The sequence below is a fragment of the Streptomyces albiflavescens genome (assembly GCF_014645835.1).
GTDB lineage: Bacteria > Actinomycetota > Actinomycetes > Streptomycetales > Streptomycetaceae > Streptomyces > Streptomyces albiflavescens.
On sequence record NZ_BMMM01000025.1, the window covers coordinates 28,516 to 85,245 of the forward strand.

49 protein-coding genes and 6 pseudogenes are annotated in these 56,730 nt (G+C 70.0%); 27 read left to right on the forward strand and 28 right to left on the reverse strand.

The annotated features are described in order from the left end of the window. Positions 1 to 111: 111 nt before the first annotated feature. Positions 112 to 1,350 carry a cytochrome P450 family protein gene (locus IEY95_RS43050; protein WP_189191732.1) on the forward strand — a complete coding sequence of 413 codons (1,239 nt, stop codon included), beginning with the start codon at positions 112 to 114 and terminating at the stop codon, positions 1,348 to 1,350. Between the two features lie 73 nt (positions 1,351 to 1,423). Here IEY95_RS43050 and IEY95_RS43055 read toward each other — a convergent pair whose 3' ends face one another. The 4 genes from IEY95_RS43055 to IEY95_RS43070 all read right to left on the reverse strand — a co-directional run bounded on the left by IEY95_RS43055 (position 1,424) and on the right by IEY95_RS43070 (position 5,470). Then, a complete protein-coding gene (locus IEY95_RS43055; protein WP_189191733.1) occupies positions 1,424 to 2,014 on the reverse strand; it encodes a DUF308 domain-containing protein in 591 nt (196 codons plus the stop codon). Positions 2,015 to 2,058: 44 nt separating this feature from the next. Beyond that, positions 2,059 to 3,675 (reverse strand): tannase/feruloyl esterase family alpha/beta hydrolase, encoded by a 1,617-nt coding sequence (locus IEY95_RS43060; protein WP_189191734.1) that lies wholly within the window; start codon positions 3,673 to 3,675, stop codon positions 2,059 to 2,061. A 432-nt stretch (positions 3,676 to 4,107) separates the two neighbouring features. Continuing rightward, on the reverse strand, positions 4,108 to 4,800 hold the full coding sequence (locus IEY95_RS43065; RefSeq protein WP_189191735.1) for a cytochrome b/b6 domain-containing protein: 693 nt from the start codon (positions 4,798 to 4,800) through the stop codon (positions 4,108 to 4,110). Next, positions 4,748 to 5,470 carry a molybdopterin-dependent oxidoreductase gene (locus IEY95_RS43070; RefSeq protein WP_229703756.1) on the reverse strand — a complete coding sequence of 241 codons (723 nt, stop codon included), beginning with the start codon at positions 5,468 to 5,470 and terminating at the stop codon, positions 4,748 to 4,750. Before IEY95_RS43070 ends, IEY95_RS43065 begins: the two co-directional genes overlap by 53 nt. A 443-nt stretch (positions 5,471 to 5,913) precedes the next feature. Between IEY95_RS43070 and abc-f the strand changes: the two genes are divergently transcribed. From abc-f to IEY95_RS43085, 3 genes are all read left to right on the forward strand, one after another. Then, positions 5,914 to 7,548, forward strand: a complete 1,635-nt coding sequence (gene abc-f / locus IEY95_RS43075; protein WP_189191736.1) for a ribosomal protection-like ABC-F family protein — start codon at positions 5,914 to 5,916, stop codon at positions 7,546 to 7,548. A gap of 79 nt (positions 7,549 to 7,627) precedes the next feature. After that, positions 7,628 to 9,292 (forward strand): ABC-F family ATP-binding cassette domain-containing protein, encoded by a 1,665-nt coding sequence (locus IEY95_RS43080; RefSeq protein ID WP_189191737.1) that lies wholly within the window; start codon positions 7,628 to 7,630, stop codon positions 9,290 to 9,292. A gap of 149 nt (positions 9,293 to 9,441) precedes the next feature. Beyond that, on the forward strand, positions 9,442 to 10,005 hold the full coding sequence (locus IEY95_RS43085) for a CGNR zinc finger domain-containing protein (protein ID WP_189191738.1): 564 nt from the start codon (positions 9,442 to 9,444) through the stop codon (positions 10,003 to 10,005). Between the two features lie 62 nt (positions 10,006 to 10,067). Here the strand turns inward: IEY95_RS43085 and IEY95_RS43090 are convergent, their stop codons facing one another. Beyond that, a complete protein-coding gene (locus IEY95_RS43090; RefSeq protein WP_189191739.1) occupies positions 10,068 to 11,000 on the reverse strand; it encodes an AraC family transcriptional regulator in 933 nt (310 codons plus the stop codon). 348 nt (positions 11,001 to 11,348) lie between these two features. On the opposite strand from IEY95_RS43090, the gene IEY95_RS43095 reads away from it, so the two are divergent. The 3 genes from IEY95_RS43095 to IEY95_RS43105 all read left to right on the forward strand — a co-directional run bounded on the left by IEY95_RS43095 (position 11,349) and on the right by IEY95_RS43105 (position 13,763). Then, positions 11,349 to 12,038, forward strand: a complete 690-nt coding sequence (locus tag IEY95_RS43095; RefSeq protein WP_189191740.1) for an alpha/beta fold hydrolase — start codon at positions 11,349 to 11,351, stop codon at positions 12,036 to 12,038. A 293-nt stretch (positions 12,039 to 12,331) separates the two neighbouring features. After that, entirely contained in the window at positions 12,332 to 12,736 is a 405-nt protein-coding gene (locus tag IEY95_RS43100) for a cupin domain-containing protein (protein ID WP_189191831.1), read from the forward strand. 460 nt (positions 12,737 to 13,196) lie between these two features. Next, positions 13,197 to 13,763, forward strand: coding sequence for a hypothetical protein (locus IEY95_RS43105; protein ID WP_189191741.1), 567 nt, complete (start codon positions 13,197 to 13,199; stop codon positions 13,761 to 13,763). A 216-nt stretch (positions 13,764 to 13,979) separates the two neighbouring features. Here IEY95_RS43105 and IEY95_RS43110 read toward each other — a convergent pair whose 3' ends face one another. The 5 genes from IEY95_RS43110 to IEY95_RS43130 form a co-directional block, all read right to left on the reverse strand. After that, positions 13,980 to 14,585, reverse strand: coding sequence for a GOLPH3/VPS74 family protein (locus IEY95_RS43110; RefSeq protein ID WP_189191742.1), 606 nt, complete (start codon positions 14,583 to 14,585; stop codon positions 13,980 to 13,982). Next, the gene (locus IEY95_RS43115; protein ID WP_189191743.1) at positions 14,582 to 16,027 is read right to left on the reverse strand and encodes a dihydrolipoyl dehydrogenase family protein; all 1,446 of its coding nucleotides are present in this window, start codon (positions 16,025 to 16,027) and stop codon (positions 14,582 to 14,584) included. Before IEY95_RS43115 ends, IEY95_RS43110 begins: the two co-directional genes overlap by 4 nt. A 61-nt stretch (positions 16,028 to 16,088) precedes the next feature. After that, complete coding sequence (locus IEY95_RS43120) at positions 16,089 to 16,535, reverse strand: VOC family protein (protein WP_189191744.1); 447 nt, start codon at positions 16,533 to 16,535, stop codon at positions 16,089 to 16,091. Between the two features lie 684 nt (positions 16,536 to 17,219). Next, positions 17,220 to 17,429: a hypothetical protein gene (locus IEY95_RS43125; protein WP_189191745.1), complete on the reverse strand. Its 210-nt coding sequence runs from the start codon at positions 17,427 to 17,429 to the stop codon at positions 17,220 to 17,222. A 114-nt stretch (positions 17,430 to 17,543) separates the two neighbouring features. After that, positions 17,544 to 17,972, reverse strand: a complete 429-nt coding sequence (locus tag IEY95_RS43130) for an organic hydroperoxide resistance protein (RefSeq protein ID WP_189191746.1) — start codon at positions 17,970 to 17,972, stop codon at positions 17,544 to 17,546. 282 nt (positions 17,973 to 18,254) lie between these two features. Between IEY95_RS43130 and IEY95_RS49780 the strand changes: the two genes are divergently transcribed. Further along, entirely contained in the window at positions 18,255 to 18,701 is a 447-nt protein-coding gene (locus IEY95_RS49780) for a Rossmann-fold NAD(P)-binding domain-containing protein (protein ID WP_229703757.1), read from the forward strand. Here the strand turns inward: IEY95_RS49780 and IEY95_RS43140 are convergent. Continuing rightward, positions 18,671 to 20,113 (reverse strand): aldehyde dehydrogenase, encoded by a 1,443-nt coding sequence (locus tag IEY95_RS43140; RefSeq protein ID WP_189191747.1) that lies wholly within the window; start codon positions 20,111 to 20,113, stop codon positions 18,671 to 18,673. The genes IEY95_RS49780 and IEY95_RS43140 overlap by 31 nt on opposite strands. A 596-nt stretch (positions 20,114 to 20,709) precedes the next feature. On the opposite strand from IEY95_RS43140, the gene IEY95_RS43145 reads away from it, so the two are divergent. Together IEY95_RS43145 and IEY95_RS43150 are read left to right on the forward strand one after the other, a co-directional pair. Further along, on the forward strand, positions 20,710 to 21,768 hold the full coding sequence (locus IEY95_RS43145; protein ID WP_189191748.1) for an alpha/beta fold hydrolase: 1,059 nt from the start codon (positions 20,710 to 20,712) through the stop codon (positions 21,766 to 21,768). A gap of 244 nt (positions 21,769 to 22,012) precedes the next feature. Beyond that, positions 22,013 to 22,297 (forward strand): hypothetical protein, encoded by a 285-nt coding sequence (locus IEY95_RS43150; RefSeq protein ID WP_229703758.1) that lies wholly within the window; start codon positions 22,013 to 22,015, stop codon positions 22,295 to 22,297. Between the two features lie 70 nt (positions 22,298 to 22,367). On the opposite strand, the gene msrA is transcribed toward IEY95_RS43150, so the two are convergent. Then, positions 22,368 to 22,883, reverse strand: a complete 516-nt coding sequence (msrA, locus tag IEY95_RS43155; RefSeq protein ID WP_189191749.1) for a peptide-methionine (S)-S-oxide reductase MsrA — start codon at positions 22,881 to 22,883, stop codon at positions 22,368 to 22,370. 227 nt (positions 22,884 to 23,110) lie between these two features. Between msrA and IEY95_RS43160 the strand changes: the two genes are divergently transcribed. From IEY95_RS43160 to IEY95_RS49790, 4 genes and pseudogenes are all read left to right on the forward strand, one after another. After that, on the forward strand, positions 23,111 to 23,971 hold the full coding sequence (locus IEY95_RS43160; RefSeq protein WP_189191750.1) for an alpha/beta fold hydrolase: 861 nt from the start codon (positions 23,111 to 23,113) through the stop codon (positions 23,969 to 23,971). Between the two features lie 392 nt (positions 23,972 to 24,363). Continuing rightward, positions 24,364 to 24,609: a hypothetical protein gene (locus IEY95_RS49785; protein ID WP_229703759.1), complete on the forward strand. Its 246-nt coding sequence runs from the start codon at positions 24,364 to 24,366 to the stop codon at positions 24,607 to 24,609. Between the two features lie 68 nt (positions 24,610 to 24,677). Next, entirely contained in the window at positions 24,678 to 25,427 is a 750-nt protein-coding gene (locus IEY95_RS43165) for a hypothetical protein (RefSeq protein WP_229703760.1), read from the forward strand. Next, positions 25,399 to 25,602: pseudogene (locus IEY95_RS49790) on the forward strand (SRPBCC family protein); the annotation flags it as partial. The gene IEY95_RS43165 and the pseudogene IEY95_RS49790, both read left to right, overlap by 29 nt. 377 nt (positions 25,603 to 25,979) lie before the next feature. Here IEY95_RS49790 and IEY95_RS43175 read toward each other — a convergent pair. Then, on the reverse strand, positions 25,980 to 27,455 hold the full coding sequence (locus IEY95_RS43175; RefSeq protein WP_229703761.1) for an MDR family MFS transporter: 1,476 nt from the start codon (positions 27,453 to 27,455) through the stop codon (positions 25,980 to 25,982). A gap of 294 nt (positions 27,456 to 27,749) precedes the next feature. Here IEY95_RS43175 and IEY95_RS43180 point away from each other — a divergent pair, with 294 nt between their 5' ends. Further along, complete coding sequence (locus IEY95_RS43180; protein ID WP_189191833.1) at positions 27,750 to 28,238, forward strand: TetR/AcrR family transcriptional regulator; 489 nt, start codon at positions 27,750 to 27,752, stop codon at positions 28,236 to 28,238. A gap of 609 nt (positions 28,239 to 28,847) precedes the next feature. After that, positions 28,848 to 31,613, forward strand: coding sequence for a helix-turn-helix transcriptional regulator (locus IEY95_RS43185; protein WP_189191752.1), 2,766 nt, complete (start codon positions 28,848 to 28,850; stop codon positions 31,611 to 31,613). 53 nt (positions 31,614 to 31,666) lie between these two features. Here the strand turns inward: IEY95_RS43185 and IEY95_RS43190 are convergent, their stop codons facing one another. Next, positions 31,667 to 32,473, reverse strand: a complete 807-nt coding sequence (locus tag IEY95_RS43190; protein WP_189191753.1) for an alpha/beta hydrolase — start codon at positions 32,471 to 32,473, stop codon at positions 31,667 to 31,669. 202 nt (positions 32,474 to 32,675) lie between these two features. Beyond that, the gene (locus tag IEY95_RS50500; RefSeq protein WP_308429412.1) at positions 32,676 to 32,894 is read right to left on the reverse strand and encodes a M28 family peptidase; all 219 of its coding nucleotides are present in this window, start codon (positions 32,892 to 32,894) and stop codon (positions 32,676 to 32,678) included. Between the two features lie 233 nt (positions 32,895 to 33,127). Between IEY95_RS50500 and IEY95_RS43200 the strand changes: the two genes are divergently transcribed. After that, the gene (locus tag IEY95_RS43200) at positions 33,128 to 34,093 is read left to right on the forward strand and encodes an RNA polymerase sigma factor (protein WP_189191754.1); all 966 of its coding nucleotides are present in this window, start codon (positions 33,128 to 33,130) and stop codon (positions 34,091 to 34,093) included. A 123-nt stretch (positions 34,094 to 34,216) separates the two neighbouring features. After that, positions 34,217 to 35,158, forward strand: coding sequence for an alpha/beta fold hydrolase (locus IEY95_RS43205; RefSeq protein WP_189191755.1), 942 nt, complete (start codon positions 34,217 to 34,219; stop codon positions 35,156 to 35,158). 346 nt (positions 35,159 to 35,504) lie between these two features. On the opposite strand, the gene IEY95_RS43210 is transcribed toward IEY95_RS43205, so the two are convergent. Further along, a complete protein-coding gene (locus IEY95_RS43210) occupies positions 35,505 to 35,930 on the reverse strand; it encodes a DUF4267 domain-containing protein (protein WP_189191756.1) in 426 nt (141 codons plus the stop codon). A gap of 364 nt (positions 35,931 to 36,294) precedes the next feature. After that, positions 36,295 to 36,741 carry an anthrone oxygenase family protein gene (locus IEY95_RS43215; protein ID WP_189191757.1) on the reverse strand — a complete coding sequence of 149 codons (447 nt, stop codon included), beginning with the start codon at positions 36,739 to 36,741 and terminating at the stop codon, positions 36,295 to 36,297. Positions 36,742 to 36,833: 92 nt separating this feature from the next. On the opposite strand from IEY95_RS43215, the gene IEY95_RS43220 reads away from it, so the two are divergent. After that, entirely contained in the window at positions 36,834 to 37,412 is a 579-nt protein-coding gene (locus IEY95_RS43220; RefSeq protein WP_189191758.1) for a TetR/AcrR family transcriptional regulator, read from the forward strand. Positions 37,413 to 37,437: 25 nt separating this feature from the next. Here IEY95_RS43220 and IEY95_RS50900 read toward each other — a convergent pair. From IEY95_RS50900 to IEY95_RS43230, 3 genes and pseudogenes are all read right to left on the reverse strand, one after another. Next, positions 37,438 to 37,700, reverse strand: a pseudogene (locus IEY95_RS50900) (DUF4158 domain-containing protein); the annotation flags it as partial. 61 nt (positions 37,701 to 37,761) lie between these two features. Further along, positions 37,762 to 37,938: pseudogene (locus IEY95_RS49795) on the reverse strand (IS5 family transposase); the annotation flags it as partial. 234 nt (positions 37,939 to 38,172) lie between these two features. Continuing rightward, complete coding sequence (locus IEY95_RS43230) at positions 38,173 to 40,116, reverse strand: multicopper oxidase family protein (protein ID WP_229703762.1); 1,944 nt, start codon at positions 40,114 to 40,116, stop codon at positions 38,173 to 38,175. A 1,593-nt stretch (positions 40,117 to 41,709) separates the two neighbouring features. Here IEY95_RS43230 and IEY95_RS43235 point away from each other — a divergent pair. Further along, entirely contained in the window at positions 41,710 to 42,537 is an 828-nt protein-coding gene (locus tag IEY95_RS43235) for a helix-turn-helix transcriptional regulator (protein ID WP_189191759.1), read from the forward strand. Positions 42,538 to 43,371: 834 nt separating this feature from the next. After that, positions 43,372 to 43,992, forward strand: coding sequence for an HAD-IA family hydrolase (locus IEY95_RS43240; RefSeq protein WP_189191760.1), 621 nt, complete (start codon positions 43,372 to 43,374; stop codon positions 43,990 to 43,992). An 11-nt stretch (positions 43,993 to 44,003) separates the two neighbouring features. On the opposite strand, the pseudogene IEY95_RS50905 reads toward IEY95_RS43240, so the two are convergent. Beyond that, a pseudogene (locus IEY95_RS50905) lies at positions 44,004 to 44,171 on the reverse strand (hypothetical protein); the annotation flags it as partial. A gap of 179 nt (positions 44,172 to 44,350) precedes the next feature. Between IEY95_RS50905 and IEY95_RS43250 the strand changes: the two are divergent. Further along, complete coding sequence (locus tag IEY95_RS43250; protein ID WP_189191761.1) at positions 44,351 to 44,737, forward strand: guanyl-specific ribonuclease; 387 nt, start codon at positions 44,351 to 44,353, stop codon at positions 44,735 to 44,737. 429 nt (positions 44,738 to 45,166) lie between these two features. Here the strand turns inward: IEY95_RS43250 and IEY95_RS43255 are convergent, their stop codons facing one another. After that, entirely contained in the window at positions 45,167 to 46,072 is a 906-nt protein-coding gene (locus IEY95_RS43255; protein WP_189191762.1) for a DMT family transporter, read from the reverse strand. Positions 46,073 to 46,166: 94 nt separating this feature from the next. Next, positions 46,167 to 46,547, reverse strand: a pseudogene (locus IEY95_RS43260) (dihydrofolate reductase family protein); the annotation flags it as partial. A 148-nt stretch (positions 46,548 to 46,695) separates the two neighbouring features. Between IEY95_RS43260 and IEY95_RS43265 the strand changes: the two are divergent. Further along, complete coding sequence (locus IEY95_RS43265) at positions 46,696 to 47,700, forward strand: magnesium transporter CorA family protein (RefSeq protein ID WP_189191763.1); 1,005 nt, start codon at positions 46,696 to 46,698, stop codon at positions 47,698 to 47,700. Between the two features lie 36 nt (positions 47,701 to 47,736). On the opposite strand, the gene alc is transcribed toward IEY95_RS43265, so the two are convergent. Together alc and allB are read right to left on the reverse strand one after the other, a co-directional pair. Then, complete coding sequence (gene alc, locus IEY95_RS43270) at positions 47,737 to 48,852, reverse strand: allantoicase (protein WP_189191764.1); 1,116 nt, start codon at positions 48,850 to 48,852, stop codon at positions 47,737 to 47,739. Between the two features lie 59 nt (positions 48,853 to 48,911). Continuing rightward, positions 48,912 to 50,261: an allantoinase AllB gene (gene allB / locus IEY95_RS43275; protein ID WP_189191765.1), complete on the reverse strand. Its 1,350-nt coding sequence runs from the start codon at positions 50,259 to 50,261 to the stop codon at positions 48,912 to 48,914. Between the two features lie 324 nt (positions 50,262 to 50,585). Between allB and IEY95_RS43280 the strand changes: the two genes are divergently transcribed. Next, positions 50,586 to 51,389 carry an IclR family transcriptional regulator gene (locus tag IEY95_RS43280; protein WP_189191766.1) on the forward strand — a complete coding sequence of 268 codons (804 nt, stop codon included), beginning with the start codon at positions 50,586 to 50,588 and terminating at the stop codon, positions 51,387 to 51,389. Here the strand turns inward: IEY95_RS43280 and IEY95_RS43285 are convergent, their stop codons facing one another. Both IEY95_RS43285 and IEY95_RS43290 read right to left on the reverse strand, forming a co-directional pair. Continuing rightward, positions 51,390 to 52,124, reverse strand: coding sequence for an ABC transporter ATP-binding protein (locus IEY95_RS43285; protein WP_189191767.1), 735 nt, complete (start codon positions 52,122 to 52,124; stop codon positions 51,390 to 51,392). It abuts the gene before it with no gap. Positions 52,125 to 52,244: 120 nt separating this feature from the next. Further along, positions 52,245 to 53,282, reverse strand: a complete 1,038-nt coding sequence (locus tag IEY95_RS43290) for an ABC transporter permease (protein WP_189191768.1) — start codon at positions 53,280 to 53,282, stop codon at positions 52,245 to 52,247. Positions 53,283 to 53,438: 156 nt separating this feature from the next. Here IEY95_RS43290 and IEY95_RS43295 point away from each other — a divergent pair. Then, a pseudogene (locus IEY95_RS43295) lies at positions 53,439 to 54,611 on the forward strand (sensor histidine kinase); the annotation flags it as partial. Positions 54,612 to 54,811: 200 nt separating this feature from the next. After that, on the forward strand, positions 54,812 to 55,441 hold the full coding sequence (locus tag IEY95_RS43300; RefSeq protein WP_189191770.1) for a response regulator transcription factor: 630 nt from the start codon (positions 54,812 to 54,814) through the stop codon (positions 55,439 to 55,441). A gap of 44 nt (positions 55,442 to 55,485) precedes the next feature. On the opposite strand, the gene IEY95_RS43305 is transcribed toward IEY95_RS43300, so the two are convergent. Further along, a complete protein-coding gene (locus IEY95_RS43305; RefSeq protein WP_189191771.1) occupies positions 55,486 to 55,800 on the reverse strand; it encodes a DUF5955 family protein in 315 nt (104 codons plus the stop codon). 210 nt (positions 55,801 to 56,010) lie between these two features. Between IEY95_RS43305 and IEY95_RS43310 the strand changes: the two genes are divergently transcribed. After that, positions 56,011 to 56,610, forward strand: a complete 600-nt coding sequence (locus IEY95_RS43310) for a nucleotidyltransferase family protein (protein ID WP_189191772.1) — start codon at positions 56,011 to 56,013, stop codon at positions 56,608 to 56,610. Positions 56,611 to 56,730 lie beyond the last annotated feature (120 nt).

Consider the following 56,730-nt stretch of genomic DNA (forward strand, 5'->3'; position numbering starts at 1 on the left):
CGCGCGTGCCCCTCCGACGTGTCCGTCTGTGTGTCCGCCGCCTGAACCTCCCAGGGACCCGGCTCGTTCTCATGAACGACGAGCCGACCACCAGAACGGGAGAGACGCGTCATGAGCCCCCACGAGGAGTGCCCGTACCAGAACGGCCGGGTGGTCATCGATCCCGCCTTCAAGGCCGACGCCCCCGCGCGGTACGCCCGGCTACGGGAGTCCGGGCCCATCCACTCGGCCGAGTTCCACCTCGGCCTGAAGGGCTGGTTGATCGTCGACTACGACCTGGCCCGGGAGGCGCTGACCCACCCCGCCCTGCTCAAGGACGCCACGCCGGCCGCCGAGGCCCTGGCCGCCGCCGGCTACGTCCTGCACAAACCCTCGGTCGGGCTCGGCGCGCAGATGATGGAGGCCGACCCGCCCGAGCACACCCGTCTGCGCCGACTGGCCTCGGCCGCCTTCACCCCACGTCGTACGGCCGAACTGGCGCCGCGCATCGAGCAGATCGCCCACGACCTGATCGACACGCTGCCGCCGGCGGGCGAGGTCGACCTCGTCGAGGCGTTCAACGCCCCGCTGCCCTCCACGGTCATCGCCGAACTCCTCGGCATCCCCGAGGAGTACCACCTGGACTTCCGCCGCTGGTCGGCCCAGGCGCTCCAGGTGGCCTCACCCGGGCACCGCCCGGCACTGGCCGGTCTGCACGGGCTGCTGGCCGGCCTCGTCGCGGACAAACGCCGCAGTCCCCAGGACGACCTGCTGTCCGCCCTGGTCGCCGTGCGCGACGAGGAGGACGGCCGGCTCTCCGAGGAGGAACTCGTGGGCACGGCCATGATGCTGGTCGTCGCCGGCCACGAGAGCACCGTGAACCTGCTGGGCAACGCCGTGCTGGGCCTGCTGCAACACCCCGATCAGCTGCGGCAGTTGCGTGAGCGGCCCGAGCTGATGTCCGGCGCGGTGGAGGAGTTCCTGCGCTACGACACCTCTGTCGAGCGCTCCACCAGCCGCTACGCGGCGGAGGACATCGAACTGGGCGGGGTGCCGATCCCCCGGGGCAGCATGATCGTCGTCGCTCTCGGTGCGGCAGGGCGCGACGCCCCGCAGGCCGAGGGCGACGACCCCGCCGCTCTCGACGTGACCCGGCCGGGCGCCCGTCATCTGGCCTTCGGACACGGCATCCACTACTGCCTGGGCGCCCCGCTCGCCCGCCTGGAGACGACCATCGCCCTGAGCACCCTGCTCTCCCGCGTCCCCGAACTGGAACTCGCCGCCCCAGTGGACTCCTTGGAGTGGATCGGCTCCGGCATCATCCGCGGCGTGCTGTCCCTTCCGGTGCGCTACCGCGCCCGGTCCGTCTGACGGCCCGTACGACAAACGTCCCGGCCCGCGCCGTGGTGGCGCGGGCCGGGACGGAATCGGAGGAGTACGGCCGTCAGGCGGTCCGGGCTCGCAGCTGGCGGGACTTCCAGCCCAGCAGCAGGGCCTGCAGGATGAACCACACCCCGCCGCCCGTGGCGTACACCGACAGCACGTCGAGCGAGGGATTGTCGCCCGCGGCCTGAATGTTGTACGTGATGCCGACGAGGACGGACAGACCACCCGAGATCAGGGTCGGCCACTGCTTGCCGAACTCGGGACCGCGCCGCCGCACTCCCACGACCACCTGAGCGGCACCGGATACGAAGGCCCAGACGCCGAACACGTGGAGCGTCGCTGCTTCGCCGCCGGCTCCGGCGAGGCAGAGCGCGATGGCGGCCAGCGTGCTGAGCCCCCCGTTGAACGCGATGACCTGGCGCTCGGAACCGTTCGGGGTGGCGCGGTAGTCGATCACCGACGACACCGCGTCGATCAGCGGGTAGACGGCCAGCAGCGTGATGGCCGCCGCGTTGAGGTTCTCGTGGGCTCCGGCGAAGGCGAGGGCCCATGCCACGGCCAGCACGCCGCGGCCCAGGTACAGCTTCAGCAGGGAGGAGCGTTCGTCCGTGGCCGCCGGAGGCGCCGGCGTCGAGGTCTGCGTGCTCATGGTGGTTCGGCCTTTCTCAGGTCAGGGGATCGTCGTCGGCCCGGTCAGTACTGGGACGGGGAGACGCAGCGGAAGCTGGAGGCGACGGCCGGGTCGCCGCCCTGGTAGCGGGACACCTGCGGGTAGCTGCACAGGTCACGGGTGACGCTCTGCCCGGAGGCGTTGATCAGGGTGGCGGGCAGCGTCTTGGGCGCCGTGCCCTGCTCGACCCAGGCCGTCAGGGCACCGAGGTCGTCGGTCGTGCCGTCACCCTTGTTCAGGCCGCAGTGGACGGTGCCCGGGGCGAGGAAGAGACGGTAGAAGTCGTCGACCCGCTTGGCGCCGCCCATCTCCCGCTCGACCTGCTCGCGGTACTTCACGGTGCCCTGGGTGGGGATGAACTGGTCGGCCTGACCGTGCCAGGTCAGCAGCTTGCCGCCGGACTTGCGGAAGCCCGACAGGTCCGGGTCGTCCGTGCCGATGACCTTGTCGTACTCGGCCTCGGACTGCTTGAACAGCTGCGTGAACCGGCTGTAGGTGATCTTCGAGACGTCGAGGGACGGGTCCTTCGCCACCCAGAGCTTGACCCAGGCGGCGGGCACCGGGAACGGCGCTCCCGCGACGTTGCCGTCGGCGTCGGGCAGGGTGGTGTTCGCGAGACCCCCCAGGTCGGCCCCGACCGGGACGCCGTACCAGAGCTTCTCGCCCGAGGCGGTGCGCGGGCCGTCCCAGATCTTGCGCACCACGGCCGCGTCGGCCGCCGTGACGGTCAGCTCCTTGCCGTCGCACACGACCTTGGTGCCGATCAGCCGGCGCGGGTCGAAGTCGCACCGCTCCGGGTCGTTGACCAGGCCGTCCTTGACGCCGTCGAGCGGGTCACAGGCCTTGACGGCAGCGTCGGTGAAGGCCTTGAACTCACACTTCGACGGGTAGGTCTTCTCGTTGTTCATGACCACCTGCGGCCACAGGGTGGCGACCTCGAACTCGTCCCAGTTGACGGCGGGAGCATGGGCGAGGATGCCGTCGTAGTCGTCGGGGTAGCGCTGGGCCTCCATGTAGCCCTGGCGCCCGCCGGTGGAGCAGCCGTTGAAGTAGGAGTAGGCGGGGCGCTTGCCGTAGACCCCGTCGACGACCTCCTTGCCGACGACCGCCGCCTCGTGCTGGGAGCGGGAGGCGAAGTTCTTCAACAGCGCGGTGTTGACCTGGCCCTTGGCGTCCAGCGCCCAGCTGGTGTCGAGGGCGTCGCCGACACCGGCGTCGGTGGTGACGGCGGCGTAGCCGTTCTTGACCGCGGTGCCCAGGCCCACGTTGTTGTCACCGGCCAGGTAGGCGGCGCCGCCGAGTCCCTGGAAGCGGCCGTTCCAGCCGCTGACGGGCAGCCAGGTCCGCACCTTGGCGTGGTCGTCGGCGCCCGGGTGCGTGAGGGTGACGGTCACCTCGCAGAAGGCCGGGACGTCGGAGACCGACCCCTGCAGGACACCGGTACCGATGATGGTGCCGCCCTCCTGGCGGGCCGCCGTCACGGACTCCACCTCGGTACCGGCCGGGGCCTTCACGGACGGCACCGAGCAGGCGGACGGGGCGGAGGCGGAGCCGTTCTGGGACTCGGCCGAGGCGGTCGGCAGGCACACCGCCGCAGCCAGCGGCACACCGGCCGCGAGGACAGTCAGAAGTCGTCTCATTGCTTTCCCATCGAAAGAAGTAGGTGCGCGCCTGGCCGGTGGCGACACATGTGCGCGTGACATGAGCGGGACTGGGTGGGTCGACGGGTTCATCGCGGACGACGTCCGCACATATGTCTCCGTGACCTGTGTGCGCCCGAGGCGGCCTCGGGTTCACCGAAGACCGATCCGGACCGTATCACCGGTTAAGACGGTGACTTAAAGAGTGACTGAGAGGGTGAGTTCGCATTCCGGGGATCGAGTGATTCCGTCGCCCTCGGCCTGAATCCACTCTGGCCGCGCGTCACCTACCCCGACAACAGTCAGTTGACGGTCCAGACCCAGGGACACGGGCCGGGCGCCGTGAAGGACGTGTTAGGTCATTCGACGGTCTGCCCGGAGAGTCCAGGTTGACGTACTCGGGCGGCCGATCGTCCTCGCTGGAGAGATACGTCATGCTTGATCGGCCTTCTCGGACACGTCACTCGCGTGCCCCTCCCCCAGCCATCGCGAGTGGTGCCGCTGCGCCCACGACCGGCTGACGTATCCGGTGCGCATCCCCAGCCTCGCCTCGGGGTCCTCGAACGCCCTGCGCATGTGTCCGAGCAGGACGATGGTGATCGCCCAGGCCAGGACGTCGTGGACGAAGATCGCACTGGTGCGGGAGATGAAGGGCAGCAGCCCCATGAACCACATCAGCAGGCCGGTGAACATCATCACCGGCACAGCGCCGGCGATCCATCCCGCGTAGAGCTTCTGGCCCGCGTTGAACTTGCCGGCCGGGCGGGCCTCAGGGGAGGTCCGACGCCTGCGGACGGCGCGCAGCCACTGCCGGTCGTACACCGCGAAGCGGTTCAGTCTGCGCAGGTCCGCGCGGAAGGCGGAAGAGAAGAGCCCCAGCAGGGAGGGCAGGGGCAGCGAAATGCCCGACCACTCGTGGACCGTGACCATCAGGTGGCGCCGTCCGACGAGTTGGGCCAGCGGCGCGAGGTACAGACAGGCCGCGGAGACCAGGCACAGCAGCATCAGATAGCCGGTGGCCCGGTGAACGATGCGCTCGGCGGTGCTGAAACGGCGGACACGGCCGTCGTGTTCAGGCCGCGTCGCTGTGCCGGTCGGCGCCGTCGAGCCAGCCGTCGACCGCATAACCGCGCTCCTCCCAGTAGCCGGGAACGACCTTGTCGGTGACCGAGATGCCGGACAGCCACTTGGCCGACTTGTAGAAGTACATGGGGGCCACGAAGAGGCGGACCGGTCCTCCGTGCTCGTGGGTGATGGGCTTGTCCTGCATGTTCAGCGCCACGAGGACGTCCGAGCGGCGCGCCTGTTCCAGGGTGAGGCTCTCGCTGTAGGCGCCGTCGAAGCAGGTGAACCGGATCGCCGCGCCCGCAGAACGCACCCCGGCGTCGTCGAGGATGTCCGCCAGCTTCACACCCTCGAAGGGCGTCTTCTCCACGCGCCATCCGTCGGTGCACACGACGTCGTGGACGACCCGGGTCTGCGGCATCGCACGCAACTCGCCGAGCGTGTACGCCTTCGGCCGCTCCACCAGTCCGCCGACCTGGAGCTCGTAGTTCGTCTCGTCCTTGTGCGGCACCGAGCCGACGACGCTGTAGTACCGGAAGCCGCCCGGGTTGGGCAGCAGACCGGTCAGGCCCGTGGCGTCGATCTGAGAGGCGGCGCCGAGGAACCCCTCCCAGCCACGCTGGAGAGAGGGCGCGGCAGCGAGCCCCGCCGCGCCCGCGCCGAGCATGCCCAGCATCGCCCGCCGCCCCACTGGTGCGCCCCCGGCCCTCGCCTTCGGCTTTCCTGCCATGGTGTGTGCTCCTTCGGATGGGCGACGGTCCCGGCGAGACGGGGCGCGCGGACGGCACGGTCGGGCAAGCCCACACGTGTGACCTTTGCGGGCCTCGCACGACACCGTCACCGGTTTAACTGGTGACGATGCTGCCATGGGGTCCCGGAACTGTCAACAACGAACTGTTGGCGGCACGACACACACGTATGAGCCCGGGCCGGTCACACCACCGGCCGAGCAGGAGGACGACGGCTGCTACGCTCTCAGCGACGTAGACCGTGTATCGAGGAGTCGCAGACGTGGTGGGTGAAGACGACATCTCCGGATGAGATCCGGGTCTGACGGCCACCGGCCGGCGCTCAGGAGCGCTGCCGACGTGGTCCGTTTCGTCGTCCCCCTTTTCCACGTCTGCCCAGGGCAGAGGTCCAAGCTCTGCCCTCAGTCCCTTCGAGGTCGCTTCCATGTCCGACGCCGCCATCGTCTGCTCGAACCTCTCTTACGCCTGGCCCGACGACACCCCGGTCTTCCACGACCTGTCCTTCACCGTCACCACCGGCCGCACCGGCCTGGTCGCCCCCAACGGCTCCGGCAAGAGCACCCTGCTCAAGCTGATCGCCGGCCAACTCAAGCCCGCCACCGGCTCGGTGTCCGTCGGCGGCACACTGGGCTACCTCCCGCAGAGCCTCCCCCTGACCGGCAACCTCAAGGTCGCCGAGGTGCTCGGCGTCGCCGCGGTGATCCGGGCCCTGGACGCCGTGGAGTCCGGGGACGTCAGCGAGGAACACTTCGCCACCATCGGCGACGACTGGGACATCGAGGAGCGCACCCGCGCCCAGCTCGACCGCCTGGGGCTCGCCGACCTCACCCTGGACCGCAGCCTGAGCACGCTCAGCGGCGGCCAGGTCGTCTCGCTCGGCCTCGCCGCCCAACTGCTCAAGCGCCCCGACGTGCTGCTGCTCGACGAACCCACCAACAACCTCGACCTGGAGGCCCGGCACAAGCTCTACGACGTGCTCTCGGACTTCACCGGCTGCCTGCTGCTGGTCAGCCACGACCGCGCACTGCTCGACCGCATGGAACGCATCGCCGAGCTGGGCAGCGACGAACTGCGCTTCTACGGCGGCAACTTCACCGAGTACGAGGAGGCCGTGCGCGCCGAGCAGGAGGTCGCCGCGAAGAACGTCCGCAACGCCGAGCAGGAGCTGAAGCGGGAGAAGCGTGAGATGCAGCAGGCCCGCGAACGCGCCGAACGTCGCGCGAGCAACGCCGCCCGCAACCTCAAGAACGCCGGTCTGCCCCGCATCTTCGCCGGCAACATGAAGCGCGGCGCGCAGGAGTCCGCGGGCCGGGCCGGCCAGATGCACGCGGTCCGGGTCAGCGAGGCCAAGGCCCGCCTCGACGAGGCCGGGCGCGCACTGCGCGACGAGCAGCGCATCACCTTGGACCTGCCCGACACCCAGGTGCCCGCCGGGCGCAACCTCTTCCTCGGCGAGGGCATGCAGATCCGCCTCGGGGACAAGGCCGTGTTCGCCGCGGGCGGTGTCGACCTGACCGTCCGGGGCCCAGAACGCATCGCGCTGACTGGGCCCAACGGCGCCGGGAAGACGACCCTGATGCGGCTGATCACCGGCGAACTCGCCCCGGACGGCGGGGAGATCAAGCGCAACGACGGCCGGATCGCCTACCTCTCACAGCGCCTGGACCTGCTGGACCTGGACCGCACCGTGGCGGAGAACTTCGCCGCGTACGCCCCGGAGCGGCCCGAGGCGGAGCGGATGAACCTGCTCGCCCGTTTCCTCTTCCGGGGCGCGCGGGCCCACCTGCCGGTCGGGGTGCTCTCCGGCGGCGAACGGCTGCGCGCCACCCTGGCCTGCGTCCTGTGCGCCGAACCGGCCCCCCATCTCCTGCTGCTCGACGAGCCGACCAACAACCTCGACCTGGTCAACGCGGGCCGGCTGGAGAGCGCGCTCAACTCCTACCAGGGCGCCTTCATGGTGGTCAGCCACGACGAGCGGTTCCTCACCGAGATCGGCGTGAACCGCTGGCTGCGGCTGGCCGACGGGACGCTCAAGGAGACGGGAGCCCCCGCGGTGTGAGCCGCCCGCGTGTGCAGTGGCCCGCGTCCGAGGCAGCGCGCCCCGCGGGCCGACCACCGATCACGTTGGACGGTTCCTCATGCCCCAGCCCGCCCTGCTCGCCCACGACCTCGTCCGCAACCTGGGCGGCCGTCGCGTCCTCAACGGCATCTCCCTGACCGCCTCCCCCGGCCACCGCATCGGCCTGATCGGGGAGAACGGCGTCGGCAAGTCCACCCTGCTGCGCGTGCTCGCCGGCGTGGACGAACCCGACGCGGGAAGCGTCACCCGCCCCGCCGACCTCGGTTTCCTCCACCAGGAGATGCCGTACGACGCCGACTCCACCATCGCCGCGGTGCTGGACGAGGCGCTGCGCGAGGCCCGTGAGGACCTCGCCGAGCTGGACCGGCTCGGCGCGGAACTCGCCCGCGTCCCGGAGGACGACCCCGGCCACCAGGAACTCCTCGACACTTACGGCAGGCGACTTGAGCAGGCCCAGGACCGGGAATCCTGGGACGCCGACCGCCGCGCGGCCCTGGTGCTGGACGGCCTGGGCCTCGGCGCGTTCGCGCACGACCGCACGCTCGGTTCCCTCTCCGGCGGACAGCGCGGCCGACTGGCCCTGGCCGCCCTGCTCGTACGGCGGCCGTCGGCACTGCTGCTGGACGAGCCGACCAACCACCTGGACGACGGCGCCGCCGCCTTCCTCGAGGAGCAGATCCGCGGCCTGTCCGGAACCGTGGTCGTCGCCAGCCACGACCGGGCGTTCCTCGACGCCGTCTGCACCGACCTCGTCGACCTCGATCCGGCGGTGGACGGCCCGGTCCGCTACGGCGGCAACTACAGCGCCTACCTGGGCGAGAAGCGCGCCGAACGGGAGCGCTGGGAGCGGCGGTACGCCGAGGAACAGGACGAGCTGGCGGAGCTGCGGCACGCGGCGGGCGTGACCGCGCACCGGGTCGCGCCGGACCGGGGCCGCACCGACAACGAGAAGATGGGCTACGGCCACCGGGCCGGCCGGGTGCAGAACCAGATCTCCCGCCGGGTCCGCAACGCCGGCCGGCGGCTGGAGGAGCTGGAGCGCACCCGGGTCGCCGAGCCGCCGCGCCCGCTGCGGTTCGCGGCCGGGGAACTGGCCGCGCGTACCGAGGAGGGCCCGCGGCCCCTGGTGTCCCTGCACGACGTGCGGGTGCCCGGCCGGCTCGCGCCGGTCGGCCTGGAGGTGCCGGCGACGGACCGGCTGCTGATCACGGGCGGCAACGGGGCGGGCAAGTCGACGCTGCTCGCCGTGCTCGCCGGACATCTCCCGGCCGCGGGCGAGGTGTACCGGCGGCGCAGGCTGACGGTGGGGCTGCTCACGCAGGACACCGTGTTCGAGCGGCCCGACCGCACGGTCCGGGACACCTACGAGCTGTCGTTGGGCCCCGCGCGGGCCGAGAAGGTGCCGCTGGGCTCGCTCGGTCTGATGCATGAGGCGGACCTGGACAAACCGGTCGGACAGCTGTCCGTGGGGCAGCGCCGGCGCCTGGCCCTGGCCCTCCTGGTGGCCCGCCCTCCCCAGCTGCTGCTGCTCGACGAGCCCACCAACCACCTCTCCCCCGTCCTGTGCAACGAACTGGAGGCCGCGCTGGGTCCCGGCCCCGGCGCGATCGTCGTGGCGAGCCACGACCGCTGGCTTCGCCGACGGTGGCAGGGCCGCGAGCTCCGTCTGGAACCGGGCCGGGGCCGGCGGGAGGAGGCGGCGCCGCCCCGATCCGGGTCCTGACCCGTGCGGGCCGCGCGAGCTGCCCGGGTCCCGACCCGTGCGGGCCGCGCGAGCTGCCGTACGATCTCGATCGCGCCGTCGCGAGGGAGCACCGCCCGGAACGGTGACGGACCTTGCGCCCGACCGAAGTCACCTGTCAAAATGGTGATGTGAACCTTGACCATGTATTCGTATGCGGGCACCCGGCTCTCGACTTCGCGGCCACTCTCCGGGCCCGGCGCTCGACCCGGTTCGAGATGTTCGTGACGCCGGAGCGGCTGAATGCCTGGTACATCGAGTCCGGGCTGGTGGACACGATCACTCCCGGCCAGGAAGACGACGTCCGGGAAGCGACGACCGTCCGCGAGGCCATCTACCAGCTCGTCACCGACCGCCGTCGCGGCAAGGAGTTCGACCGGGAGGCGCTCGACACGGTCAACACCGCCGCGCGCAATACCCCCGTGACACCCCAGCTCACCCTGACCGGGCGGCTCACCGAGGCGACCCCGGAGCAGGCGCTGGCGACCGTCGCCCGGCAGGCCGTCGAACTGCTCAGCGGCCCGGACGTCCCCCTGATGAAGGAGTGCGACAACCCCGAGTGCACCCGGATCTACATCGACCGCTCCCGAGGCACACGGCGCCACTGGTGCGGCATGGAGTCCTGCGGCAACAAGATCAAGGCCGCCGCCTACCGCGCACGCAAGAAGACCGTGCCCGCCGCGCCCGCGCGCTGACCTCCCGACCCGAGGCGTCAGTCGTACCGGCGGATCACGGAACGCATCACTCGCGATACGTGTCAGTGCATCTGTACCTTTTCCGCGGACTCCGTCTGTTCCCGGTAGTCCCGGGGTGACGTCCCCATGACACGTTTGAACGCGGTGCTCAGGGCGCTGTCCGAGCCGTATCCCACCGCATGTGCGATGGAGGCGATGGTGTCCTCACCCTTGCGCAGTCGCTTGGCCGCGAGTTCGATCCGCCACGCCGTGAGGTACTCGTGCGGCGCTTGGCCGACCGCCTTCTTGAACCGCGTGGCGAGCACGGTGCGGGAGACCGATCCCGCCCGGGCCAGCTCGGCAACGGTCCATGGGTGCGCCGGGTCCCGGTGTACGCAGGCCAGCGCCGCGGTGACCGCGGGGTCGGCCAGGCCCGCGAGCCAGCCGGGGCCGGTGCCGGCCCCGCTCGCCAGGTGGGAGCGCAGAACGTGCACGAGCATGACGATCGCAAGGTGCTCCGCGACCAGGGTGGCTCCCATCTGCCGGTGCCGCAGTTCCTCGTCGATCGCGTCGAGCACCCAACGCACCGCCTGCGCCCGGCCCGTGCCGGCCGACAAGTGGATGACCGGCGGAAGCCCGTCAAGGAGCAGTTCCTGGGCCCGGGCGCCGAAGGAGAAGCGCCCGCCCAGGAGGTGCACGTCGTCGCCGTCGCCCGCGCGGGCCACACCCGCGTCGGCCCGCGCGAAGAGGGGACCCGCCGCGACGGCCGGCACCTGCGGGCCGCTGCGGAGCGTGAAGCCACGTCTGCGGGTCAGGAGGAAACAGTCGCCCTCCGACAGCGCGATGGACTCCGGCACCCCGTCGACCTCCAGCAGACACCTTCCGCGGCGCACGGCGTTGAACTTCACACCTGGAGGCGGCGGGAAGTCCACGGCCCAGTCGCCGCCCGCCACCAGGCCTGCGGAAACGTGACCGCAGGTGTCCAGCAGCGCAAGGACGTCTTCCAAGGGGTCCACGCGGCTTCCTTCTCCGGGCCGCCTGGCATGTCCCGGCCTCGTTGGGGCGGCTGCGCAGAACTGGCAGAACCTGCGGCTGCTTCAGCCTACAGGTGCGTGCGCACCGGCTCCCCCGTGCGGTGCGACGCAACGACAACGCTCGCGGTGCGAACGCTCACGCAAGTCCGCCGAACGTCCGAGCATGGCCGCCCCTGGTCATGGTCTCTAGGCTGGCGAGGGACGAGCAGGACACATACCTCTTCGTGTGTGGCCCGTCATCGGGAGCACGTGTCTGCCGCCCGGTCCCCTGGGCCGAGACATCCGCCCACCGCCGAACCCATGGTTCTCTTCGAGAAAGTCCTGCCCCGCATGACCAGCGCAGCGCACAGCGAACCCGTCATCCTGCTCGTCCACGGCGCCTGGCACGGCGCCTGGTGCTGGGAGCTGCTGGCTCCCGAACTCACCGCGCTCGGCTGGCGGGTGGAGACCGTCGACCTGCCTAGCGCGTCGGCCGATCCGGACAACACCGCCGGGATGTACGACGACGCCCACGTCGTCCGCGAGAAGCTGGCCGGTCTCGACGGGCCGGTGACAGTCCTCGCGCACTCCTACGGCGGGCTGCCCGCGACCGAGGCCGGCGCCGCCGACAACGTGTCCCGTCTGATCTACCTCTCCGCGTTCCAACTGGAGAAGGGGGAGTCCCTCTCGGGGCTGAGCGGCGGCGCGCTGCCCAGCGGCGAGACCGGCATTCTGCCGGCCCACGAGGACCCCAGGAACCACCTGTACGCGGACGTCCCGGACGACATCGCGCACCGGGCCGTCGACCGGCTGGTGCTGCAGACCGTGAAGTCCTTCAGCGAGCCCCTGACCACGGCAGCCTGGACGACCGTGCCCGCCACGTACATCGTCTGCGAGCAGGACCGGGCGGTGGATCCCGGGTTCCAGCAGCAGATGGCGGCCCGCTCGGAGCGGTCGTACCGGATCGCGGCCAGTCACTCGCCCTTCCTGTCCGTGCCCGCAGAACTGGCCCAGCTGATCACGAAGGACGCGGACCGCTGACCACGGCGGATCCGCTTGTCTCTGTTCAGAAGGAGCGGATGTTCGCCTTGACCTCGTGGAAGGTGTGCGGGCCTGGCGACCGGAAAACACGTGTGTGACACTGTCTGCTCGGCACGCGCTGCGCGGCGGGGAACCCCAGGCCGTCGGCGCCGACAGCGCCCTTCTGAGCGCGTGTTCCAGCGAGACAGTGCACCGACCGTTCCGGGTTCGGCCCTGCCCTGGTCGGCGTGCTGGCGAGTCACCTGAAAGGTATGACCACATTGCGTAAGAACCTGCTGCGGCTGGGAGTGACCATGGCCGGCGCCGTCGGCCTGTCCCTCGGCGCGGGCACCGCGTTCGCCACCCCGGCCGGTCCGGGAGTGACAGGCAAGATCATCTCCCAGACCACGTTCGACGGGAAGGACTACATCCTCCGCCAGATCACCATTCCCCCGGGCCAGAGCACGGGCTGGCACTACCACGACGGAACCCTCTACGGCTTCGTCCAGCACGGAACGCTCAGCCACTTCGACTCGGGCTGCAAGGCCGACGGTGTCTACAAGGCCGGCGGCGGCCTCACCGAGCCGTCCGGCGCGAACCACGTGCACATCGGCCGCAACCTCGGCACGACCGATGTCGTCCTCGACGTCCTGTACGTCCTGCCGCACGGCGCCCCGCTGTCGGAGGACGCCCCCAACCCGGGCTGCGACTTCCAGTAGGTCCTGGGCCGGGCTCGGCCGGGCAAACCGCGCTCGGCCGAGCCCAGGTGAACCACATGATGAGCCCGCCACGGCGACACACCATGGCGGGCTCATCACACAACAGGCCCCTGAGGCCCCTTCACACGTCCGCGGGGCGATCAGGACACCACGGGTCGGCCAAGAAGGCCGCCCTGATGTCCCGCGAGCGCGCCGCCGGGTGACGCGCCCGAGGGGGCGTCACGGACGGTTCGCCGACACACTTACCCGGCAGTACATCGAAGGGACCCTCGTGCGAGTGACGTCGTCGAGCCTCGGGAGGCCGAAGAAGGGCCACACGTCCTGCATGCGCAGGCACATCAGCGCTTATCGTGAAGAGTGAACATGCCGGACGAACGATCCGGCGTTGACACCTATCCGCACGGGACCCTCTGCGTGGGTAGCATGCGCAGCGTCATCCATATCGAGGGAGTGAACGGTTGTGACCAGCCAGTCAGCTGCCACGCTCCGATCGCGGTACGCAGAACAAGCCGCGTCGGACTTGGAGGAGAACCGCCGACGACAGCAGGAGCTGGCGGAGAAGATCACGGTGTTGAAGCAGGAGGAGGCCCTCCTGGCGGACATCCTCAACCTCGCCGAGCGGTACCAGGGATTCGCGGACGCGTCCCGTCTGCCCGAGCAGTTGCAGGACGAGGCCGTCGCCGCGAAGGCGAAGCGGGCGCCGGCCGGAGCCGCTTCACGGCGCTCGGGGTCGGCCAGGACCGCTCCGGCGGGCAGCACGGCGAAGGCCGGCGCGCAGGCGAAGTCGCGCCAGCCGCTGCTCGGTGACCTCCTGGCGGACCTGCTCGGCACGTACGAGGAGCCGCGGCTGGCGAAGGAGCTGCGGGACGAACTCCTCGAGAAGCACCCGGACCGCAACCCCACACCTCAGGTGGTGCGGAACACCCTCGAGTCCCTGGTCGCCAAGGGACGTATCAGGCGTCACAAGCAGCAGCGTTCCGTCATGTACACCCTGGTGAAGCCGGGTGCGGCGGGCAGCTCCGACTGACACCTGCGCTCGTCCCGCGGGAGATGGTCCGCAGCCGGTGCGGGACGGGTGAGGCATCTCAGGGCGATGCGCCAGGGTTTCCGCATCCGTCGACCGTGCCACCTGGTCGAGGTCGTCGACGGTCGGGTCGAGCATGAGTTCTCGACGCCGAGTTCCTCGAAGGCCCTACTCACAGGTGTGACCACGCCCGTCGGCGCGCCCGCCGCCGCAGGGACCCTATCCCCGCCACACGTTGTCGAACGCGGCGTTCTCGACGTCCCGCCGCAGTCGTACGGCCTCCAGCTGCGTCACCGCGTCGCCGACGGCGGCCAGTGCCGTCGTGACCGCGTCCGCGATGGGGCTCTCGCAGGCCTCGGACGGCTCCTCCCCGATCCCCACGGCCGCCAGCAGAGCGGCGAGGACGGGCTCGCCGGACACCCTGCGTTCCTCCGCACTGCGGCGTGCCTGCGGCACATCGGCCGGAGCGGTCCGTGCGGACCGTGGCCGGAACCCGTGGCCCCGTGGGTGGGTGACGAGCCCGGCCCGTTCCAGGTCGTCGACGTAGGCCGCGGCGAGCCCGCTGCCGCGGCGCCACAGCCATGCGTCGACCGTGTCGTACGGCTTCCGCCGGGTGAGCGAGGCGTCCGCCTGGTCCAGCAGACGGTCGCCGGTCGCCACCCGCGGGCCGGGCACCAGGCGGTCGCCTTCCACGCTCACCGCCCCGCTCTTCAGGAGATCGATCGCCTCGGCCCCCGCCAGCGCGAGGGACAGGTCGCCCTTCGCCACGGGCCGGTCGGACGGCAAGCCCAGGGCGACGAGTGCGAGGTCCCGTGCGGTGGTCATGAGTCCCTCCTCGTCTCCAGCAGGCGCAGCCACACCTCGCTGATGGTGGGGAAGGCGGGTACGGCGTGCCAGAGACGCTCGACCGGCACCTCCCCGGTGATGGCGACGGTGGCCGAGTACAGCAGCTCGCCGACGCCCGGTCCGACGAAGGTGGCGCCGACGACGACCTGACGGTCCCGATCGATGAGGATCCGGGCCCGGCCCCGGTAGTCGGGGCGGTACTGGACGGCGCCCGCGAGGTGACCGATCTCGTAGTCGACGACCTCGACGGCCCGGCCGGTGCGCTCGGCCTCGCGGACGGTCAGGCCCACGGTGGCGACCTCGGGGTCGGTGAAGACGACGCCCGGGACGGCCTCGAGGTCGGCCGTGCTGCTGTGCGGGGCCCAGCGGCCGACGTCCAGTTGCTCGCCCCGGGCCCGGCCGGCGATCACGGAACCGGCGATGCGGGCCTGGTACTTGCCCTGGTGGGTGAAGAGGGCGCGGCGGTTGACGTCGCCGACGCCGTACAACCAGTTCCCGGGGACGGCGGTGACGGTCAGGCTGTCGTCGGTGGCGAGCCAGTCACCCGGCTTCAGTCCCACGGTGTCGAGCCCGATGTCCTCCGAACGCGGAGCACGGCCGGTGGCGAAGAGGATCTCGTCGGCGACGATCTCACCGCCGTCGGACAGGGTCACACGGACCTCACCCTCGCCGCCGTCCACCCGCTCCGCGCCGACGACGGAGACGTTGAAACGTACGTCCGCACCGGCCTCCCGCAGACGCTCGGTGACCAGCTCCCCCGCGAACGGCTCCATGCGAGGCATCAGCCCGCTCTCCCGGGCGAGCAGGGTCACCCGGCTGCCCAGAGCCTGCCAGGCGGTGGCCATCTCGACGCCCACCACACCGGCGCCGACGATCACGAGGCGCTGCGGCAGCTGCTGGGCGCTGGTCGCCTCCCGGCTGGTCCAGGACCGCAGGTTCTCGATCCCGGGCAACGGGGGCAGGGCCGCGCGGCTGCCGGTGCACACGGCGACGGCGTGCCGGGCCCGCAGGCGGACGGTGTCACCGTCGGGGGTCTCCACCGACACCTCGCGCTCCCCCGCCAGCCGTCCGTGGCCGCGCAGCAGGTCGATGCCGGCCGACTTGACCCACTCGACCTGGCCGTCGTCCTTCCAGTCGGCGGACATGCGGTTGCGGTGCGCCAGGACGGCCTCGGCGTCCAACGGGCCCTTGACGGCGGGGTCGAGACCCGGAACCTGCACGGCGTCGGCGCGAAGCAGGACGGGGCGCAGCAGGGCCTTGCTGGGTTCGCAGGCCCAGTACGAGCACTCGCCGCCGACCAGTTCGCTCTCCACGATGACGGTGCTCAGGCCCGCGGCGGTGGTGCGGTCCGCGACGTTCTCGCCGACCGGACCTGCGCCGATCACGATGACGTCGTACGTGCGGATGTTCTCGGTCGTCATGTGTCCTCCGGTGGCTGGATGACGGTCGGATAGGTGTCGTGGTCCGTGGTGGGTGGCGGTCTCAGCGCCCGGGGGCACGCTCGGTGACCTCCTGGAGGAACCACTCGTTGCCGTCGAGGTCCCTGAAGGCGGCGAAGGTGCCGTAGCTGGCCCGCTCGGGGTGCAGGCCGGGCACCCGGTGGGAGCCACCGGCGTGGTGGAAGGCGCCGGTCTCGTCGCGGAACGGGCCGGAGACCTCCACACCTCGGGAGGTCAGCTCCTCCTGGGCCTTGACGATGTCGGTGACGGTCAGCTGGAGGCCGTGGAGCGTGCCCGCCTCCTGCCGGGTGAGGCCCTGCCCGAAGATGATCGAGCACTCGGAGCCGGGCGGGGTCACCTGCACGATCCGGTAGCCGTCGTTGATCGGGAAGTCGGCGTCGAGACGCCAGCCGAGCTGCTCCACGTAGAAACCCTTGGCGCGGTCCACGTCGGAGACGGGCAGGATGACGACTTCGAGCTTCATGTCCATGGTTGTGCTCTCGCTTTCGATGGTTCGGTCATGGGTTGTGAGCCTTGAGACCACACTCGTCACCGGTGCTCACACGCACCGGCGCGGGCCGTGCTCTCAGTGTCGGCCGCGATGAACACGTGCCGCTTCGGTCACCTGACGGTGTTTTCCGGCCGGGGCCGACCGCGTTGGCCACGTTGTCACCGAAGCCATCAGCACCTGGCGGCCTTCGGATACGTGTGAATGTCGGGTGCTCTGCCGTCAGAGGCCATCGACCGAGCACGGCCCCGGAGAGCCGGCACAAGGTGGACCAGGTCGCCCTCGGTGACTCCTACGCCTCCGCACCGCTCGTGCCCACCCAGGTCGACGCGACCTGTCTGCGCTCCAGCCAGAACTACCCCTCGCTGGTGGCGCTTTCGCGGTCCGCGACGCTGACGGACGTCGGCTGCTCCGGTCCCCACACCGCCGACATGACGGACCCGCAGGCCGACGGTGTGCCGGCACCTTCGCCCCTGAGACGCCGGCCGCGCCGGTGCACCCCAACGCCACTGATGAGAGCGCGATGGCCACCGCCGTCGAGGCTGTTCTCACGCGTCACGGCCGGCACAACTGGCGTTCCCTTCACAGCGAGGCGACCTGTCCGGCACGATCCGGTCCCGGACCGGTCATCTCGCCTCCGCCCGCGCAGGCCCATCGGCCCGCGCGTCAGAGAAAGCTCGAAGCGGCCGGGCCGTATCCCGACAGCGCCGCGCTCTCCGCCCAGTTCCACACCTGCGGGTCCGTCGGCCAGTCGGACGGGCAGTCACGCTCCTCGGAGCTTGCCGCGCCTCGGGACACCTGCTCGCCGGAGACACGGTCGAGTTCCGAGCGACGATGCTTGGCAGTCCGTACGTGTGTGTGCGTCAGGGAGGCCATGTCCTGCTCTCGCTCTTCGTTCGACGGTGTGGGTGTGGCGCTGAGGGGGTGGCGGGTCCCGTGCAAGGGGGCGTGGAGGGGAACACGGGACCCGCGGTCCTGGGGAGGGACGGATCAGGCGGCGGCGCTGGCGTTGATGGTCACCGGGATGTTGTCGCGCGTGGCCTTGGAGTACGGGCAGATCTGGTGAGCGGCGCGCGCGAGCTCGTCGGCGGTGGCCTGGTCGACACCGCCGAGAACGGGGGTGAGCACCGCGGAGAGTGAGAACTCGCCGTCGTCGCCGTGCGCGAGGGTGATCTCCGCGGTGATGGTGGTGCTGGTGAGCCGGATCTTGCGAGTGGTGGCGGCGCGGCGCAGGGCGCCGAGGAAGCAGGCGGCCCAGCCGGCGGCCAGGAGCTGCTCGGGGTTGGTCGCGGTGCCTGCGCCGCCGAACTCCTTGGGGAGGGCGAGGCTGGTCTCCAGCAGACCGTCGGAGGAGCGGGCGTGACCGCCGTTGCGGCCCTCTCCGTCGACGTCGACAACGGCGGTGTAGCTGACTGCCATGACTGGTGCTCCCCATCTGGATCGAAAGGTCTTCGGTCGCCCTGCTGACCAGGACACTCTTCGCGTCACTGGTTGAAGCGGTGACGCAATCATGGCAGCCCTTCTCGTCACCCGTCAAGGCAGTGATGTGCGACGTTCCATGGCCGCCTCTCCCACGGCGGGCCGGTCCACCTCCGACCGGCGGCACACCACAGCCGACAGCGTGCCTGCTCGCGGCGGTTGCACATGTCCCCTGCCGCACGCGTGACATGTCCCAGCTGTGCCATCGGTATCGAGTGACACATGCCTCACGGCCGTCGGGTTCTGGAGGTGTCCGGCGAGGGCATCGAGGACTACGCCGCCACGGCCGGCGCCTTCCGCGCCATGATGAGCAACCTCACGCCGGAGATGTTCCCCGGTGACCCGGAGCGGGCCGCCGAGGCGATCTACCAGGCCGTCAATGCCCCGGAGTTGGCCCACTGGGTCGTCCTGGGCAGCGACGCCCAGCGGCGCATCGGCGTCAAACTCGACCAGCTGCGGGCCGAGTTCGAGACCGGCAAGGAGCTGGCGTTCAGCACGGACTTCCCGGGTGCCGCCGACAACGCGGAACCGTCGCTGGACAGCCGAGAACGCCGCGACGGCGGCAGCTGGTCGGGCCATCTGCCGCCATCGGCGGTCATCCTGTGTGGTGCGATCGGCCGGGGTAGGTCCGGCCGGGGTCAGACGGTGATGGTCTTGTACTCGGTGTAGGTGCCGAGGCCGACTGCCCCGTACTCGCGGCCGATGCCGCTGGCCTTGAAGCCGCCGAACGGGCCGTCGAAGGCGACGGAGGCGCCATTGATGGTGACGGTTCCGGTGCGGACGCGGCGGGCGACCGCCAGGGCGTGCTCCTCGTCGGAGGACCAGACACCGCCGGAGAGGCCGTACTCGGAGTCGTTGGCGATACGGACGGCGTCGTCCTCGTCGTCGTAGGCGATGACCACCAGGACGGGGCCGAAGATCTCCTCCTGCGCGATGCGCATGGAGTTGTCGACGTCGGCGAAGACCGTGGGCGTGACGTAGTTGCCCTTCTCCAGGCCCTCGGGGATCTGCGGGCCGCCGGTGACCAGGCGGGCGCCCTCGTCGATGCCGAGCTGAATGTAGTTGCGCACCCGCTCCTGCTGGTCGGGACGGATCATCGGGCCGATGAAGGTGTCGGGGTCGCCCGGGTCGCCGACCCTCAGCGACTCCACCAACTCCTTCAGCGCGGTCACGACCTCCTCGTACCGGCTGCGCGGGGCCAGGAGCCTGGTCTGGGCGATGCACGACTCGCCGTTGTTGAGCAGGGAGCCGAACTTCACGCCCGCGACGGCCTTCTCGATGTCGGCGTCGGGGAGGATGATGGCGGCGGACTTGCCGCCCAGTTCCAGGCTGACCCGCTTGAGCTGCTCGCCGGCGATCGCGGCGATGCGGCGGCCTGCCTGTGTCGAGCCGGTGAAGGCGATCTTGTCGATGTCCTTGTGCGACACCAGGTACTCACTGGTCTCCCGGTCCGCGGGCAGAACGCTGATCACGCCCTTGGGCAGGCCCACCTGCTCCAGCAGCTCAGCCAGGAAGCCCATGCTCAGCGAGTTCTCCGGGGACACCTTGAGGACCACGGAGTTGCCGGCGACCAGGGCGGGGATGACCTTCGAGGTGGCGGAGGAGAAGGGCGAGTTCCAGGGGATCACCGCGGCCACGACGCCGACCGCCTCGCGGCGCACCACGCTGCGCACCGGGGACGCGGGGTCGGAGGGCACGAGCGTCTCCTCCCAGCCGAACTCCTCCGCCGCCTTCAGGTAGGCGTTCGCCTGCCGGGTCAGGCCGGGCTGTCCGGCACGGGTGAACCATCCGGCGGAACCGTTCTCCAGCGAGATCAGGTGCGCGATCTTCTCCGCGTTCTCCTCGCGCAGCGCGTTGAACCGCCGCAGGACCGCGATCCGCTCCGCCGGCGCGGTCAGACGCCACTCGCCCGCCTCGAAGGACACCCGTGCCGCGGCAACCGCGCGGTCGATGTCCGCCGGCTGCGCCTGCGCGGCACGGCCGACCACCGACCGGTCATGCGGCGAGGCGATGTCGAGCAGCTCAGGGTTGCTCGGCTCGACCCAGGAACCTCCGATGAAAAGCCGGTCGTAGGTGATCATGTGCTTTCTCTCTTCCGGTGCTTTCGGTTCAGTCCGTTCGGACGCGCCATAAAACAACTGCCACGTCAATGTAGCACTTCTCTTTGTTAGCTGCACATCAACGTGCTTACAAAGCTTTGATCCTCTACATTGACGATACCTTTAAGGGGTGAGAGTCGACGCAGTGCGCAACCTGGAAGCCGTCCCGACCACCGGAGCACGCCATCGAGGACGCACGACTACGCGTCGACCTCACGTTCCCGCAGTCAAATGACGTAGGGCGCCGCGCCTTGGACCGGGAAGTGTGAGCACTCCTGCGACACACAGGACGCGCCGCGCACCTGGTACCGCTGTCCGCACCTGACCGTCACATGACTGATGTGTCGGATTTCATCACAGGCGAGAGTATGTGCCGCCGGTCCCGCTCCCGGAGTGGAACAGTCCCGGACCTGCCGCCCATCCTCATCGAAGTCATCACTCGTCACCTGTTTGACGGGTGACGAATGATGTGCGAGGGTCGTCGCGCCAAGAGCCGCGGTGATCTCGTAGCGCCGATGTGAGCGGGCGGTTCCCGGGCACGGGCCGGTCACCGGAAACGTACGACGGAGGGTTTTCACATGATCAACAGGCGTACCTTCAGCAAGGCCGTCGGCCTGGGCACCGGCGCGGCCGCGGTCTCGCTGTCCGGCCTGCAGACCAACGCATCCGCCGCGACCGCCTCGCACAAACCGGACGGCGCTTCCGTTCCCACCATCGCCCCGGGCACCCACACCGAGTTCCGCACGATCAAGCAGGTCAAGGCCGGCCTCCTCGACATCGGTTACGCCGAGGTCGGCCCCGCCCACGGCCCGGTCGTCATCTGCCTGCACGGCTGGCCCTACGACATCCACAGCTTCGTCGACGTCGCCCCCCTGCTCGCCGACCTGGGCTACCGCGTCATCGTTCCCTACCTGCGCGGTCACGGCAGCACCCGCTTCCTGTCCCAGAACACCCCCCGCACCGCCGAGCAGTCCGCCGTCGCGCTGGACATCATCGCTTTGATGGACGCCCTCAAGATCCACAAGGCAGTCCTCGCCGGCTTCGACTGGGGCTCGCGCACCGCCGACATCATCTCCGCCCTGTGGCCCGAGCGCGTCAAGGCCCTTGTCTCCACCAGCGGTTACGTCATCACCAACGTCAAGACGCAGCTTGAGCCCGCCCTTCCGGCCGTCGAGCACAACTGGTGGTACCAGTGGTACTTCGCGACCGAGCGCGGCAAGAAGGCCATGGAGAACGTCGACGAGCGCATCGCCCTGTGCCGCTACGTGTGGACCCTCGTCTCCCCCAACTGGAACTTCGACGACGCCACCTTCGAGCGCACCGCCCAGGCCTTCAAGAACCCCGACTACGCCGCCATCGTTCTCTACAACTACCGGTGGCGCATCGGCCTCATCGAGGGTGAACGCCGCTACGACCGCTACGAGAAGCTGCTCGCGGCCCAGCCTCCCATCCACGTTCCCACGATCACCCTCGACCCGGCCCTCGACCCCTTCACCCCGGCCGGCGACGGCACCGCCTACCGCGTCCACTTCACTGGCCCGTACCAGCACCGCACCATCGCGAACATCGGCCACAACCTGCCGCAGGAAGCACCCACCACCTTCGCCCAGGCCGTCGTCGACGCCGACCACCTCTAGGGGGCTTCTGATGGATCTCCGCGGCGTCGCGACGCCCGGCACGCCGAGAGCACGCACCGAACGCCGCTCTGGAGTCCCGGATGAGCGAAGTCCAGCGGAACCGTCTGACCGCCGCCGAGCTGCGTGACATCTGCCGCTCCGTGATCCGGGCGGGTTTCTCACACATCGATCCGGGCGGGTTTCTCACGCATGGATCCGGGCGGGTTTCTCACGCATCCTCATCGTCAACGGACACGGCGGGAACATGACCGCCCTCGACGCCCTCACCACCGAGCTGACCGCAGCGCTGTCGACGTCGATCCCGTCCGCCGGCTACTTCGGCACCGGACGGCAGGTCGTGCGGGACACCTGGAGACCCAGGACGGCCGTGCCCTTCAACCGGATCACCGAGTCCGGGGTCGCGGGCGACGTCCGGCCGGCGAGCTCGGAGAAGGGCGAGCGGATGCTCTCCGGCTGCGCGTCGGCGCCGGCGGACATCTTCCCGCGGGACCCGTGGGCGAAGTCCTGTCGGGACCCGTGGGCGAAGTAGGGCGACGGTCCCTGCCGACGGGGTGACGCGCGGCCGGGAAGGACATCGCCCTCCCCGGCCGCGTCGGTGTTCAGGACTCGCCGCGCCGGGGCAGGCGCCAGTTCGGGCGCGGGAAATGGCAGGTGTAGCCGTCCGGGTAGCGCTGGAGGTAGTCCTGGTGTTCCGGCTCGGCCTCCCAGAACGGGCCGGCCGGCACCACCTCGGTCACCACCGGTCCCGGCCACAGCCCGGACGCGTCGACGTCGGCAATGGTGTCCTGCGCGACGCGGCGCTGCTCGTCGTCGAGGTAGAAGATGGCGGAGCGGTAACTGAGGCCGATGTCATTGCCCTGCCGGTTCCTCGTGGTCGGGTCGTGGATCTGGAAGAAGTACTCCAGGATCGTGCGGTAGTCGGTGACCGCGGGATCGAAGGCGATCTCGATCGACTCCGCGTGTTTCCCGTGGTCGCGATAGGTGGCCTCGGGCTTGTCGTCGTCGCCGCTGTAGCCCACCCGGGTGTGCACCACACCGGGCAGCGCCCGGATCAGGTCCTGCATGCCCCAGAAACAGCCACCCGCCAGCAGCGCCTTCTCCTCGGCGTCACTCATGGCACCTCACCTTTCTGTCCGCGCGTGTCCGCGCCGGTCCGCATCAATCCGCGCCTGGCCGCGCAGGCTCCAAGCTCGCAGGCAGGCACGGAAGTCCTTACACCTTTCGTCACCATCTTGACAGGTGACGGATCACATGACAAATTCGTCACCAGTCAGGGCGGTGACGAAGCCCGGCAAGGCCGGACCGCCTCATGTACCGAGAAAATGTCTGAGAGGGGTTAGTCGTGGTGAGCATCAAGGGTGGACGCAAGCGGCTGGTGACGGGTGTGGTCTCGACGGTCACCGCGGGCCTCGCGTTCGGCGCGTTCGCCCTCAGCGGCACGGCCAACGGCGCGACCGAGACCGCCGGGGCCGCCGACGCCGGCAGACACGCAAAGCCGACGATCGTCCTGGAGCACGGCGCCTTCGCCGACGGCTCCAGCTGGAACAGTGTCATCGCGGACCTGCGCGCCGACGGCTCCCCCGTCGTCGCCGCCGCCAACCCGCTGCGCGGCCCGGCCTCCGACGCCGCCGCCCTGCGCACGGTCCTCGACCACGTCAAGGGCCCGAAGATCCTCGTCGGCCACTCCTACGGCGGCAATGTCATCAGCCAGGCCGCCGCCGACGCCCCCGAGGTCAAGGCCCTGGTCTACGTCGCCGCCTTCCTGCCCGCTCCCGGCGAGAGCGCCCTGGAGCTCACCAACAAGTACCCGGGCTCCACCCTCCCCGACGCCCTCGACCCGGTCACCTACAAGCAGGCCGACGGCTCCACGGCCACCGACCTGTACATCCAGCAGGACAAGTTCCGCCACCAGTTCGCCGCCGACGTCCCCGCGCAGCAGGCCGCCCTCATGGCCGCCGAACAGCGTCCCATCGCCCAGGCCGCCCTGGAGGAGAAGGCCACCACCCCGGCCTGGAAGACCAAGCCCAGCTGGGACATCGTCACCACCCGCGACCTCAACATCCCCGCCGCCGTCCAGCGCTTCATGGCCATGCGCGCCCACGCGCACACCACCGAGGTCGCCGCCTCCCACTCGGTCGCCGTCTCCCACCCCCACCTGGTGGCCGACGTGATCGAGCGGGCCGCCCACGCCACCGTCCGCTGACACCCCTCGAAGGACGGCGGGACTCGAGGTCCCGCCGTCCTCGGGCGACGCCATGGGCATCACCGGCACCTCACAGGCGTGCGGTGCGCAGGAGATTGGACGTCATGGCGCTACTCGCCGGCCTCGCGGCCGAGTACACCGTCGTGCTTCCCCACCTCCCCGGATCGGGGCGCAGTCCGCTGCGCCGCCGGCCTGCTGGAGGCGGATGTCGTGGCCGACCAGGTGGTGGCCACAGCCCAGAAGGCCGGGCCGAGCGACTTCGTGATCGCCGGGGCCTGGCTCGGCGCGGCCGCCGCCGTCAAGGTAGCCGCCCGCCATCCCGGCCGGGTCCGCGGCTTGTTCACCTGTCCGGCTTCGCCCGGCCCCGCACCGCGCTGTGGCTCAGCCTGGAGATGTGGGCGTCGTTGCACGCCCGCCGCGACGACAAGCAGAGCGCCTTCCTGACCTCGCTGTCCTTCTCCGAGGACTACCTGGCCGCCCACACGCCGGAAGCGGCCCAACGCCTGACCACCCCGTTGGTGGCATCCGCTCCCGGCCCCGTCCACCGCGACGCACTGCGGGTCGCGGTCGGCACCGGCAGCGGGCCGGCACCCGACCGCCTGCTGACCTCCACCGCGGCTCTGCTGCTGCCCGGCTGATATCCGCCCGGACGCCGCTCCTGCTCATCATCGACGACCTGCCGTGGCTGGACCGGGCGACCAACGCCGTGCTCGGCTTCGTGGCCCGGCGGCTCGTCGGCAGCCGTATCGGCTTTCTCGCGGCCTCCCGTGAGGGCTCCGACAGCTTCTTCGAGTCCAGCGGCCTGACCGAGCGTCGGCTGGAGCCGCTGGACGACGCGTCGTCGGCCGAGTTGCTCGCCCTCGCGCACCCCGACGTCTCCCCCGCGGTGCGCCGCATCGCGGCCGAGGCGCGTGGCAACCCGCTGGCGCTGGTGGAGCTGCCGGTGGCGCTCTCCGCCGAGCAGCGCGCGACCCTGGCGGCGATGCCCACCGTGCTGCCCCTGAGCGAGCGGTTGCAGGCCATCTTCGCCTCGCGCGTGGCCGAGCTGCCCGGCCACAGCCGGGAGTTGCTGCTGATCGCCGCCCTCGACGGCAGCGGTGACCTGGCCTCCGTCGAGGCGGCCGCGGCCGGCCGGGCCGCCGTCGACGACCTCGCCCCCGCGGAACAGAACCGGCTGGTGACGATCTCGGCCGACAACCGGCGGCTGTCCTTCCGGCATCCGCTGATCGGCTCCGCGGTGGTGGAGCTGGCGACCGCCTCGGAACGCAGAAGAGCCCATCAGGCACTCGCCGACGCGCTCCGTGACCAACTGGAGCGCCGCGCTTGGCACTTGGGAGAGGCAGCCTTGGGCCCGGACGAGACCGTCGCGGGCCTGCTGGAGGAGGCCGCGCGCCACCGGCTGCAGCGCGGGGACAGAGGGGAACCGGATGCTCGGTGCCTCGGACAGCAATCCTGACATCCACTGGCCGTCGGGCTTCTCGCCCGATCAGACCCACAGCTTCTGTCAGGCACAGGCCGTCGTGCACGCTCCGCCCGTCACGGCCTTCGCGCTGCTCACCGATGTGGCGCGGTGGCCGGAATGGGTTCCGGGCGTCACCGAGGTTCGGACCGAGCCGCTCGCCCGGACGTTCGAGGTGTGGTTCCACAGGCACCGCTTCGAGATCTTCGTGGGAGAGCACGTGCCGCACCGTCGGCTCGGCTGGTCGGGCATCGGCGCCGGTGTGCAGCTGTACCAGGCCTGGCTGCTCACGGCGGTCGCGGGCGGCACCCATGTGGTGCCCGAGAACGTGGTCCGCGGCCCCGCCGCCAAGTCCCTCAACACCTTGTCCCCCCCTGTGGGCGCAGCGCTTGGACTCCCTGTGGGTCTCCCAGCTCAAGAGGCTCTCGGAGAGCGCCGCGAAGGACGGCGGCGCGTAGCCGGTGCCCGGCGAGCACCGCGGGCGTCCGAAAACGCCGCCGACCGGCACCCGGTGAGGGCGTCGGCCGGTCGAGGGCGTTGTCCGGTGGGTCAGGCGGCCGGGACAGCATCCTTGGCGGGGGCGGGACTGGCGGCCACCTCACCGGTCTTCCGCGCCGGCTTGAGGAAGAGGGCGAGGAGGATGCCGACGGCGAGGGTGGGGGCGATCCAGAGGTAGCCGATGGCCGTGGCGTGGGCGAAGGCGTCCAGTGCGGTGTCGCGCAGGGCGGCGGGCAGCCGGCCGATGGTGTCGGGGCGGGCGGCGTCGAAGCCACCGTCCGTCGCCAGGTCGCGGGTGCGGTCGGCGAAGCCGGTGTTGAGGAGGGTGCCGAAGACGGCGACACCGAAGGCCGCGCCGATGGAGCGGGCGAAGGTGACCACGGCGCTGGCGGAACCGAGATCGGCGGTGGGCACGCTGTTCTGGACGGTGGTCAGTACGACCATGGGCACCATGCCGATACCGACACCGGTGATCAGGAAGTAGACGCTCAGCACGAGGGTGTTGGTGGCCGCCCCGATCGTGCCCAGCAGGAGCAGCCCGGCAAGGTTGGCGAGCAGGCCTGCCAGGAGGATCGCTCGCAGCCGGTCGACGTGTGCGGCCCAGCGTCCGGCCAGGGACTGACTGACGACCAGACCGGCGACCAGGGGAAGCATGTGGATGCCGGAGAGAGTGGCCGAGACCCCGTGGACGATCTGGAGGTAGGTCGGCAGGTAGACCAGCACGGCGAACATCGCGGCGTTGGCGAAGAACCCGATCAGCGAGGAGAAGACCACGGTCCGGGAGGCGAACATGGCCGGTGGCAGGACCGGGGCGGCGGCGCGGCGCTCGACCGGCACCAGCAGCACGGCCGACGCGACGGTCGCGGCGATCAGGCCGACGATGGCGGGCGAGCCCCAGCCCCAGCGCTCGCCGAAGGACGTGATGAGGACCAGGCCGGTGGCGATGGCGGCCAGGATGGTGGCGCCGAGGTAGTCGATCCGGGCCTTGGCACCCCGGGTGGCCGCGGGCAGCGCCCGTGCGGCGATGGCCAGGGCGACGATGCCGACGGGCAGGTTGACCAGGAAGGCCCACCGCCACGACAGCTGGTCGGTGAAGACGCCGCCCAGCAGAGGGCCGACGATGCTGGCGACGCCGTAGACCGAACCGAACATGCCCTGGTAGCGGCCGCGTTCGCTCGGGGCGACGATGTCACCGACGAGGGCGAAGGTCAGCACGATCATGCCGCCGCCGCCCACGCCCTGCAGCACACGGGCGCCGATCAGCTCGGGCAGGTTCTGCGCCAGACCGCAGGCCACCGAGGCGATCAGGAAGATCGAGGTCGAGGCGAGGTACAGCCGCTTGCGGCCGAACATGTCGCCGAGCTTGCCCCACAGCGGTGTCGCCGCCGTCGACGCGAGCAGATACGCGGCACTGACCCACGCGATGTCGTCGAATCCGTTCAGGTCCTCCGCTATCCGGGGCAACGCGGTCGAGACGATCGTCTGGTCCAGGGCCGCGAGAAGGACCGCCAGGATCAGCGCGCTCATGGCGGGGGCCACACCACCTGCCTTGGGTGATGCGGACTTGTCTGCCTTCGACATCGGAACTTGCCTCTCTGGAAGTGGTGCACATGGACGGTGTGCCGACCATCGCCAGACGATAAGACTCATCGGCTTGGCACTACCGGACCTATCTGTCACATCACTGTAGCACTTATCGGGAAGGGTTCTACTTCCGAGAGGCGTTAGATGTCTCAGGCTTCACATTCCGCCACTAGACTCGGTGCGGTGAGAGCCGACGCAGCGCGCAACCTGGAAGCCGTCCTGACCACCGGAGCACGCATGCTCGCCGCCGACCCCGGCGCGAGCATCGCGAGCATCGCCACCGCGGCAGGTGTGGACCGACGCACCGTCTACCGCCGCTTCGCCTCCCGCGAAGAACTCCTCGCGGCCATCTACGAAACCCGCCTCACGGCCATCGAGCACGCCATCGAGGACGCACGACTGCGCGAGGCGCCCGTCGCCGTCGCCCTGCACCGCTACGTCGAGAACATCATCGCCGTCAACCGCACCTGGCCCGTCGACCTCGCCCGCATGCTCGCCGACGACAGCGTCCGCGCGCGCCGGGACGCCTGTGTCGCCGAGGTCGACGACTTCCTGCGGCGGGCCACCGACGAAGGCCTGCTGCGCCCCGGTCTCCCGGCGGGATGGGCGAGCGCGCTACTGCCCCAGCTCATGCACCTCGTGTCCCGACAGTTGCCCGAACTGAGCCCCGCGCAGGCGGCGGACGTCGTCGTCGACACCCTGCTGAACGGCCTCAGAGCGTCCTGAAACACCGCCGCCCGGAAGATGTCCGTCCAGAACCTTGTCGTCCCCCGGCTCCGGAAGCGTTACGTCACGTATCTCCGCGGCCCGGTGAGCGCAGCCAGAACGCGCGGGCCGAGTGGCTCATCGTGGTGTTCGTCCTGGCGGCTCGCGACGTCGGGCCGACGAAACATGTATTGCAGCAAAAGGTACACACCCGGCGGGAGATGTCCGGCGCGCGTCCGACACCTCTCAGCCGGAGATATGGCCGTGCAACAAGAACGTTTTTCAGCCATACCGAGTGACGAAATCCCCCGGCACCATCTAGTCTTCTGCGTGAGGTGTGGGTGGCGGGACGTCGGGCATGTCACGGGCGCAGCCGCTCGCTGTCGGGGGGACCGCACCGAGCATGTGACGGGCCGGCCACCGGCCGCGCTGTCACACGTGCAGCCGCCCGGCATGTGTTTCCGGGAGCGCACCACCCTCGAGGTCCAGGCGGCGAGCCGCAGGGACAGTCGCCACCACGGCGCAGAGGGACGACGACGTACCCTCGCCCTTGCGCCTGGCGTGATCCGTACGCACGGACGCGAGAGCGTTCGGGCCGGGCTGGTTCAGCGGGGAAGGGAGTGGGGGACGATGGAGTCGATCGTCGAGACCATGGTCGGCCGCGAAAGCGAGCAGGAGGTGCTGTCGGCGTTCGTGGCGGCCTCCGGGGGCCGGGCTCTCGTCCTGCGGGGTGACACAGGTGTGGGCAAGAGTGCCCTGCTGGACCACGTCGCCGAACGGGCGACGGCCGAGCATCACAGGGTGATCAGGGCGGCCGGGGTCGAGGCCGAGTCGGAGCTGCCGTTCGCCGGTCTGCACCAGTTCCTGTATCCGCTGCTCTCCAACATCGACCGGCTGGACGACGCCCACCGGGGGGTCTTCGACGTCGTCTTCGGCAGGGGCAAGGGCACACCTCCCTCGGTCATGACCCTCGGCATCGCCGTCCTGGACCTGCTCTCTCTCGCGGCGTCGCAGAAACCCCTCCTGCTGGTGCTCGACGACGGCCAGTGGCTCGACACCTCCAGCACCGAGGTGTGCGGTTTCGTGGGACGCCGGCTGACCGGCAGCTCGGCGAAGCTCGTCGTAAGCCTGCGCTCGGGTGTGCCCTCGGGCTTCGACACGGCCGCCCTGTCCGAACTGCCGGTGACCACGCTGTCGGGGAAAGCCTCCGAACAACTCCTGGACATACACCACCCCGGGCTGGAACCCCGGATCCGCCGCCTGGTCCTGGACGAGGCCCAGGGAAACCCGCTGGCCCTGCTGGAGCTGCCGCCCTACGTGCGCGGCGGCCGGGCGGAACGCAACCCCGGGAAACTGTTCGGATACACCGGTATCCCGCTGCCCCAGCGTCTGCAGCACGTGTTCGGCGCGCGCATCGAGTCCCTGGGCGAGGCCGTGCGCGCCGAGCTGCTGCGCGGCGCTCTGGACGGCGTCGGAGCGGGCACTGCGGCCGACCGCACCCGGGGCACGCGCTATCGCATGAGGGACGCCGACGAGGCCGCGGCCTGCGGTCTGCTGGACATCGACCCGCTCAGCGGCGACTTCGTCTTCCGGCACCCCCTGGTGCGTTCGACGGTCGTCCAGATGGCCACCCCCAACGAGCGGCGCGCGGCGCACGCCGTGCTCGCACACGTGCACCGTGACGATCTGGAACGGCGTGCCACGCACCTGGCGGCCTCGACGGTCGACCCCGACGAAGAGGTCGCGGCCGCGCTGGAGGCAGCCGCGGACTTCGCCACCCTGCGGGGCGGCTCGCTGGCCGCCGTGGCCTGGCTGACCCGGGCCGCAGAGCTGAGCGAGAGCCACGAGGAACGGTCCAGGCGGCTGGGCAGCGCGGCGTACATCGCCGGGCACTCCGGCCAGATGGACCAGGCGCAGCAACTGGTCCGCTCGGGCACCGGGTCCGGCACCGACGATTCCCCGGCCTCGGTGATCATGTCGTGCTATGCCGCGTTCCTCGAGGACGGGGACGTACGGTCCTCGCAGCGCCAGGTCTTCGCGGCGATCGAAAGCATGCGCGACAACGGGGTGCGGGAGCCGGACGAGGTGCTCATACGACTGGTCGACCTGCTGCTGGCCATCAACCAGTACGCCAGTGACGAGACCGCGTGGGAGCGGGCTCATCAGCTTCTGGACGACCTGGGCGACCTGGTGCCCTCGCATTCACGCATCTACCAGGACTCCTGGGGTGACGTGGTGCGTCGCGGCGCCGGTGTGCACGAGCGGGTGGAACACGCCTTCGCCGGCCTCCGCGACCTTGAACCGTGGAATGTCACCTGGCTGTGCGTCGCCGCATACCACGTGGACACCCTCAGCCAGTACCGGCCGCATCTCCAGCGCGCCGTGGACCGCGAGGTGGAGACGGGGGCCGTGTCCACCGCCATGCTCATGCTGCACCTGATCATGCTCGACCAGATCGCGGTCGGCGAGTGGGACGAGGCCGAGCGGACCGGACAGCGTTGCCTGGAGCTGACGACAACGCACCGGCTCGGGCTGTTCGTTCATAACATCCAGGCGTATCTGGGTCTGCTGGCCGCTCTGCGGGGCCAAGTGGACCGGGCACGGGAACTCCAGGCCGTGGTCGACGCCTGGGCCCGCCCTCGCGGCATCAGCTTCCTCACCCAGATCGCCGACGCCATCGGCACCGCGGCCGCCCTCGCCGAAGGCGACTACGAAGCCGCCTACCTCCACGCCATCGGCATCTCACCCCCCGGAACCTTCCAGCCCTACGCCCACCAAGCCCCCCGCACCCTCCTCGACCTCGTCGAAGCGGCCCTCCACACCGGCCGCACCGAGCAAGCCCGCCAACACGCCCTCGCGGCCCGAGACGCAAACCTCCCCGACATCTCCCCCCGCCTCGCCCTGATCACCTACGGCGCCCTCGCCATGACCGCCACCGACCCGGCCGAGGCCGACGCCATGTACGACCGCGCCGAAACCCACCCCGCCGGCGCGAACTTCCCCTTCGAACTCGCCCGCATCCAACTCGCCCACGGCATCCGCCTCCGGCACACCCAGGGGCGGAAGGCGGCACGGCTGTCGCTGACCCTGGCAGCGGAGACGTTCCAGCGTCTGGGCGCGCCCACCTGGACCGAACGGGCCCGGGCCGAGCTCCGTGCCGCCGGCGCCTCCCCCCTCACCGCCTCGGCGCACCTGGCGGGGCTGACCTGGCAGGAACGCCGGATCGCCGACCTCGCCGCCGGCGGCCTGACCAACAAGGAGATCGGCGAACGCATGCACCTGTCACCACGCACCGTCAGTTCACACCTATACCGCGTGTTCCCCAAGCTGGGCATCACCTCACGTGCCGCCCTACGCGACGCGCTCGGCAAGATTCCCGGCGACCAGAACGTGTGACCTGCCGGCCGGAGGCCCGGAACGACAGGTTGCGCCCGCCGGCCGCGGTACGTTCAGCTTTGGGTGGGGTGGGCGCGGAGGCCGCGTTCGCCCAGCCAGCCGAGCACGTAGTCGGCGACGAATCTCCATCCGCTGTCGATGACCAGGGAGTGGGCGCGGTCCGCGAACTGCTTCAGGTCGCTCACGGCCGTGGAGTCGCCGTACTGCTTGTACACCGCGCGCGTAACGGCGTCGGGCACCAACAGGTCCTCCTGTCCGGAGATCAGCAGGAGCGGGCCGCGGTCCGCGTTGCCGACATCCGCGACGGCACACGGGCTGCGCACCGCGCCCGCGCACCCGAGGTCGGCCAGCAGACGGCGGGGCGTCGGCACCACATAACGTTCGAAGAGCCGGTCGGACTCCTCCGCTCCGGCGGTGTTCGCGAAGGCGTGGTGGAACTGCTCCGGAGACAGGGACACCAGCTGTTCGGTGTCGTCACCCTGGCCAGGGGTCCACAACCGGGCCGGGGAGGCGGGCAGCGGGATGTCGTTGATCGGGGCGGGTGCGATGGCCACCGCGGCCCGGCCGATGTTGGCTCCGATGAGGTGCTGCGCGATGAGGCCGCCGACCGAGTGGCCGACGATCACCGGCGCAATGTCAAATGAACGTACGATTTCGGCATAGTGGTCCGTCAGCACGTCCAGGCCGATGCCTGCGAGTGTCTCGGAGGACTTGCGCATCTCCCCCACGGCGGCCGGCTCCCCCGGCCACCCTGGCGTGAAGGCGAGGAACCCCCGGCTGGCGAAGCGCTCCGCCCACGACTCCCAGGAAAGCGCGTGCAGCCACGCGCCGTGGATGAAGACGACGGGAGTACGGTTCACGGCTGGCCCCTCCGAGCAGGACGATCACCCGGCACTGGTACGCGAGCGACAGGTTCAGGATCGTTCAGGCACAGGTCAGGGGCGACAGTCGAATGACTTAATGTTGACGGCCCGCGTCGCCCGCAGGGCCCGAGCGCCCGCGGGAAAGCTGCCTCGGACAGGGCGCCCCGAGGCGGACAGCTGTCCGCCCGGCGGGCATCCGTCACCGCGTTCGCCGTCGAAGTCGGTGAGGTCGGACGGTCAAGTTACTGTCGAACACGGCCAGGACGACGCGAGGGGGAACGGGTGCCTCGGACAGCAGGCGTGCCGTCTCCAGGACCGCTGCCACGCCCGAGGCGTTGTCGTCCGCGCCCGGACTGCCGCTGACGCTGTCCAGATGGGCATCGACCACCACGGCCGGCCGGTGGCCGGACCCGGCCACCCGGATCAAGTGGGGCCTCAACTACATGAACAGCACCTACAAAAGCCCCTGTGCGCTTGGGCGTTCCGGCAGGCCAACCACTGGTACTGAGGCCCCGTCCATCCCGGCCACACGTACCTTGACGCCACGCACACGGCTCCCTCTTCCGACGTCAGACCCGCTCGCCTGGGCCACATGTACCTCGGAGCGGTTAGGGTCGACAGAAGACAGGTGTCGTACGGGAAGGGCAACGTATGAGCGGGATACCGGCGGGCACCGGGCCGGTGGAGGACGCGGCACTGACACTGGCCGCGCAGGCGGGCGACGTATCGGCTCTGGGCCTGCTGCTGGAGCGTCACCGGCCCGGGATGCGTGCGGTGGCGCTCAGCCTGCTGGGGCCGGGCCCGGACGTGGACGACGTCATGCAGGAAGCAGCGCTGGTGGCGCTGCGCCGGATCGTGGACGTCCGCGATCCGGAAGCCGTGGGGCCATGGCTGCGCATGGTCGTACGCAACAGCTGCCGGACGCTGTTGCGCACCTCCGGACGTGTCGAGCCCATGGAGTCGGTGCCGCTGCCGTCCTACGGCGCCACGCCCGAGCAGGTCCTGCAGAGCCATGCGCTGCGGGACTGGATCTGGGAGGCCGTCGAGGCGTTGTCCCCGACCCTGCGCCTGCCGCTCGTCCTGCGCTACTTCTCCACCGGGATCACTTCGTACCAGCAGATAGCCGAAGCCTGCGCGGTTCCCGTCAGCACCGTGCGCAGCCGGTTGAGCCAGGCACGCGGTGCCCTCGCCCAGACTCTCACCGCCACCGCGGCCGCGGCACACGAGGACGCGACACGCCGTACGGAAAGTAGCTGGCAGGAGGCGCGCGAGACACTCGCGGCCGCCGAGCGCGGCGAGTTCGGCAAGGTGGTCAAGGACCGCTACTCCCCCGGGGTCTCGCTGCTGACCGGGGGCCGGCGGCTCGGCGGCGTCGACCTCCTGCTGGCAGGGATGGACGGTGACCTCTCGGCGGGCGTGCGCCAGCGCCCCCTGCATGTGGTGGCCGGCCGGTCCCTGGTCATCTGGGAGATGGAACTGATCAGCCCGCCTGACGACCCGGACCACTGCCCGCCCGGTGTCGCCTGGATCATGTCGCTGGACGGCGGCCGCTTCGACCGTGTCTCCCTGTACCACGCACCACGCCCCGAGGCCGCCCCCGCTCCTGCCGCGGCCTGAGTCCGGGGCCTTGCCGCAGCGCCCCGGCAACATGACCCAGATCACATTCCGGCGATAGGACTTCTCGACTCCCGGAGCGTCTTGTCGGTGTCACAGACACCTGCGGACCCTACGGAGATCCCGATGAACGCACCCATCGCACACACCGACGGCCCGGCCTCCGGAAACGACCCTCTCTCCCCCGGAACCCACTCCTACCAGATGGGCGGAATCGTCCTTCGCTATCACGTCCACGGCAGCGGCCCGGTGTGCGTGGCGCACTCGGGCGGCCCCGGCATCTTCTGGGACTACCTGCGCATGCCCGCCCTCGAAGAGCACCTGACGATGGTCTACGTCGAGCCCGTCGGCACCGCCGAGGACAGCCGTCTCCCCTCGCACCCGCACGGTTACACCCGGGAGAGGTACAGCCGCTTCCTGGAGACACTGATCAACCGGCTCGGCGTGCCCAAGGTGCACCTGCTGGGGCATTCGCACGGCGCGTTCGTGGCCGCCCACCACGCCCTGCACCGCCCCGAGCGGCTGGCCGGCGTCGTGCTCTACGAAGGCGCGCCCGTCACCGGTCCCGAACACGGCGCGGAGGCGGGCCGCATGGTGGAGGCGTTCGCCGCGCAGCACGCCGACCATCCCGGACTGCCCGAGGTGCTGGCCGCGTTCGGCGCGATGTCCAGCATCTCCAGCGACGAGCAGACCGTGGCGGTAGCCCGCGGTGTGCTCCCGTCGTACTTCGCCGACTACTGGGGCAACGAGGAGCGTCTGGCCCCGTTCCGCGACGCGATCCGGGCCACGTACATCTCAGGCCTGGACGAGGACCTCGTGCCCGATGTCATCGACGATCGCGCCGCCCTCAAGGAACTGGAGCCACCGGCTCTGGTCGTCGTGGGCCGACACGACGTGATCTGCGGGCCTCGCTGGGCGCTCGAACTGAACGAGCTGATCCCCGACTCACAGCTGCTGGTGCTGGAGAGCAGCGGGCACATGGGACACATCGAGGAGCCCGAGCTGTTCGCGGGCGCGGTCCGTGACTTCGTCCTGCGGACCACCGCCCCGCGGGACGGTGCGGCGTAGGCCACCGAAAGCACCTCGCCCCGTGCGTCGGCCTTCGGGCCGACGCACGTGGACCCGGTGCGAGGGCTGGTTCGCCGCAGTTTCGCCGTAGTAATGGCGTCCTGTCGCTCGATGACGTCATGCATCGAACCACCGCCCGGCGCATCGCCCCAGTGGACAGCGCGTACGCACTTCCGTGGGGTCCGCGGGGCGAGGGACAGGACCGTTTATGAGAATCGAGGCAGGGGGCCGCGCTGCGCCATCCCGGAGAAACGGGACCAGGCCGCCGCCCACTGGAAGAAGATCGTGCGCCTCGCCTTTCCCGGCGGGCGCTGACAGGCGCATACCGACACGCGCCAAGGTGGCGTCAGGCGGGCTGCGGGGCGGGCGTCGCCGGAGCCGCCGCGACCTTGCGGGTCTCGCGCATTATCAGCAGGCCGTTGACCACCATCAGTGTCGCGGTCAGGCAGTGGACGCCGAGCGCGGTGGCCACGGAGCCGTGGTGGGCCAGCACGGTGGTCATGTCGCCGTACGCGGCGAGGGCCTCCACCAGCAGCGCCCAGCCCAGCGCCCGGCGGTGGCCCGTCACCAGCAGGATGCCCAGGACCAGGGCCAAGACGACGTCGCGGATTCCCTTGATGATCAGGAAGCCGTCGCCGTCGCCGGACGGCCAGCTCGGCAGGCCGAAGCCCGGCGCGGTCGTCTCCGGGCTCAGGATGAACTCCGCCCCGAACCAGAGGATGAAGAGGATGAAGGCGGCGGCCAGGACGGTGTTGATCTTCTTCAGCGACATTGTTCTTCTCCTTGCGAGTCTTCGCCAGCTTGGTGAGCTTCGTGGAGCTTGCTGAGCCGTGTGGAGCCTGATCAGGCCGCGCGGACGCGGTTGATCGAGGGGCGTAGCTTGTCGGGATCGCCGTTGTGGGGTCTGAGCGGCAGCTGCATTCCCGAATGTCGGGATTTCAGTGGCCACCTGCCGCCCGAGGAGTGGGGATTGTGCACCACCGGCGCGGCGTCGGCCCGCGGGGTCAGCCCGCGGGGTCACCCCGCGGGGTCACCCCGCGGGGTCAGAAATCCGAAGCCCTGTCGGGCTCACCCCGACGGGACGAAAGCTGTCGACATACAGGGGCGAACCAGTGCATGTCGGGGCGGCTTTGGTATCAGACGAGGGCGGCGACCAGCAGGGCGAAGGCGGCGATGATGACGGCGACGCGGACGTAGTGGTAGCGGTCCCAGCGGTTCATCTGCTCCTTCCAGTCGTCGGGCCGGTTGTCGGGGGTCCAGTTCTTGTTCTGGTTGTTGATCGGGACGAGCAGCAGGATCGACATGATCACGCTGACGATCAGCAGCGCGGCGGCGGTGACGACGAGGCCGGTGCCGTGGTGGTGCCATCCGGCGACCGCCCAGATGCCGACGAGGACGAGTGAGCCGATGTACCAGAACGGCATCACGGCGCCGAGCATCCGGCCCCCGTGGGAGTGGGCCAGCTGGTTGCTGTCCTCCGGGAGGGCGTTGAAGATCGGGTTCATGACGAAGGCGACGGAGAACTCCACCCCCACCATCAGGCCGACGACCACGGTGGTGATGACCTCGAGTGCGCTGAGCATGTTGCCCCTCCCGGGATCTAGCACTGCTAGCTGATGTGAGCAACGCTAGCGCTACTGTCGCTTGCTTGTCTAGCGATGCTAGGATTCGAGTTATGTCGGTACAGGAACGCAAGGCACGCGAACGGGCGGTCCGCGAGCGCCTCATCGTGGCGACGGCCCGTGAACTCGCCGAGCAGCAGGGCTGGGACGCGGTCACCACGCGCCGGCTGGCGGAGCGCATCGAGTACAGCCAGCCCGTCCTCTACAGCCACTTCCGCGGCAAGCGGGAGATCATCGGCGCCGTCGCCCTGGAGGGCGCTGCCGAGATGGCCGTGGCGGTGCGGGCCGCGACCTCCGCCGCGGACGGCCCGCGCGAGCGGGTCGTCGCCCTCGCGCGCGCCTACCTCGACTTCGCCGAGCGCAACCCGGCGGTCTACGACGCCTTGTTCCAGCTCGACGGCGGCCTGGCGTACGCGCAGGAGGACACCCCGGAGCCGCTGAAGGACGCCTTCGCCGCGCTGCTGGAGAGCCTGGGCGAGGTCGCCGGGGACGGCGTCCACCCGGGGCTGTTCACCGAGGTGTTCTGGGCGTCCCTGCACGGCCTTGCGACCCTGACCCGGGCGGGACGGCTGCTGCCGGAGGACGCCGCGCAGAGGGTGGAGCTGCTGGTGGACAGGCTCGCTGTGCTCTGACACACCGTCCCCCGCCGCGTGCCCGCCCGTAGGCGTCGCGGATCTCCCACGCGTGCTCGTACGCCGTCTTCAGCCGCTCGGTGTACTTGCTTGATGCACGAGACGTCCTCGATGCCCAGCTCCTGGCCGAGGTACTCGATGACGGGCCATGGCACCGCGAGCGGGTCCGCCAGGAACAGCCCGACGTAACGCACTCACTGTGCACATCTGGGGCGCGAACCCAAGCCGGTTCTGATTCCCACGCCGCTTGCCGATCAGCGCACGGTCAACGTCATCGAGGTAGAAGAACCAGCCGGCCTGACTCTCCGATCATGCTCAGAGGCACGCCTGGTCGGCCGCGACGACTGTCCGGCAGCCGCTTGGGCTGCCCTGCCCCCAGCCGTGGGACTCGGAACTTCTCCACGACCGGCTCGAACTGGGTGCAGTCCGCCCGCTGTCCTGGCGTGATGACCAATGACAGCGGGCGGCACTTCCCGTCCGCGCTCAGGTGCAGCTTGCTGGTCAGCCCCCCGCGGGAACGGCCGAGAGCCTCGCCCGTCGCACCGCCTCCTGCGGGAACGGTCGCAGGCGCATGTGTGCGCGGACGTGAACTGATCTTTGCACGACCCTCTCTGAAGCATTGGGCGGTGTCGACAGCACAGTCTTCGGCGCTCCACGGCGTGCTGGCCTGATGAGACTTTCGGATCAGTCCTTCGGCACGAGGCCCATCGCTTGAGGGAGTCAGCACGCGGCCTCAACGGCAAAGAGCCGATGACCGGGTTTACATCGCGTGACGCTCGCCGCGGCTCATCCCCATCAGGCCGCTGTGGATATGGTGCACGGCCGGAGGCATGATCACGAAGGGCCGCATCATGCCCTCGTCCTCGTGGTCGAAGAGATGGCAGTGGTACATGACCCGGCCGGTCTGCTCGGCGATCTTTCCGCCGATCGTGACCATGGTGTTCGCGTTGACGGTGATGGTGTCCTTCCAGCCGGACTCCTCAGGGGCAACGGGCACCCGGTCGCCGAGGGTGACGGGAGACGTCGTGGTGCCCTTGGCGAAGTCGAATCCGCTGACGTCGACCGTACGCCGGTCCACCACCTGGAAGTCCATCAGGTGAATGTGAAGCGGGTGGTAGATCGGCAGGTTGGGCGGTGCGATGCTGATGATGTTCCACTTCTCCCACGTGTTGCTCGACGCGAAGAAGTTGGTGGAGTCCTCGAAGATCGAGGCCATACGACGGAGGGTCTTCGTCTCACCAGACACGGTGACCTTCACGACGCCCTCGCCGGATGCGTCGTCGGAGACCTCCTTCATCTCCCAGATCACCGGCATGCCGGCCTTGTCAAGGGTGAGCACGACAAACCGCTCCACACCCCCGGAGACGTCGTCGAGGGTGACCTTCTTGAAGCGGGGAGACAGAGCCGCCGGAACGGTGTAGGCCTTGTGCCCCTCCTGCCCGACGCGGAACTGCATGATCTGGGGGTAGGGCAAGAGGGCGTCAGGCACGGCGGTGCCGGCGTCCACACCGGGAATGGTGTTGACGAGCTTGAGCTTCTTGCCCGGGAAGGCAGCGAAGTCGATCACGACGTCGGCGCGCTCCGCCGGGGAGAGCGACAGCGTCTCGTCGACGGTCCGGGGAGCGCCGAGCAGGCCCAGGTCGGTGGCGACGACCTTCATGGCTCCCTTCACCACCTTGCCGGTCGACTCGTCGATCACGGCCATCCGGTAGACGCGGGCCGGCGACAGGTTCAGCAGACGGAACCGGTAGGCACGGGCCTCCACGTTCAGGTGAGGCCACACCACACCGTTCACCATGGTGAACGGGCTGAGGGTCGCGATGGACGGCGGGATCATCCCCGGCTCCGGCTTCGCGAGATAGACCTTCTTACTGAGAACCTGCCCGGTCAGCCGCCCCTGGTCGTCGGTGTCGAAGTTGACGTCCTGGATCGTCAGCGGGATCTCGTACGCGCCGCTGGGCAGACCGAGCTGATCCTCCACGTCGTCGCGGATGATGTAGTTGCCCGTCAGTCCGGACTGCACGTTCAGCGCGGTGATCGCCATGGCGTGGTCATGGTAGAAGAGGTGCGTCGCGGCCTGGTCGTTGCCGTATTCGGCCAACTGCGCGCTGCCGGGCGTGACCGCGAGGTCCGCCCCGCCGTCGTTCAGGCCATGGTTGTGGCCGCCGTGCAGGTGAACCGTGGTCCAGGCAGTCAGCATGTCGACCTCGGGGCGCGCGATCGCACCGCTGGATCCCGGCTTGTTGTAGGGCAGCAGGCCGGGCCCGGGGCCGTCCGGGGCCACGAACACGGCCTTGATGGGTATGGTCCCCTTCAGCGTGTTCTTCCACGCCATGCGGACCTGCTGCCCCCTGCGCACCTCGATGGTCGGGCCGGGGAAGTAGCCCATGTAGGTCCACAGGCGGCTGGCCGGCATCTGGGAGTGCAGCCGGACCTGGGACTCCATCAGGTTGACGTTCGTGATCCCGTCGTCGCCGGGGCGCAGCGTCGGAGGGATGCGCAGCGAGTCCTTGAACGGAGCCAGTTCGGTGTACGACGGGGTGCTCACGCCGTCGAGCGGCGCGGTGCCGCCGGAGAGCCCCGTGCTGGCCTGCGCGCTTCCGCTGAACAGGCTAGTCGCGCCGTAGATGGACGTGCCGACCACGGCGGAACCGACCGCGGTGCCGCCGGCCATGCCGAGGAATTTCCTTCGAGAATGCTTCATGTTGGATGGATTCCTGTACTAAGGGTTGTTGTTATGGGTGCCCGTCTTGGGCACCGTTCCGGGGGACTGCGACCCGAAGTCCCGGCGAATCCGCGCGATGTGACGGCCCGTCCGGTACTGCGAGATCACCGTTTGGGATCGCTGTCAGCCCTGATCCATGGCGCAACGCGGAATCAGGACGTTTGCTGCTTCAGCGAGGAAATTCAGGCCACGCCTGAAGGAGGCGCGCCCCCGGTCGCCTTGCGGCACGCCTGTGTGGGGACTTGATCCCCCCACAGGCGCCCCGGACTCTGTGACTGCCTTTCTCCCAGGGGCTTGTAGCTCCTGCGGCGGGCGCCGATGGTCACTCGCATGAACGGGCCGCTGGCTTTCGTCCGGGTAGCCACTTCAGGTCCGCCGGTTCCTTACTCCCGACCGCCCTCGATGGCAGACCCATGGTCCAAGCCGCACCTGCCGACGCGGAACGGCAATCGGTACGTTCTCCAAATCCGTCCGGCAGGAGCGGCCGTCGCGCGGCTTCCCCTGGTTCAGCGGCACCTCAACCGTGCAGCGTGTTCGGAAAGTCGGCAACGCGTGTCAACTCGTGCGGCGAGCACGGGATCGCCCGTGCCAGACCATCGCCTTGCGGGACCAGTCGCACCGAAGACCCCGGTCATCTCCTCGCCCGACATCCGTTTCCCCTTCCTTCCTAAGACATGAGTCGCACGCAATATCGAGGTTCCGCAGGACCGTTTCGCGCGAGAGGGCGACGAGCCCGTACGCGAGCTCGAACCGAGTTCCGCATCGAGCGCGCAACAGGGCAGCGACGATCTTCCGGAAGGGTCTCCGGAGGGGCGACGTACTGGGAATCCTAGGCAGGGCAACGGCGGCAGCAGGAGCATTCTCATCCTCAAATACGTACTTATATCGCCGCATTCCCGTCGGCTGGTGCCTGACCACGCTGTGGGCACCCACGCTGTGGGCACCCATAACGTGAAGGAAAGGGCGACCCGTGGTCGGTTATGGGAGGGCAGGTCGTCGACCTTCAGCCGACACTCTGCTGACCAGCCTGAACTCCACCGCCCAGAGAAACGTCCTCGAGGCGGCCACGCGCATGTCCGGGGAGGTTGGCCCTCGAATTCAGGGCTCCAGGCTGCCGAATTTGCGCGGATGTCAATCCAAAGGCTCGATGTGGCTTTCGAAGACCGTCATGTGACCGTCATGTGTCCCGTGTGTGCCGTCGCGGGGCCGTCAGGCCGCGTTCGAAGGCTGACCCGCTGACTGAGCGATTCACAGTGACCCTGCGGCAGGGTGCGCCCCGCCCGTCCGGCGCCCTGGCGGCGTCGGGCACCCTCCTGGTGGGGCTTCGCCGGCGCCCGGAGGGACATGTCACGCAGGCCGGCGCCTTGGGTCGTACGGCGCCAGGGTGTGAAGGGAATGGGCTCAAAAGGCGCTGCGCATCATCCGGTTTCCCCAAGCCCGTTCAGAGGCGCCGCCCAGGTGTTTCCGGGGGCCTGCTGTGGGGCCTTCCCGTTCTCGCCGGGCCCGTGGGCCAGGGGCGCCGGTCCACGGGCCGCTCTTGCCGCTATCCAGATAGGCGCATATACTCCTAATGTGAGCGGAACACGGAACGCCAAGCTCGGAGACTTTCTCCGCGTCCGACGGGCAGCACTCTCGCCCGCGGACGCCGGGATTGCCACCCACGGTTCGCCGCGCCGAGTGCCGGGTCTGCGGCGCGACGAGGTCGCGCGGCTCGCCGGGGTGAGCGTGAACTACTACACCCGCATCGAGCAAGGAGAGCACCACCACTTGTCCGGTTCGGTGATGGAGGCGATCGCGGGCGCGCTGCGCCTGAACGACATCGAGCGACTCCATCTGCAGCGCCTGGCATGGCCCGCACAGGTCGTGAGGCATCGGGCCGGGCCTGAAAGGGTGCGGGACTCGGTGATCGCTCTGGCCGAGAGCGCCACCCAGCAGGCGGTGTACATCGTAGGCAGGCGCACAGACATGCTCGGCGGCAACCGACTGGGGTTCGCACTGCTCGGCCTGAGCCCGGACCGGCGGCCGAACCTGGCACGGCACATCTTCCTCGAACCAGCGATGCGCGACCTGATCGTCGACTGGAATTACTGGGCGCGCCACGTGGCCGGCTATCTGCGGATGACCTCGGTGGAATACCCCGATGATCTGCTCATGGCCGAACTGATCAGTGAACTGGGGCTCAAAAGCCCCGAGTTCGAGGAGTTCTGGAATACCCAACCGGTGGCCGACTGCACCCACGCAGTCCGGGAGTTCAAGCACCCGCTCGTCGGACACCTCACTCTCAGCGAGGAAATCGTGCGCCTTCCCGATTCCTCCGGCCAACACATCATCTTCAACGGCGCTGCCCCCGGCTCCGAATCCGCCGAACGGCTCAAGCTGCTGGACTCGCTGGTCTCCTGAAACCCTGCCGAGGCGCCTGATACCCGAGCAGCCACAAGGTGGGGCCGGCCAGCTGCATCCCGTCTTGCCCGACGCCAGCACACGGTCGTCGCGACACGCATGTGCTGCACCCGCCACACACACGTGGGATCACACCCCACTGAAGGCGGTACCAGCGGAATCGCGGGCCGCAAGGGACAGATAACCGTCGGCGCTGACGCCGATCTCCTGGCCGTGCACGGCAACCCCCCGTGCCCTCGACCTCGCCGCCGAAGAAGTGGCAGTGGCCTCCGGGCGTGGTGAGGGGCGGACCGGCGGCGAGGATTTCCGGCCCATGCTCGGGCTGCTGTCTGAATTCTTCGGAGGGATAAGGGCGACCCCAAGCCCCGCACGTCCGAGAGGGGACCTGCGCAGAATGCGGGACCGATCCATGACCGCGACGTGAACGCGGCGCCAACCTCCTGGCGGCCGGACGGGCAGACAGGCTCACCAGTTGGATCAGCGAGCCGTAGTGATCTCGTGGCAGGGTGTGCCCCGCACATCCGACGCCCGCAACACATCGGGCACCCCCTCGGTGTGGGCTCGCAGTCGAGCCGACCAGCATCCGCAAGGAGGTGTCACACTGGCCGGCGACTTGGGTCGTACGGCACCAGGGCACGAAGGGCGACGGGCTCAAGGCACTGCGCATCACCATGATTTCCCTGAGCCGTTCAGAGACGCTGAACGCCCTGGCGCGCCGGTGGGGCCAGGGCGAAAGTCCCGGCACAGCGCTGGAGCAGCAAGCCACCCAGGCCGTGCACCCCGCTCTTCAGCCCGGGAGCACGTCAACACCACTGCTATTTCTGGAGCTTCGCCGTGACACACCGTACCGGCCTCATCCTCGACTTCGGCGGCGTTTTGACCACGCCCCTCCTGCCTGCCGTGCTCGCTTTCGAGAAACGCGAGGGTCTTCCTGAGGGAGCCTGTATCACTGCGCTGTACCTCGACGAGGCAGGGGCCAGGCGCACCTACGACCTCGAACGTGGTGTCATCACCCAGGAGGAGTGGAACATCGCGGCGGCCAGGAGCCTGGGCCTGGACTCCGACAATCTGATGGGCCGCATCTTCGCGGACCTACGCCCCCAGACCACGATGATCAAGGCCGCGGCCGCGGCTCGGCAGGCTGGGGTGAAGGTGGGAATCCTCACCAACTCCGTCGGCCTCGACCCGTGGAACCTCTACGACGGGTACGACTTGGACCAGCTGTACGACGCCGTGGTGATCTCTGAGCAGCACCGGATGCGCAAGCCCGAGCCGGCCATCTTCCAACTCATGCTGGAGATGCTCGCCATGTCAGCCGAAGCCTGTGTCTTCGTGGATGACACCGAGAAGTACCTTGCGCCGGCTGCGGACCTGGGGCTGGCAAGTGTGCACGCCAAGGACCCGATCGAGACGATTGCGCAGCTGGAGGCCCTGCTCGGAGTCTCCTTGAGCTGAGAGGTTCGGGCCTACCCTGCCTTCGTGCCGGACCAGCAGGCCTTGTGCGGGATCTTGTTCGTGCTGCATACCGGCATCCAGCGGGAGTCCTGCACACTCGCGGCCGTGACCAGCACCGCGAGCAGCAGTCCGCGGGCGTCGGTGACGATACTCCGCTTGCGGCCCACGATCTTCTTCCCACGACGAGAGGGTAGAGGGCGCCACCGACAGCACAGCGATGCCCAGCTCGGAAAGTCAGGGGGACCTCGTAGACATGCTGGTTCCGAAGTTAACTCGCGGAAAACTCATCGGACGTGACGGTAAAAATCCCAGGGGTTGTCATTGACATGCCAGCATCTACGCGCGTCATCATGAGGGCATGAGATTCCCCCCACGAATCACCCGCATCGGCGCCGCAGCCGCCGTCCTGTCCGCCCTCCTCGTCGGCGGCACCGTCACCGCCACCCCAGCGGCCGCCGCGGTCGGCAGCATCTGCTACGGCGACCTACCCTCCCAGGCGTACGACACCCTCGAACTGATCGAGCAGGGCGGCCCCTACCCGTACTCCCAGGACGGCACCGTCTTCCAGAACCGGGAAGGCGTCCTGCCCGGCCAGGCCTCCGGCTACTATCACGAGTACACCGTGATCACGCCGGGCTCCTCCACGCGCGGTGCACGCCGCATCGTCACCGGTGAGGAGTACCAGGAGGACTACTACACCTCCAACCACTACACCACGTTCGACCTCATCGACTTTGGTTGCTGAGGTCTGGTTGGCGGTCTGATCTGCTGGAGGTCTGGTCCGCGCACAGCCGGGCCTCCGGCTCCAGATCCGAACCCGTATGACCACTCAACGCGGTTGATGTGCGCCCTGACCAGGAACGCATGGCACTGCCTGACTCTCGACCACGCGATCGGCGCGCACATGCGTGCGGCGGCGAAGCGATTCGCCGCCGGCACCCACGCGTTCGACACCGAGCCCCTCGCCCCGCGTCCCCCCACGCCATCGGCCGCGGGGCGAGGCAGTTCTGCCGCCACATGGCGGCAGTTGTGCCCTCGCCCGACGACCGCTCGGCCCGGCGGTCGGCTCTCATCGCCGGGTACGCCCCAGGAGGCCTGGCAGCCTGGGCTTGGTCTCGTAGGGTGCACGGCTGACGCTGATTTCTCCCGCCAAGTCCGATGACATTTCCGGGAGTCAACCTGTCACGCGCCGTCCCCACGCGGTCCCCGCGAGCACCAGTGCGCCGCCCACCAGGCCCAGCACCCCGAGGCGTTCACCGCCGAGGGCGATGCCCGCCGCGGCGGCCCACAGGGGCTCGGTTCCCAGGAGCAGGCTGACCCGGGACGGCGTGGACCGGCGCACCGCCCACATCTGCACGAAGAAGGCGAACAGCGTGCAGAACGCGGAGAGGAACAGCAGCCCGGCCCACTCCCGCGCGCCGAATCCCGCGGCCGTGCTCCACGGCGTGGCGTCGGCGCCGGTCGACAGCACGGCGAACACCACCACCGCGGCGCCCAGTTGGACGGTGGTCAGCGGCAGCGCGTCGGCGTCCTGGACGGACTTGATGCGGGACATCGCGAGCACGTGCACGGTCCGGGCGAGGGCCGCGAGGAGCATCAGCAGGTCGCCGAGCGAGGGCCGGGTGAAGCCGCCGCCCTGGGTGAGCAGCACGACGCCGAGCACGGAGACACCGGCCGCGGCAAGGAACGCGCGGGCAGGGCGTACGCGGGTCACGGCCGCTTCGGCGAGCGGAGTGAAGATCATGGTGAGACTGATGATGAGGCCCGCGTTGGTCGCCGAGGTGTGGACGACGCCGTACGTCTCCAGGAGGAAGATCCCGCTCAGGATCACCCCGAGCGCTCCGGCCCCGCGCCACTGCGCCGCCGTCAGGGCCCGTAGCGCTCGCCATCCCGCGGTCACCAGCACCGGCAGCACGATGGCGAAACGAAGCACCAGGACGGCGATCACCGTCCGCGCGGTGGTGATGTCCTTGGCGGCGAGGTAGCTGGCGCCCCACACCACGGCCACGAGCAACAGGGGCAGGTCGGTGAGCCAGGCGCGACGGGGCGCGAAGGCGCCGGGTACGGCGATCGACGACATGGGAGCGGCTCCGGGTCTCCTGCGGACGGGCATGCGTGGAGACGGCGGCGGCTCGCACGGGAACGATCACCGTACCTACACGGCGACGGAGTGACTAGGCGTTTTCCGGGAGCTCGTACGAGCCGTACTCCGGGCGGCCCGCCGCGTCGTACGACTGGATGGAGACCCCGGCGGCGGTGACGCGGCCACCGGTGTGCCGGAAGGCTGTCGGGACGGCGCCCTCGGGGAACAGGCGCAGGCCGGCGCCGAGTACGACCGGGAAGGTCAGTACGTGGATGGTGTCGACGAGGTCCAGGGCGAGCAGGGACTGGACGAGGGCTCCGCTGCCGTGCACCTGGAGTTCGCCGTCGGTGCGCTCCTTGAGGGCGGTGACCTCCTTGGCGAGGTCGCCGTCGATCACGGTCGTGCCGGCCCAGTCGGGATCGGTGAGGCTCGACGAGGCCACGTACTTCGGCAGCGCGTTGAGCTTGGAGGCGGTCCCCGGACACCGGGCCCTGCCCGTGGCCCGGCGACGCTGCCCCTGGGGACACGGCGCTTTGCGTGGTCAGCTGCTCGGGCGGCCTTCAGCGGTAGTGTGCCGAAGGAAGTCGCGGTGTGCACGACGCCATCCACGGTGAGGGGCGATGATCGTTTCGGTGGTGTCGATGCCGGAAGGCGTCGTGGCTCGCACGGGGTTGACGCAGGCCCGAGAGCATCTCGCGACCTCCCGTTTCGTGATCGTGGACATCGACCAGGGAGCAGAACCCCCGCTCGCCGGCGAGCCGCTGTCCCGTCGGCTCGGACTGGATGACCCGGCCTGGGAGTGGCTCGGCAGACCGGACGAACCCGTCCGGGGCGAGTACCACGCAGGCACTGCCGGTGGCGTAGTACCGGTGGTCCACGGCAACCGGGTCGCCCACATCCATGTTCTTGCCGACGATCGGCACTTCATCATGGTTCACCAGGGGCCCGTCGAACTGATCGAGACCTTCATCGACCAGCTGCCGCAGGACCTGCCCCCCAACGCCGTGACGGCGATGTACCTGTTTCTGCAAGGGGTCCTGGAGACCTTTCGCCGGGCCGTCACGCAAGCCCATCTGGAGGTCGAGGACCTCGAGGAAGCGATGTTCGGGCAACGGCAGCCCGAGCACGTCCACCAGCTGGCGTTGCTGCGACGGCGCGCGGCCCACCTGCATCGGGCGTTCCTGCCCTACGCGGCGGTCGCACAGGAGATCCTGGTGCGTCGCCGGATGGCGCATCACGACCTCCCGGAGGAGCAACAGGCGATGAACCGCCTCCACGAGCACACCGTGCAGCTGGTGCTCGTGGAGATCGAGGCGCTGCGGGACGCGGCCCGGCGAGCCGCGAGCAGCTACTCGTCTCTCGTCGCCGATCAGCAGAACGTCGTGATCAACAGACTCACCATCGTCTCGATGATCTTCTTGCCGCTGTCGTTCCTGACCGGATTCTTCGGCATGAACTTCGCCTACCTGACCAACGGCCTCGAGAGCGAGGACTCCTTCCTGGCGCTCGGCCTGGGTCTGCAGGTGGGTGCCCTGGTCGTCGCCCTGTACTACGTGCTGTACCGCACGCACTGGCGGCAGCTGCGCGACAGCAATGACCGCGACGCCACCGATGACCAGCCCTGACTCCACCCCGCTGCAGCCCCACGCGGCAGCGCGGCCTCAGCCGCCGAGCTCCTGGTGCCTGGCCGTGAGGGACGTCGCGCCCTCCTCCGTCAGGGAGCCGAAGAGGCGGAGGCGGGAGATGCCACCGTCCGGGAAGATGTCCACGCGCGCGTGGGTGGCGACTGTGGTGGCCGCGAGGGTGAAGCGGTGGTTGGTGTCGGGCTGAAGGCGGGTGCGGGGAAGGATTTCCGTCCAGTCGCCGTCGGCGCCGTTCTTCACCGACACCGACGCCCACCCGGCCGAGTTGCCCTTCAGGTACGCCGTGTCGATCTCGATCGCACGGATCTCGGACTGGCCGACGAGCTGGTAACGGATCCAGTCGTTCCCGGTGTCGCGGCGGCGACGCGTCTCCCAGCCGTCGTCCATCTTGCGGGACCGGCCCGGCTGGATGGTGTTCGTGGCGGGCGAGTAGAAGAGGTTGGACGCGTCCTCGACCTGACCGCCGTTCTCGAGGGCGACGACATCGAAGGTGCCGAGGACGGACAGCCACGTCGGGTCGGGCACGACCTCGCCGTACACCCTCAGGCGGGCGATACCGCCGTCGGGGTGCTGGTTGACGCGCAGATGCGTGAAGCGCTGCTCGACGGAGACGGCGAAGCCGTTCGCCGCGTGACCGCCGACCGCCGTGCGCGGCACGAGCGCCGTCCACTTCACGTCGTCGGCGAGGAGTTCCTCGGGAGACGGGGAGCCGGGTACCGACGCGCCTTCGACCGACACCGCCTGCGGGTAGTTGCCGCGGAAGTGGGCCGTGTCGACCACGATCCCGCGGATCACGCCGGGCGCGCCGAGGCGGACCAGCGCCCAGTCGTGGTCCTCCGCCGTGGGCCACGGGTGTTCGGCCGAGGCGCCACGGCGCCGCCGCGTCTCCCAGCCGTCCATGATCTTGCCCTTGTGGCCGAAGTGCTCGGGGTCGAACTCAGCTGCTTCGGGCACGAGAAGGTTCTCGCGCTGGGCGAAGAACTCGTCGTTGGCGGCGATGACACCCGCGCCGAGCTGCCGGTCGGCGAGGTTGGCGTACTGGGTGAAGGGGAAGTCGGCGGTGCGGTAGTCCGCGTACGGGTCGCCGCCTCCGTAGGGGTTCGCGTCGCCGGTGAAATGAGGTATCGCCGTCACGGTGATCAGGTCTGCCTTTCGAGGGTCGGCCGCTGCGGGTGCGGGGCGGGTGCGCGGATTTACGGGTGGCGGGTCAGGAGCTGTCCGGTCGGCTCGCCGAACTCGCCCTCGGCCACGATGCGTTCGCCGCGCAGCCAGGTGGACTTGACGATGCCGCTGAGGGTCTTGCCCGCGTACGCCGTGACCCGGTTGCGATGCTGGAGCGCCGCGGGGTCCACAGTGAAGGTCTCGTCGGGCGCAAAGACCGCGAAGTCGGCATCACGACCGACCTCGATGGCGCCCTTGCGGTCGTCGAGGCCGACCAGCTGCGCGGTGCGTGAGGACATCCAGCGGACCACGTCCTCCAGTCCGTGGCCGCGTTTGCGGGCCTCCGTCCAGACGGCGGGCAGGCTCAGCTGGAGGCCGGAGATGCCGCCCCACGCGGTGGCGAAGTCGTCGGTCTTCAGGTCCGCCGTCGACGGCGAGTGGTCGGTGACGACGCAGTCGATCACGCCGTCGGCGAGCGCCCGCCACAGCAGGTCCTGGTTGGCGGCCTCGCGGATGGGCGGGCAGCACTTGAACTCGCTGGCGCCGTCCGGGACTTCCTCGGCGGTGAGCGTGAGGTAGTGCGGGCAGGTCTCCACGGTGAGCCGTACCCCCTCGGCCTTCGCGGCGGCTATCAGCGGCAGCGCGTCGCTGGACGACAGGTGCAGTACGTGCACGCGCGCGTTGAGGCGCTTGGCCTGGGCGACGAGGTTCTCGATGGCGGTGTCCTCGGCATCGCGCGGGCGCGAGGCGAGGAAGTCTGCATACTTTGTGGCCTTCCGCCCGCCCATCTGCGGGGCGGCGGCGAGGTGGTGCGGGTCCTCGGCGTGCACGATCAGCAGGCCGCCGAAGCCGGCGATCTCGGCGAGCGACTGGGCGAGTTGTTCCTGGTCCAGCTCGGGGAACTCGTCCACGCCGGAGGGCGACAGGAACGCCTTGAAGCCGAACACGCCCGCATCGTGCAGCGGCCGCAGGTCCTTCACGTTGCCGGGCAGGGCGCCGCCCCAGAAGCCGACGTCGATGTGCGCCTTGGAGCGGGCGACGTCCTTCTTGGTACGAAGGTTGTCGACCGTCGTCGTCGGCGGGAGGGAGTTGAGCGGCATGTCGACCAGGGTGGTGATGCCACCGGCGGCCGCGGCGCGCGTCGCGGTCCAGAAGCCCTCCCACTCCGTGCGGCCGGGGTCGTTCACATGGACATGGGTGTCGACGAGGCCGGGCAGCAGGACATCGTCGCCGAAGTCCTCGAGGCGTACCCCGGCCGGCACCTCGGCGTCGTGCGCGAGCACGGCCGTGATCTTCCCCGCGGTGACCGCGACCGATGCGGCGCGCGTCCCTTCGGGAGTGATGACGCGCGTCGAGCGCAGCACCAGTTCGACGTCGGACACCCGGACCCCTCTCTCTGCCGCTGTTGAGTCCCGATACCGCGGGTTCACGTCCACGTAACGAAATTCAACGTTCTGTTGAAGGAGTCTTCACTCCGGCCTTCGCGCAGTCAAGGGCACACCCCTCCACTCTGCCCCCGATGCGCACCTCTGGACGTTTCCACAAGGCGGAATTAGAATTCCATGAAGCAGAACGTAGCTACGTACAACCAGGCAGTCAACCGACCGCCGGGTAGGCTGCACCTGCCGACCCGTCACCCGCCACCGCCCTATTCGAGGCCCTGCGGGCCGCACCTCTCGATTCTGAGTCTTGAAAGGACCGCGCCCGTGCCGACGTCCAGCGCCAGCACCACCGACGCCGCCAAAACATCCGCCCCCAGTGGCGGCGTCCAGTCCCTCGAGCGCGCCTTCGACCTGCTCGAGCGTATGGCGGATGCCGGGGGCGAGGTCGGCCTGAGCGAGCTCTCCGCGAGCAGCGGCCTGCCGTTGCCCACCATCCACCGGCTCATGCGCACGCTGGTGTCCTGTGGTTACGTACGCCAGCAGCCCAACCGGCGATACGCGCTCGGCCCCCGCCTGATCCGGCTCGGCGAGTCCGCCTCCCGGCTGCTCGGCACCTGGGCCCGCCCCTACCTGGCACGCCTCGTGGAGGAGACCGGCGAGACAGCGAACATGGCGCTGCTCGACGGGGACGAGATCGTCTACGTCGCGCAGGTGCCGTCGAAGCACTCGATGCGCATGTTCACCGAGGTGGGCCGTCGTGTGCTGCCGCACTCCACGGGCGTGGGCAAGGCGCTGCTCGCACACACCCCGGCCGACGAGGTGCGCGCGCTGCTGGCCCGTACGGGCATGCCCGCCGCGACGGAGAAGACGATCACCACGGCGGACGGCTTCCTCGACGCGCTCGACGAGGTGCGCCGGCTCGGCTACGCGGTCGACGACAACGAGCAGGAGATAGGAGTCCGCTGCCTGGCCGTCTCCGTGCCCAACTCCCCCACCGCCGCCGCGATTTCGATCTCCGGCCCGGCGGGCCGTGTCACCGAGGCGGCCACGGACAAGATCGTGCCCGTGCTGCAGCAGGTCGCGGCCGAACTGTCGGAGGCGCTGGCGAGCTCGGGCCCCGGGGCCTGATCAGGCCGTCACCCCAGGCGCCGCCCGTCTGTCGCCGGTCGTCCGCCGCCGGTCGTCCGCCGCCTGCCGAGCCGGTGTCTCGATCCGCCCGTCCCTCATCTCGCGTACCGCGTCCGCCTCCCCGAGGTGGGCGCGGTCGTGCGTGACCAGGACGGTGGCGGTGGCGCGCTCCCGGGTGAGCCGGACCAGGAGGTCGAGGACCGTCGCGCCCCGCTCGTGGTCGAGCGCGCTGGTCGGTTCGTCGACGAGGAGCACGGACGGCTCGTTGACCAGCGCGCGGGCGATGTTCACGCGCTGCCGCTGACCGCCGGAGAGCTGGTGCGGCCGCCGGTGCGCCAGCTCGGCGAGCCCGACCGTCGCCAGCAACTCCCTTGCCCGGTCCGCCACCTGGCGACGCCCGTCGAGGTGGCCCATCACTTGGAGCTGTTCCAGCGCCGTCAGCGAGGGCAGCAGGTTCGGCTGCTGGAAGACGATGCCGATCTCGCGCCGCCGCAACACGGCCCGCTCGGCGGGGCTCAGCGTCCCCGTCTCCGTGCCGCCCACGAGAACGCGTCCGCGGTCCGGCGTGGCCAGGGTCGCGGCGACGGCGAGGAGGCTGGACTTGCCGGAGCCGGACGGGCCGACGATCGCCGTCATGGTCCCGGCAGGGACGTCGAGGCCGACCCGGTCGAGAGCGGTCAGGCGGCCCTCGCCGTCCGGATAGGTCAGCGTGATGTCGTCCAGAGTCAGGCTCATCGGTCACTTCCCAGCATGGTCATCAGGCACTTCGCTTCGCTTCGCTCCATAGTCATCAGGCATTTCCCGGCGTGATCAACGGGCACTTCCCGGCGTGATCATCGAGCGCTCCCGGCCTGATCATCGAGTGCTCCCCAGCGCAGTCAGCGGGTCGACGGCGGTGATCCGCCGGATGGACAGGCCCGCGCCGAGCGCCCCCAGGGCGATCATCACGCCGGCGGGCCCGAGAACGGTCGGCGCGTCGAGGACGAACGGCACATCGCCGCCCCGTACCAGCCCGCCGATGGCGGCGGCGAGCCCGCTGCCGAGGAGCGTCCCGGCCGTGAGCATCAGCACCGCCTGCCCGAGCGCGTCGCGCAGCAGATACGGCGTCGAGGCGCCCAGCGCCTTCAGTACGGCGATGTCGCCGGAGCGCTGGATGGTCCAGACCGTGAAGAACGCCCCTATGACGAGCGCCGAGATCACGAAGAGAAATCCGCGCATGAGCTGCAGCGAGCCGTTCTCCGCCCGGTAGGAGCCGATGGCGGTGAGGGCGGCGTCCTTGGTGAGGGTCCTGGTGCCGGCGGCCCGGTCCCCCGCAGTGAGGTCGGCTCCGTCGGTACGGAGGGCGATCACGGTGGCTTCGCCGGACAGGGCGGTCCACACCACCGGGGTGTGGCTGTACGAGGCATCGCCCGCGACCGCCGCGACGGTCCGCTCGGCGCCGCCGAGCCGTACGTGGTCTCCGGCTTGGACACGGAGCTCACCTGCGGCCTTCTCGGAGAGCACGATCCGGTCGTGGCCGACGCCGTGCGGGGCGATCCCGGAGCCCGGCTCGACGGCGAAGGTCGACACCGCGGCCGTACGGTCCCCGGCGGCCGCGTTCAGCATACGGATCTCGATCGGCTCCGCCGAGGTGACACCCGTCCGCTCGGCCCAGGTCCGCCACGCGCGCGTGGGCACCGTCGAGTTGGTGAAGGACACGGACTGGCCGTCGGGCGGCACGGCGAAGGCGAGGTGGTCGGCGGGCAGGCCGGTGATCGCCGAGGTGTTCTCCTCGGCGAGCCCGGCGGTCAGCCCGGACAGCAGCCCCACGAGCAGGGTGATCAGCACGACCACGGCCCCCATGAGGGTGAACCGCCCCTTGGCGAACCGGAGGTCTCTCCATGCGACGAACATGCCCCCACCCTGCGGCCCGGGCCGCGTCCGGGGCATCGCGCCACGGCACGGTTCACCCGAATCGAAGGAGGGAGCCGGCGCCGTCGAAATGCGCACCCCACTTTCAAACTTTCGGTTGACCGGTGCTCGCGGGGCCCCGCCTACCCTGGAACGACCATGGACGTCCGCCGCCACTCCCCTGTCGTCGCCACCCTGCGCCTGTGCCTGTACGCACTGCTCGCGGGTCTCCTCGCGCTGGCCGCCGTCCGCTCCGGGGACAGCGGGCACCCCTTGGCCGTCGTGCTGTCGGTCCTCGGGACGGGCACGGTGTTCGCGGCGGGCGTGTGCACCCCGGCGGTGCACCGCTCGCGGCGTACGGCCGCGGTGTGGCTGACCGCCCTGAGCGCGAGCTGGCTGGTACTCCTCGCCCTCTCGCCGGACGGCCTGTGGGTGGCGTTCCCGCTCTACTTCCTGCAGTTGCACCTGCTGCCCGTGCGCTGGAGTCTGCCCGCGGTCTCCCTGACCGCCACGGCAGCCATCGCGAGCTTCCTGGCGCACGGCTCGCGCATCACGCCGGGCGCGTTCATCGGCCCGCTCCTCGGGGCGGCGGTCGCGGTGGCCACGGTCCTCGGGTACGAGGCGCTGTACCGGGAGAGCGAGCGCCGTCGCGAGCTCATCGAGGAGCTGATCGCCACCCGCGCCGAACTGGCCGCCGCCGAGCGCACCGCGGGCACACTCGCCGAGCGGGAGCGGCTTGCCCACGAGATCCACGACACGCTCGCGCAGGGCCTGTCCAGCATCCAGCTGCTGCTGCGCGCCGCCCAGCGCCTGCTGCCCGCGGACTCCCCGGCGGCCCCGCACATCGAACAGGCCCGCTCGACCGCGCAGGACAACCTCGCCGAGGCCCGCCGCTTCGTCCGCGCCCTCACCCCGCCCGACCTCGAACACGGTTCGCTCGCCGGAGCCCTGGAGCGGCTGTGCCGTTCGGCCGCCGTCGACGCCCCGAGGATCCACTTCTCGGTGAGTGGCCCCCCGACCGAGCTCCCGACCCCGTACGAAGTGGCCCTCCTGCGGATCGCCCAGTCGGCGCTCGGCAACACGCTGCGGCACGCGCGCGCGGACCGCGCCGAGATCACCCTCAGCTTCATGGACACGGCGGTCGCCCTGGACGTCGTGGACGACGGCGTCGGCTTCGCTCCCGATGCCGTACGGCCCGAGCAGGTCCGGGAGGACGGGGGTTTCGGTCTCTCCGCGATGCGCTCGCGCGCGGAGTCGCTGGGCGGGACGTTCACCGTCGAGTCGGCACCGGGCCAGGGCACGGCGGTGGCGGTCACGCTTCCGCTGCCCGTCACCGGGAAGCCGCCGGCCGCCGGAAAGCCGACCGGTACCGGGGAACCGACCAGTACCGGAAAGCCAACCGGTACCGGGGAACCGACCAGTACCGGAAAGCCGACCACTACCGGGGAACCGACCACTACCGGGGAACCGACCACTACCGGGCAGCAGGTGCCCCTCCGGCTCCCCTCCGCGCGTGCTGTCGGGAGCCGCGCATGACCATTCGTCTTCTGCTCGCGGACGATCATCCCGTCGTACGCGCCGGACTGCGCGCCGTCCTGTCCGCGGAGCCGGACTTCGAGATCGTCGCGGAGGCACCGACGGCGGAGGCGGCGGTCGACCGCGCCGGAGCGGGTGGCGTCGACGTCGTGCTCATGGACCTGCAGTTCGGTCCCGGCATGCACGGCGCGCAGGCCACGGCGGCGATCACGGCACGCCCCGGTGCGCCCCGCGTCCTGGTCCTGACCACCTACGACACCGATGCGGACATCCTCGCGGCGGTCGAGGCGGGCGCGGCCGGCTATCTCCTCAAGGACGCCCCGCCCGAGGAGCTGTCCGCCGCGGTCCGCACCGCCGCCTCGGGCCACTCCGCTCTCGCTCCTTCGGTCGCCGACCGCCTGATGGACCGGATGCGCACCCCGGCGGCCGCCCTCAGCCGCCGCGAACTGGAAGTCCTCGAACTCGTCAGGGACGGCCTCTCCAACCACCGGATCAGCAAGCGACTGTTCCTGAGCCAGGCGACGGTGAAGTCCCATCTGGTGCACATCTACGCCAAGTTGGGCGTGGATTCGCGCACGGCGGCGGTGGCGGCGGCCACGGAACGAGGGGTCATCCGGAGACGCTGACTCGGCCGTGCCGGTGGTGTACGGCTCGTGACGGAGGTGCACGGCTATCGCCGCGGCGGTTCTCCGAAGAGCTCCACCGCGCTGCGGACATCGGCGAGGCTGGTCGCCAGTGCGCTGACCGAGCCGATCGCGCCCGCGACCAGAAGCAGGGAGCGACGCAGCCGCGGGATCTCGGGGATGCCGCTGACGGCCATCGCGGCGAGGGCCGCGAGCTCGTCCTCGGCGATGCCGCGGTCGGGGAATTCGGCCGGGTGCGCGGCGAGTTCACGGCGCAGCCGGGAGACGGCGGTGCGCAGTCCCGCCACCCTCGGATCCTCGTCGCTGCCGGTCACTGACCTCTGCCCCAAGCTCCGCAACACAGCTCTCCCCCTCGCACGTCGTTGTGCGTCAGTCCTTCGTACGTCGGCCCCAGCTCCCCGTGGCGGTGGTCGGGCGCCGGGGGACGCGGGCCAGTAAACGCCACCCCGTGCACCGGGCGCCACTCCGCGGACCGAAATTCAGCCCATGGACACCACAGGGCCCGTCCGGGTTCCGGGGCGCGCTCCGGCCGGGTCGGGTATGCAGGGGACATGACGGAGAACAAAGACCAGGTGGCCGGGCTGCTGTTGGCGGCCGGCGGCGGACGGCGCCTCGGGGGGCGCCCCAAGGCACTCCTGTCCCACCGGGGACGGCCTCTTGTCGAACACGCGGTCGAAGTCCTGCGCTCGGGGGGCATCACCCGGGTCCACGTGGTTCTGGGCGCCCAGGCCGACATCGTACGGGAGCGGGCGGAACTGCCGGGCTGCGTCCTCGTCGACAACCCGCAATGGGAGGAGGGGATGGGCTCCTCGCTTCGAGCGGGGCTGGACTCGCTGGCCGGCACGGGAGCGCGGGCCGCTCTGGTGTCACTCGTCGATCAGCCCGGAATCGGTCGGGAGGCGGTGGCCCGGGTGCTGGCCGCCTACGTATCACCGCTGTCACTCGCGGCGGCGGCGTACGACGGGGAGCGCGGCCACCCGGTGCTCTTCGGCGCGGGGCACTGGGCCGGGATCGCGGCGACGGCCACGGGCGACCGGGGGGCGCGCGCCTATCTGAAGGCGCACGAGGACGCGATCACGCTCGTCGAGTGCGGCGATGTGGCACAGGCGTACGACATCGACACGGAAGGCGATCTGATCCACCTTGAGTAAGCATGGTGGCACCGAGCGCCACCTTGCCTCGACTCAGAGAATCTCGACATCAACAAACCATTGAACTTCCACCATGAGGAAACTAGTATCCACTGCTCAGAAGCGCTGGACCGCCCCGAC

Coding starts and splice junctions, on each gene's coding strand:
- IEY95_RS43050 (WP_189191732.1), top strand. CDS start 112: ATGAGCCCCCACGAGGAGTGCCCGTACCAGAACGGCCGGGTGGTCATC.
- IEY95_RS43055 (WP_189191733.1), bottom strand. CDS start 2,014: ATGAGCACGCAGACCTCGACGCCGGCGCCTCCGGCGGCCACGGACGAA.
- IEY95_RS43060 (WP_189191734.1), bottom strand. CDS start 3,675: ATGAGACGACTTCTGACTGTCCTCGCGGCCGGTGTGCCGCTGGCTGCG.
- IEY95_RS43065 (WP_189191735.1), bottom strand. CDS start 4,800: ATGCGGTCGACGGCTGGCTCGACGGCGCCGACCGGCACAGCGACGCGG.
- IEY95_RS43070 (WP_229703756.1), bottom strand. CDS start 5,470: ATGGCAGGAAAGCCGAAGGCGAGGGCCGGGGGCGCACCAGTGGGGCGG.
- abc-f (WP_189191736.1), top strand. CDS start 5,914: ATGTCCGACGCCGCCATCGTCTGCTCGAACCTCTCTTACGCCTGGCCC.
- IEY95_RS43080 (WP_189191737.1), top strand. CDS start 7,628: ATGCCCCAGCCCGCCCTGCTCGCCCACGACCTCGTCCGCAACCTGGGC.
- IEY95_RS43095 (WP_189191740.1), top strand. CDS start 11,349: ATGACCAGCGCAGCGCACAGCGAACCCGTCATCCTGCTCGTCCACGGC.
- IEY95_RS43100 (WP_189191831.1), top strand. CDS start 12,332: ATGGCCGGCGCCGTCGGCCTGTCCCTCGGCGCGGGCACCGCGTTCGCC.
- IEY95_RS43110 (WP_189191742.1), bottom strand. CDS start 14,585: ATGACCACCGCACGGGACCTCGCACTCGTCGCCCTGGGCTTGCCGTCC.
- IEY95_RS43115 (WP_189191743.1), bottom strand. CDS start 16,027: ATGACGACCGAGAACATCCGCACGTACGACGTCATCGTGATCGGCGCA.
- IEY95_RS43120 (WP_189191744.1), bottom strand. CDS start 16,535: ATGGACATGAAGCTCGAAGTCGTCATCCTGCCCGTCTCCGACGTGGAC.
- IEY95_RS43125 (WP_189191745.1), bottom strand. CDS start 17,429: ATGGCCTCCCTGACGCACACACACGTACGGACTGCCAAGCATCGTCGC.
- IEY95_RS43130 (WP_189191746.1), bottom strand. CDS start 17,972: ATGGCAGTCAGCTACACCGCCGTTGTCGACGTCGACGGAGAGGGCCGC.
- IEY95_RS49780 (WP_229703757.1), top strand. CDS start 18,255: ATGCCTCACGGCCGTCGGGTTCTGGAGGTGTCCGGCGAGGGCATCGAG.
- IEY95_RS43140 (WP_189191747.1), bottom strand. CDS start 20,113: ATGATCACCTACGACCGGCTTTTCATCGGAGGTTCCTGGGTCGAGCCG.
- IEY95_RS43145 (WP_189191748.1), top strand. CDS start 20,710: ATGATCAACAGGCGTACCTTCAGCAAGGCCGTCGGCCTGGGCACCGGC.
- IEY95_RS43150 (WP_229703758.1), top strand. CDS start 22,013: ATGACCGCCCTCGACGCCCTCACCACCGAGCTGACCGCAGCGCTGTCG.
- msrA (WP_189191749.1), bottom strand. CDS start 22,883: ATGAGTGACGCCGAGGAGAAGGCGCTGCTGGCGGGTGGCTGTTTCTGG.
- IEY95_RS49785 (WP_229703759.1), top strand. CDS start 24,364: ATGTGGGCGTCGTTGCACGCCCGCCGCGACGACAAGCAGAGCGCCTTC.
- IEY95_RS43175 (WP_229703761.1), bottom strand. CDS start 27,455: ATGAGCGCGCTGATCCTGGCGGTCCTTCTCGCGGCCCTGGACCAGACG.
- IEY95_RS43180 (WP_189191833.1), top strand. CDS start 27,750: ATGCTCGCCGCCGACCCCGGCGCGAGCATCGCGAGCATCGCCACCGCG.
- IEY95_RS43185 (WP_189191752.1), top strand. CDS start 28,848: ATGGAGTCGATCGTCGAGACCATGGTCGGCCGCGAAAGCGAGCAGGAG.
- IEY95_RS43200 (WP_189191754.1), top strand. CDS start 33,128: ATGAGCGGGATACCGGCGGGCACCGGGCCGGTGGAGGACGCGGCACTG.
- IEY95_RS43205 (WP_189191755.1), top strand. CDS start 34,217: ATGAACGCACCCATCGCACACACCGACGGCCCGGCCTCCGGAAACGAC.
- IEY95_RS43210 (WP_189191756.1), bottom strand. CDS start 35,930: ATGTCGCTGAAGAAGATCAACACCGTCCTGGCCGCCGCCTTCATCCTC.
- IEY95_RS43215 (WP_189191757.1), bottom strand. CDS start 36,741: ATGCTCAGCGCACTCGAGGTCATCACCACCGTGGTCGTCGGCCTGATG.
- IEY95_RS43220 (WP_189191758.1), top strand. CDS start 36,834: ATGTCGGTACAGGAACGCAAGGCACGCGAACGGGCGGTCCGCGAGCGC.
- IEY95_RS43230 (WP_229703762.1), bottom strand. CDS start 40,116: ATGAAGCATTCTCGAAGGAAATTCCTCGGCATGGCCGGCGGCACCGCG.
- IEY95_RS43250 (WP_189191761.1), top strand. CDS start 44,351: ATGAGATTCCCCCCACGAATCACCCGCATCGGCGCCGCAGCCGCCGTC.
- IEY95_RS43255 (WP_189191762.1), bottom strand. CDS start 46,072: ATGTCGTCGATCGCCGTACCCGGCGCCTTCGCGCCCCGTCGCGCCTGG.
- IEY95_RS43265 (WP_189191763.1), top strand. CDS start 46,696: ATGATCGTTTCGGTGGTGTCGATGCCGGAAGGCGTCGTGGCTCGCACG.
- IEY95_RS43285 (WP_189191767.1), bottom strand. CDS start 52,124: ATGAGCCTGACTCTGGACGACATCACGCTGACCTATCCGGACGGCGAG.
- IEY95_RS43290 (WP_189191768.1), bottom strand. CDS start 53,282: ATGTTCGTCGCATGGAGAGACCTCCGGTTCGCCAAGGGGCGGTTCACC.
- IEY95_RS43300 (WP_189191770.1), top strand. CDS start 54,812: ATGACCATTCGTCTTCTGCTCGCGGACGATCATCCCGTCGTACGCGCC.
- IEY95_RS43310 (WP_189191772.1), top strand. CDS start 56,011: ATGACGGAGAACAAAGACCAGGTGGCCGGGCTGCTGTTGGCGGCCGGC.